The sequence below is a fragment of the Achromobacter deleyi genome (genome assembly GCF_902859705.1).
GTDB classification, from domain to species: Bacteria; Pseudomonadota; Gammaproteobacteria; order Burkholderiales; family Burkholderiaceae_B; genus Achromobacter; species Achromobacter deleyi.
The window spans coordinates 339,997-395,796 of record NZ_CADIJO010000002.1; the positions used below are offsets into that span (position 1 = coordinate 339,997).

General features: G+C 67.9%; 50 protein-coding genes and 1 pseudogene (2 of these 51 cut by a window edge). 30 read left to right on the forward strand and 21 right to left on the reverse strand.

Annotated elements, in window-relative coordinates; translation table 11 throughout:
* Positions 1 to 645 carry the 5' portion of a sulfite exporter TauE/SafE family protein gene (locus HV798_RS04000; RefSeq protein WP_217481143.1) on the reverse strand. Its footprint begins 96 nt before the window's first position, so only the first 645 of its 741 coding nucleotides appear in the window; it begins with the start codon at positions 643 to 645; its stop codon lies beyond the left edge, outside the window.
* A 201-nt stretch (positions 646 to 846) separates the two neighbouring features.
* Here HV798_RS04000 and pdxR point away from each other — a divergent pair, with 201 nt between their 5' ends.
* Entirely contained in the window at positions 847 to 2,292 is a 1,446-nt protein-coding gene (gene pdxR / locus HV798_RS04005; protein WP_175191266.1) for a MocR-like pyridoxine biosynthesis transcription factor PdxR, read from the forward strand.
* A gap of 60 nt (positions 2,293 to 2,352) precedes the next feature.
* Positions 2,353 to 3,114, forward strand: a complete 762-nt coding sequence (locus HV798_RS04010) for a class II aldolase/adducin family protein (RefSeq protein WP_025139155.1) — start codon at positions 2,353 to 2,355, stop codon at positions 3,112 to 3,114.
* Positions 3,115 to 3,147: 33 nt separating this feature from the next.
* Here the strand turns inward: HV798_RS04010 and HV798_RS04015 are convergent, their stop codons facing one another.
* Both HV798_RS04015 and HV798_RS04020 read right to left on the reverse strand, forming a co-directional pair.
* Positions 3,148 to 3,930: a hypothetical protein gene (locus HV798_RS04015; RefSeq protein ID WP_175216335.1), complete on the reverse strand. Its 783-nt coding sequence runs from the start codon at positions 3,928 to 3,930 to the stop codon at positions 3,148 to 3,150.
* A 101-nt stretch (positions 3,931 to 4,031) separates the two neighbouring features.
* Positions 4,032 to 4,931, reverse strand: coding sequence for a LysR family transcriptional regulator (locus tag HV798_RS04020; protein WP_175191264.1), 900 nt, complete (start codon positions 4,929 to 4,931; stop codon positions 4,032 to 4,034).
* Between the two features lie 90 nt (positions 4,932 to 5,021).
* Between HV798_RS04020 and HV798_RS04025 the strand changes: the two genes are divergently transcribed.
* Complete coding sequence (locus tag HV798_RS04025; protein WP_175191263.1) at positions 5,022 to 5,993, forward strand: D-2-hydroxyacid dehydrogenase family protein; 972 nt, start codon at positions 5,022 to 5,024, stop codon at positions 5,991 to 5,993.
* Between the two features lie 10 nt (positions 5,994 to 6,003).
* Here the strand turns inward: HV798_RS04025 and HV798_RS04030 are convergent, their stop codons facing one another.
* The gene (locus tag HV798_RS04030) at positions 6,004 to 7,428 is read right to left on the reverse strand and encodes an MFS transporter (protein WP_175191262.1); all 1,425 of its coding nucleotides are present in this window, start codon (positions 7,426 to 7,428) and stop codon (positions 6,004 to 6,006) included.
* A gap of 97 nt (positions 7,429 to 7,525) precedes the next feature.
* Between HV798_RS04030 and HV798_RS04035 the strand changes: the two genes are divergently transcribed.
* The 4 genes from HV798_RS04035 (at position 7,526) to HV798_RS04050 (ending at position 10,523) form a co-directional block, all read left to right on the forward strand.
* Positions 7,526 to 8,194: an ArsR/SmtB family transcription factor gene (locus tag HV798_RS04035; RefSeq protein WP_246288568.1), complete on the forward strand. Its 669-nt coding sequence runs from the start codon at positions 7,526 to 7,528 to the stop codon at positions 8,192 to 8,194.
* Between the two features lie 63 nt (positions 8,195 to 8,257).
* A complete protein-coding gene (locus tag HV798_RS04040) occupies positions 8,258 to 9,133 on the forward strand; it encodes an NAD(P)-dependent oxidoreductase (protein WP_175191261.1) in 876 nt (291 codons plus the stop codon).
* A gap of 68 nt (positions 9,134 to 9,201) precedes the next feature.
* Positions 9,202 to 9,651 carry an acetyltransferase gene (locus HV798_RS04045; RefSeq protein WP_175191260.1) on the forward strand — a complete coding sequence of 150 codons (450 nt, stop codon included), beginning with the start codon at positions 9,202 to 9,204 and terminating at the stop codon, positions 9,649 to 9,651.
* Positions 9,648 to 10,523: an alpha/beta fold hydrolase gene (locus tag HV798_RS04050; protein ID WP_175191259.1), complete on the forward strand. Its 876-nt coding sequence runs from the start codon at positions 9,648 to 9,650 to the stop codon at positions 10,521 to 10,523. The genes HV798_RS04045 and HV798_RS04050 overlap by 4 nt, the downstream gene beginning before the upstream one ends.
* A 38-nt stretch (positions 10,524 to 10,561) precedes the next feature.
* On the opposite strand, the gene HV798_RS04055 is transcribed toward HV798_RS04050, so the two are convergent.
* Positions 10,562 to 12,886 carry a molybdopterin guanine dinucleotide-containing S/N-oxide reductase gene (locus HV798_RS04055; RefSeq protein WP_175191258.1) on the reverse strand — a complete coding sequence of 775 codons (2,325 nt, stop codon included), beginning with the start codon at positions 12,884 to 12,886 and terminating at the stop codon, positions 10,562 to 10,564.
* Between the two features lie 230 nt (positions 12,887 to 13,116).
* Between HV798_RS04055 and HV798_RS04060 the strand changes: the two genes are divergently transcribed.
* Together HV798_RS04060 and HV798_RS04065 are read left to right on the forward strand one after the other, a co-directional pair.
* Positions 13,117 to 14,052 (forward strand): 4-hydroxy-tetrahydrodipicolinate synthase family protein, encoded by a 936-nt coding sequence (locus tag HV798_RS04060; RefSeq protein WP_175191257.1) that lies wholly within the window; start codon positions 13,117 to 13,119, stop codon positions 14,050 to 14,052.
* 136 nt (positions 14,053 to 14,188) lie between these two features.
* Complete coding sequence (locus HV798_RS04065) at positions 14,189 to 15,196, forward strand: Bug family tripartite tricarboxylate transporter substrate binding protein (protein ID WP_175191256.1); 1,008 nt, start codon at positions 14,189 to 14,191, stop codon at positions 15,194 to 15,196.
* Here HV798_RS04065 and HV798_RS04070 read toward each other — a convergent pair whose 3' ends face one another.
* On the reverse strand, positions 15,197 to 16,165 hold the full coding sequence (locus HV798_RS04070) for a GlxA family transcriptional regulator (protein WP_175191255.1): 969 nt from the start codon (positions 16,163 to 16,165) through the stop codon (positions 15,197 to 15,199).
* Between the two features lie 143 nt (positions 16,166 to 16,308).
* On the opposite strand from HV798_RS04070, the gene HV798_RS04075 reads away from it, so the two are divergent.
* Positions 16,309 to 17,457, forward strand: coding sequence for a DJ-1/PfpI family protein (locus HV798_RS04075; RefSeq protein WP_246288569.1), 1,149 nt, complete (start codon positions 16,309 to 16,311; stop codon positions 17,455 to 17,457).
* On the opposite strand, the gene HV798_RS04080 is transcribed toward HV798_RS04075, so the two are convergent.
* A complete protein-coding gene (locus HV798_RS04080) occupies positions 17,458 to 17,967 on the reverse strand; it encodes a DUF1993 domain-containing protein (protein ID WP_175191254.1) in 510 nt (169 codons plus the stop codon).
* A gap of 243 nt (positions 17,968 to 18,210) precedes the next feature.
* Between HV798_RS04080 and HV798_RS04085 the strand changes: the two genes are divergently transcribed.
* Entirely contained in the window at positions 18,211 to 19,461 is a 1,251-nt protein-coding gene (locus tag HV798_RS04085; RefSeq protein ID WP_175191253.1) for an MFS transporter, read from the forward strand.
* Positions 19,462 to 19,506: 45 nt separating this feature from the next.
* Here the strand turns inward: HV798_RS04085 and HV798_RS04090 are convergent, their stop codons facing one another.
* From HV798_RS04090 to HV798_RS04105, 4 genes are all read right to left on the reverse strand, one after another.
* Positions 19,507 to 20,112, reverse strand: a complete 606-nt coding sequence (locus HV798_RS04090; RefSeq protein WP_175191252.1) for an ATP-dependent Clp protease proteolytic subunit — start codon at positions 20,110 to 20,112, stop codon at positions 19,507 to 19,509.
* Positions 20,113 to 20,174: 62 nt separating this feature from the next.
* Positions 20,175 to 20,531, reverse strand: coding sequence for an SRPBCC family protein (locus HV798_RS04095; protein ID WP_025139172.1), 357 nt, complete (start codon positions 20,529 to 20,531; stop codon positions 20,175 to 20,177).
* Positions 20,528 to 20,842: an ArsR/SmtB family transcription factor gene (locus HV798_RS04100; protein ID WP_025139173.1), complete on the reverse strand. Its 315-nt coding sequence runs from the start codon at positions 20,840 to 20,842 to the stop codon at positions 20,528 to 20,530. Before HV798_RS04100 ends, HV798_RS04095 begins: the two co-directional genes overlap by 4 nt.
* Positions 20,843 to 20,934: 92 nt before the next feature.
* On the reverse strand, positions 20,935 to 21,990 hold the full coding sequence (locus HV798_RS04105; protein ID WP_025139174.1) for a GGDEF domain-containing protein: 1,056 nt from the start codon (positions 21,988 to 21,990) through the stop codon (positions 20,935 to 20,937).
* A gap of 181 nt (positions 21,991 to 22,171) precedes the next feature.
* Here HV798_RS04105 and HV798_RS04110 point away from each other — a divergent pair, with 181 nt between their 5' ends.
* From HV798_RS04110 to HV798_RS04125, 4 genes are all read left to right on the forward strand, one after another.
* The gene (locus HV798_RS04110; RefSeq protein ID WP_175216336.1) at positions 22,172 to 24,019 is read left to right on the forward strand and encodes a methyl-accepting chemotaxis protein; all 1,848 of its coding nucleotides are present in this window, start codon (positions 22,172 to 22,174) and stop codon (positions 24,017 to 24,019) included.
* A gap of 111 nt (positions 24,020 to 24,130) precedes the next feature.
* The gene (locus tag HV798_RS04115) at positions 24,131 to 24,691 is read left to right on the forward strand and encodes a CHRD domain-containing protein (protein ID WP_175191250.1); all 561 of its coding nucleotides are present in this window, start codon (positions 24,131 to 24,133) and stop codon (positions 24,689 to 24,691) included.
* A gap of 385 nt (positions 24,692 to 25,076) precedes the next feature.
* A complete protein-coding gene (locus tag HV798_RS04120) occupies positions 25,077 to 25,505 on the forward strand; it encodes a tripartite tricarboxylate transporter TctB family protein (RefSeq protein WP_175191249.1) in 429 nt (142 codons plus the stop codon).
* A gap of 13 nt (positions 25,506 to 25,518) precedes the next feature.
* A complete protein-coding gene (locus HV798_RS04125; protein WP_025139178.1) occupies positions 25,519 to 27,030 on the forward strand; it encodes a tripartite tricarboxylate transporter permease in 1,512 nt (503 codons plus the stop codon).
* Between the two features lie 77 nt (positions 27,031 to 27,107).
* On the opposite strand, the gene HV798_RS04130 is transcribed toward HV798_RS04125, so the two are convergent.
* Complete coding sequence (locus HV798_RS04130) at positions 27,108 to 27,512, reverse strand: lysozyme inhibitor LprI family protein (protein ID WP_175191248.1); 405 nt, start codon at positions 27,510 to 27,512, stop codon at positions 27,108 to 27,110.
* A gap of 78 nt (positions 27,513 to 27,590) precedes the next feature.
* A complete protein-coding gene (locus tag HV798_RS04135; protein ID WP_175191247.1) occupies positions 27,591 to 28,790 on the reverse strand; it encodes an FAD-dependent oxidoreductase in 1,200 nt (399 codons plus the stop codon).
* A gap of 90 nt (positions 28,791 to 28,880) precedes the next feature.
* On the opposite strand from HV798_RS04135, the gene HV798_RS04140 reads away from it, so the two are divergent.
* Entirely contained in the window at positions 28,881 to 29,705 is an 825-nt protein-coding gene (locus tag HV798_RS04140) for an AraC family transcriptional regulator (protein ID WP_175191246.1), read from the forward strand.
* A gap of 22 nt (positions 29,706 to 29,727) precedes the next feature.
* Here the strand turns inward: HV798_RS04140 and HV798_RS04145 are convergent, their stop codons facing one another.
* Both HV798_RS04145 and HV798_RS04150 read right to left on the reverse strand, forming a co-directional pair.
* A complete protein-coding gene (locus tag HV798_RS04145; protein WP_175191245.1) occupies positions 29,728 to 30,180 on the reverse strand; it encodes a GNAT family N-acetyltransferase in 453 nt (150 codons plus the stop codon).
* 96 nt (positions 30,181 to 30,276) lie between these two features.
* Entirely contained in the window at positions 30,277 to 31,443 is a 1,167-nt protein-coding gene (locus tag HV798_RS04150) for a mandelate racemase/muconate lactonizing enzyme family protein (RefSeq protein WP_175191244.1), read from the reverse strand.
* Positions 31,444 to 31,597: 154 nt separating this feature from the next.
* Here HV798_RS04150 and HV798_RS04155 point away from each other — a divergent pair, with 154 nt between their 5' ends.
* The 3 genes from HV798_RS04155 to HV798_RS04165 all read left to right on the forward strand — a co-directional run bounded on the left by HV798_RS04155 (position 31,598) and on the right by HV798_RS04165 (position 37,272).
* Positions 31,598 to 32,488, forward strand: coding sequence for a LysR family transcriptional regulator (locus tag HV798_RS04155; protein ID WP_175191484.1), 891 nt, complete (start codon positions 31,598 to 31,600; stop codon positions 32,486 to 32,488).
* Positions 32,489 to 32,556: 68 nt separating this feature from the next.
* On the forward strand, positions 32,557 to 33,441 hold the full coding sequence (locus tag HV798_RS04160; RefSeq protein ID WP_175191243.1) for a type III secretion system chaperone: 885 nt from the start codon (positions 32,557 to 32,559) through the stop codon (positions 33,439 to 33,441).
* Between the two features lie 51 nt (positions 33,442 to 33,492).
* On the forward strand, positions 33,493 to 37,272 hold the full coding sequence (locus tag HV798_RS04165; protein ID WP_175191242.1) for a hypothetical protein: 3,780 nt from the start codon (positions 33,493 to 33,495) through the stop codon (positions 37,270 to 37,272).
* Between the two features lie 17 nt (positions 37,273 to 37,289).
* Here the strand turns inward: HV798_RS04165 and HV798_RS04170 are convergent, their stop codons facing one another.
* From HV798_RS04170 to HV798_RS31915, 3 genes are all read right to left on the reverse strand, one after another.
* Positions 37,290 to 37,640, reverse strand: coding sequence for a DOPA 4,5-dioxygenase family protein (locus HV798_RS04170; protein WP_175191241.1), 351 nt, complete (start codon positions 37,638 to 37,640; stop codon positions 37,290 to 37,292).
* Positions 37,641 to 37,644: 4 nt separating this feature from the next.
* A complete protein-coding gene (locus HV798_RS04175) occupies positions 37,645 to 38,004 on the reverse strand; it encodes a translation initiation factor Sui1 (RefSeq protein WP_175191240.1) in 360 nt (119 codons plus the stop codon).
* 118 nt (positions 38,005 to 38,122) lie between these two features.
* Entirely contained in the window at positions 38,123 to 38,659 is a 537-nt protein-coding gene (locus tag HV798_RS31915; RefSeq protein ID WP_175191239.1) for a winged helix-turn-helix transcriptional regulator, read from the reverse strand.
* 48 nt (positions 38,660 to 38,707) lie between these two features.
* Between HV798_RS31915 and HV798_RS04185 the strand changes: the two genes are divergently transcribed.
* Together HV798_RS04185 and HV798_RS04190 are read left to right on the forward strand one after the other, a co-directional pair.
* Entirely contained in the window at positions 38,708 to 39,085 is a 378-nt protein-coding gene (locus HV798_RS04185; RefSeq protein ID WP_175191238.1) for a VOC family protein, read from the forward strand.
* A gap of 32 nt (positions 39,086 to 39,117) precedes the next feature.
* Positions 39,118 to 39,351 (forward strand): annotated as a pseudogene (locus HV798_RS04190) (hypothetical protein); the annotation flags it as partial.
* Positions 39,352 to 39,486: 135 nt separating this feature from the next.
* Here the strand turns inward: HV798_RS04190 and HV798_RS04195 are convergent.
* On the reverse strand, positions 39,487 to 40,389 hold the full coding sequence (locus tag HV798_RS04195; protein ID WP_175191237.1) for a LysR family transcriptional regulator: 903 nt from the start codon (positions 40,387 to 40,389) through the stop codon (positions 39,487 to 39,489).
* Positions 40,390 to 40,490: 101 nt separating this feature from the next.
* Here HV798_RS04195 and dkgB point away from each other — a divergent pair, with 101 nt between their 5' ends.
* The 4 genes from dkgB (at position 40,491) to HV798_RS04215 (ending at position 44,239) form a co-directional block, all read left to right on the forward strand.
* Positions 40,491 to 41,294 (forward strand): 2,5-didehydrogluconate reductase DkgB, encoded by an 804-nt coding sequence (gene dkgB / locus HV798_RS04200; protein ID WP_175191236.1) that lies wholly within the window; start codon positions 40,491 to 40,493, stop codon positions 41,292 to 41,294.
* A 70-nt stretch (positions 41,295 to 41,364) separates the two neighbouring features.
* Positions 41,365 to 42,255 carry an NAD-dependent epimerase/dehydratase family protein gene (locus tag HV798_RS04205; RefSeq protein WP_175191235.1) on the forward strand — a complete coding sequence of 297 codons (891 nt, stop codon included), beginning with the start codon at positions 41,365 to 41,367 and terminating at the stop codon, positions 42,253 to 42,255.
* Between the two features lie 133 nt (positions 42,256 to 42,388).
* Positions 42,389 to 43,438, forward strand: coding sequence for an NADP(H)-dependent aldo-keto reductase (locus HV798_RS04210; RefSeq protein ID WP_175191234.1), 1,050 nt, complete (start codon positions 42,389 to 42,391; stop codon positions 43,436 to 43,438).
* A gap of 27 nt (positions 43,439 to 43,465) precedes the next feature.
* Entirely contained in the window at positions 43,466 to 44,239 is a 774-nt protein-coding gene (locus HV798_RS04215) for a hypothetical protein (protein ID WP_217481144.1), read from the forward strand.
* Here the strand turns inward: HV798_RS04215 and HV798_RS04220 are convergent.
* Entirely contained in the window at positions 44,233 to 48,165 is a 3,933-nt protein-coding gene (locus HV798_RS04220; protein WP_175191233.1) for a bifunctional nitrate reductase/sulfite reductase flavoprotein subunit alpha, read from the reverse strand. The two genes, HV798_RS04215 and HV798_RS04220, sit on opposite strands and share 7 nt — an antisense overlap.
* A 415-nt stretch (positions 48,166 to 48,580) precedes the next feature.
* On the opposite strand from HV798_RS04220, the gene nirB reads away from it, so the two are divergent.
* The 3 genes from nirB to HV798_RS04235 are packed head-to-tail and all read left to right on the forward strand — an operon-like array spanning position 48,581 to position 52,837.
* A complete protein-coding gene (gene nirB / locus HV798_RS04225; protein WP_175191232.1) occupies positions 48,581 to 51,154 on the forward strand; it encodes a nitrite reductase large subunit NirB in 2,574 nt (857 codons plus the stop codon).
* Entirely contained in the window at positions 51,154 to 51,567 is a 414-nt protein-coding gene (gene nirD / locus HV798_RS04230; protein WP_175191231.1) for a nitrite reductase small subunit NirD, read from the forward strand. Before nirB ends, nirD begins: the two co-directional genes overlap by 1 nt.
* A 4-nt stretch (positions 51,568 to 51,571) precedes the next feature.
* Positions 51,572 to 52,837 carry a nitrate- and nitrite sensing domain-containing protein gene (locus HV798_RS04235; RefSeq protein ID WP_175191230.1) on the forward strand — a complete coding sequence of 422 codons (1,266 nt, stop codon included), beginning with the start codon at positions 51,572 to 51,574 and terminating at the stop codon, positions 52,835 to 52,837.
* 12 nt (positions 52,838 to 52,849) lie between these two features.
* Here HV798_RS04235 and HV798_RS04240 read toward each other — a convergent pair whose 3' ends face one another.
* The gene (locus HV798_RS04240; protein WP_175191229.1) at positions 52,850 to 53,662 is read right to left on the reverse strand and encodes a metallophosphoesterase; all 813 of its coding nucleotides are present in this window, start codon (positions 53,660 to 53,662) and stop codon (positions 52,850 to 52,852) included.
* A 72-nt stretch (positions 53,663 to 53,734) separates the two neighbouring features.
* On the opposite strand from HV798_RS04240, the gene HV798_RS04245 reads away from it, so the two are divergent.
* Entirely contained in the window at positions 53,735 to 54,712 is a 978-nt protein-coding gene (locus tag HV798_RS04245; RefSeq protein WP_175191228.1) for a helix-turn-helix domain-containing GNAT family N-acetyltransferase, read from the forward strand.
* A 360-nt stretch (positions 54,713 to 55,072) separates the two neighbouring features.
* On the forward strand, positions 55,073 to 55,800 hold the beginning of the coding sequence (locus HV798_RS04250; protein WP_175191227.1) for a phosphocholine-specific phospholipase C. It continues 1,513 nt past the right edge of the window; the window shows 728 of its 2,241 coding nt (coding positions 1-728); the start codon lies at positions 55,073 to 55,075; its stop codon lies beyond the right edge, outside the window.

Sequence of the window (55,800 nt, forward strand, 5' to 3'; positions counted from 1 at the left end):
CCGCCCCAGCCACGACCCGACGATCGTGCCGGGCAGGGCCTGCCAGGCCAGCGAGACGACTTCGGCGGTGACGAGGCCTGATATGGCCTGCGAGACCAGCGCCACGGCCAGGATCGACAGGTTGAACGACTGGAACACCGCGCGGCGCTCGTCCTTGGTCCAGCCTTGCAGGCCGGCCCACAGTGTGGGCAGGGGGCCGGACAGGCCCGCAATGCCGCCCAGCAGGCCGCCGCCCAACCCCACCAGGCCGTCCGCGAAAAGTGCGATCCGCGGGTGGGTGCGCGGCAGGCGCGCCTGGCCGTTCAGCAGCAGCATGGCGCACAGCGTCACCAGGATCACGCCCAGCCCGCCCTCGAACAGCCGCGGCGAGACATAAGGCAGCGCCGCGACGCCGACCGGCACGCCGAGCAAGCCTCCCACGATGAAGGGGGCCGACCGGCGCAGGTCGATGGCGTGCCAGATCGACGGCAGCGTCTGCAACTGCGACGTGACCGAACAGATGATGACCAGCGGCGAGGCCAGGGCCGGGGGCAGGGCCAGGAGCCAGATCGGCAGCGCTGTGAGGCCGGTGCCAAAGCCGGTCAAACCGGACACTAGGCCGCCGGCCAGGGCGCCGCCGGTGATAAGAAGCGTAGAGGTCAGCACGTGGAATCTGTGTGTGAAGCTTTGGGTGAAGCTTTGTGTGAAGCGGATCGAGGCCCTCGTTGTAGCGCCGATCCTTGGTGCGCGAACCGTCCGCTTTGCCGATGTCCGTCCTACCAGTGGCCGTCCATCGACGCGGCGTTGCCCCTAAAATTCCCGCGAGACCCGCTGCGCGATGCGCGCGCTTTTTTTGCATCCTTGCCCATGACTTCTCAAGCCGTGACCTGGCTGGTGCTTGACCGGCCCCAGGGCGATCTCGAAGGCCAGCTGTGCCGCGCCATCCGCGAACGGGTGCGCGCCGGCCGGCTGGGCGCGGGCGAACCGTTGCCGTCGACCCGCGCGCTGGCGCTGTCGCTGGGCATTGCCCGGTCGACCGTGGTGCAGGCCTACGAACGCCTGCGCGCCGAAGGCTATATCGAGACCGTGCGCGGGTCGGGCACGCGGGTGTCGACGGCGCGGCCCCGGCCGCTGGCGGGCGTCGCGCGTGGCCGTGCGCCGGCATCGGCGGGCAAGGCGCCCGCCGAATCGCTGCCCGCAGCCGCGACGCCGGCCCCGCGCGCCTTGCCGTTCCAGCCCGGCGTGCCGGACCTGAAGAGTTTTCCGGCGGCGGCCTGGGCGCGCTGCGTGGGCGGCCGGATCAAGTCGTTGCGTATCCACGACCTGGGCTATGGGCCGGTGGCCGGCCTGCCAGCGCTGCGGGCCGCCATCCTGGCGCACGCCAGCACCGCGCGCGGCGTGGTGGCGCAAGCGGATCAGGTGGCCGTGTTTCCGTCGGCGGCTGCCGCCATCGATACCCTGGCCCGCGTGACCTTGGCGCCGCGGGCCGACACGGCCTGGATCGAAGATCCCGGCTGGCCCCGCGCGCGCGCCTTGCTGCTGCGGGCGGGCGCGCAGCTGGTGCCGGTGCCGTGCGACGACGACGGTATCGACCTGTCGCGCGCAGCGGGCGCCGGCCCGCGCCTGATCTACGTGACGCCTTCGCACCAGTGCCCCACGGGCGTCACGATGAGCCTGCCGCGCCGCCTGGCGCTGCTGGACGCGGCGCAGCGGCACGGCGCCTTCATCATCGAAGACGACTACGACAGCGAATTCCGTTACGACGCCCGGCCCATCGCCGCGCTTCAAGGCATCGACACCGGTCAGCGCGTGGCCTACGTCGGCACGTTTTCCAAGACGCTGGCGCCGGGGCTGCGCGTGGCCTATGCCATCCTGCCGCCGGAATTGGTGGCCGCCTGCCATGCCGACATGGCCCTGCGCCAGGGCGACGTGCCGATCCATATCCAGGCGGGCTTGGCCGATTTTCTGAACGACGGCCATTTCCGCAGCCACATCCGCCGCATGCGCGGCCTGTACGCCGAACGCATGCACAACCTGGTGCGCGCGCTGACGCAGCACTGCGGCGATTGGCTGGAGGTGGCCGATGGCGGCGGCGGATTGAAGCTGGCGGTGCGGCTGCGTGACCACGGCGTGGACGATCGCCGCGTGGTGCAGGCGCTGGCCGAACGCGGCTACGGCGCCCGGACATTTTCCGAGTTTTGCCTCGCGGCGCCGGTGCCGGGGCTGGTGTTCGGCATCGCGCAAGGCACGCCCGCGCGCTGCGAGGCCCTGGCGCAGGCGCTGGCGGCCATTTTGCGCGGCGCGGCGCAGTAGTACAGTGCCAGGCACCTGCGGCGCGGATGCCGCGGGCAGAACACCATAACGGGAGACAGCATGGATACGGTAGGCAAGGGCGCCAGCGTGCGCGAACAGGTCGGCGAAACGGAATGGCAGGTCCGCAAGGATCTCGCGGCGCTGTATCGGCTGGTGGCGCTGTTTGGCTGGGACGACCTGATCTTCACGCACATCACGGCCAAGGTGCCGGGCACCGAGCACTTCCTGATCAACCCCTACGGCATGATGTTCGACGAAATCACCGCGTCCAGCCTGGTCAAGATCGACCTGGACGGCCGCAAGGTGATGGACTCGGAATACGACATCAACCCGGCCGGCTTCACCATCCACAGCTGTATCCACGCGGCCCGCAAGGATGCCATGTGCGTGTTGCACACGCATTCGATCAACGGCGTGGCGGTGTCGGCACAGAAGGGCGGCTTGCTGCCGCTGTCGCAGTTTGCGTTCATCGCGCTGCGCTCGCTCAGCTACCACGACTACGAAGGGCTGGCGCTCAACCCCGAAGAGCAGCCGCGGCTGGTGCGCGACCTGGGCAGCAACAACTACCTGATCCTGCGCAACCATGGCTTGCTGACGGTGGGCCAGACCATGGCCGAGGCCTTCCAGGCCATGCACCGGCTGGAAGCGGCCTGCATGGTGCAGGTGCGGGCCCAGGCGGGCGGTGAACTCACCTACATCCCGCCCGAGATCCTGGCGCGCGCCGCGGTCGAATCCCCGGCCGACCGCGCGCACAAGGCCGCGCTGGCCTGGCCCGGCCTGCTGCGCCGGCTGGATCGGCGCAACCCGGGCTACGCCGACTGACGCGGGCTGCCCGGCCGGTCTACGGCCGGTCTACTACTTCTTCGGCTGCGCCTGCAGGAACTCGGCGCAATCGGGCACCGGCGTCGCGGGTCGGTAGACCGACGTGTCTTCGTGCCACTTGTAGGTCACCGTGTAGCTGCATTGCTTGTCGGTCTGCGGCGCCTTCTGGGCTTCGGTGGGCGCCGGCAGCTTGCTTGAGTCCGCATAGCGGCTGGCGCCGGCCGGCGCACGCGTGGCGTGGGTGGTGACCTGCAGGTCCGGATACTTGCCGCCCGGCAGCGCCTTCAGGGCCGACTGGAAGCGGTAGGTATCGATGCAGTCGCCACCGCGCCGGGACTCGTCCGCGTCATTGAAGCAGGCACGGATGCGGGCGTTGGCGGTGTAGGGCATCACGTGCACCAGGCCGGACACGTTGTCGCCCAGGTTGACCATGAACAGGTACAGGTCCTTGCGTGCGAAGCTGCCGCCGGAGAACTGGATTTCTTCCTTGTAGTCCGGTTCGGTCGGGCCGATCACCCCGACCAGGGCGCGTTCTTCGTCCAGGCGGATCAGGTGCGGCCAGACGGTGAAGTGCGAGAAATTCGGAATGTCGGGCAGGTCCCAGAAAGGCCATTCGGCGCGCAGCGCGCGGCTGGTGGCGAAGGGGCCGTTGTCCTGCATCGAGCCGTCCGTCTTGATGCCGACGCACCAATCGGTCTGGGCGTTGCAGTACAGCTTGTTCTGCGGGTTCAGCGTCAGGGGTTCGACGTCCGGCTGTGCCGCGACGGCGGCCAGGGGCATCAAGCCGGCGATCAGCAACGCAAACGCTTTATTCATGGTGATTCCTTTGTGGCGGATGGGTGCGGGCGCATTGTTACCCGATTTGCCGGATAAGGCGTCACCAATTGTTTAAAACGCTTCGAATCCTGCGCGGCCGCTCAGGCCGGCAGGTCTTCGCGGTGCCGCAGGATCAGGTCGTACAGGGCCTGCGCGGCAGGCGACAGGTGCGCACCCTTGCGGCTGAGCAGCGAAAACGTGCGGCCCACGACCGGCGTGTGCAGCGACACCACTCGCAGCGACGGATACGACCCCGCCTGCCACGCCAGCCGGGGCACCACGGCAATGCCGGCGCCGGCCGCCACCAGGCCGACCGCGGTGGAACTGCGCTGCACTTCATAGAACGCGGACAGCTGCAAGGCCTGGTCGGCCAGCGCGTGGTCCAGCAGCGGCCGGTTGTTGCTGCTGGCGCCGGGAAAGATCAGCCGGTGGCCTTCCAGTTGTTTCCAGGGCAGTCGTCGGCGGCGGGCGAAGGGATGGTCGTCGCGGCAGATCAGCACGAAATCGTCTTGCAGAAGCGGAATGCTTTGCAGCGTGGGCGGATGCGATTCGGCGATGTTGATGCCGAATTCTGCTTCGCGCGTCAGCACCGCCTGCGCCACCGCGCCCGAGGAGTGGTCCAGCACCTTCACGCGGTTCTGCGGGTGTTCGGCGCTATAGCGTTGCAGGATCTGCGGCAGGTAGTGCACGCCGATGGTCGGCACACAGGCCAGCGTCACGTCGCCGCGCTGGGCCTTGCCGGTTTCTCGGATTTCGGTAAGCGCCGCGGCCAGGTCGGCCAACAGGCGCCGCGCCTGCGGCAGGAAGCTGTCGCCGGGGGGCGTCAGCGCGACGGACCGGGTGGTGCGTTCCACCAGCCGCACGCCCAGGAAAGATTCCAGGTTCTGCAACCGCCGGCTGAGCGCGGTCTGGGTGATGCTGAGTTCGCTCGCGGCGCGGCGAAAGCTCTTGTGGTCCGCGATGGCGACGAAGGCCTGCACGCCGAGCACGTCTATTTTCATGAGAAAAACGCATCAATGAGCGAATTAATCTCATTTTACGGCCCGCGGGCCGGCGCTCACAATGCTCGTTCCCGAGGAGGCAGGTAGATCATGAACATCACCATTCTGGACGACTATTTCGACACGCTGCGGGGCTTGCCCTGTTTCCGCAAGCTGGACGGGCACACCGTGACCGTCTGGAACGATCACGTGCAGGACGTGGACGCCCTGGCCGAGCGCCTGCGCGACACCGAGATACTGGTGCTGATCCGCGAGCGCACCCAGATCCGTGCGCCGCTGATCGCCCGGCTGCCCAAGCTGCGGCTGATCAGCCAGCGCAGCGTCTATCCGCACATCGACATCGACGCCTGCACCGAGCACGGCGTCATCGTGTCGTCGAACCAGCACGCCGGCACGCCGTCCTACGCCGCCGCGGAAATGACCTGGGCGCTGGCGCTGGCCGGCATGCGCCGCATTCCGGAACAGGTGCAGGCGTTGAAGGAAGGCGTCTGGCAGACGGGCATGGGCCGCACGCTGCGCGGACGCACGCTGGGCATCTACGGCTATGGCCGCATCGGCGCCGAGGTGGCGCGCTACGGCGCGGCCTTCGGCATGAAGGTGCAGGTGTGGGCGCGCGAGGCCTCGCGCCAGCGCGCCCGCGACGACGGCTGGGCCGTGGCGCCCGACAAGCAGACATTCTTTGCGACCAGCGACGTGCTGTCGCTGCACATGCGCCTGGTGCCGGCCACCCGCGGCATCGTCACCGCAGACGACCTGGCGCACATGCAGCCGTCGGCCCTGCTGGTGAACACCAGCCGCGCGGGCCTGATCGCACCCGGCGCGCTGGTGCAGGCGCTGCGCGCGGGCCGCCCGGGGGCGGCGGCGGTGGACGTGTTCGAAGAAGAACCGGTGCGCGATCCGCAGCATCCGCTGCTGCAATTGCCCAACGCGATCTGCACGCCGCATATCGGCTACGTCACCGAAGACGAATACGAAACGCAGTTCTCGGACGTGTTCGACCAGATCGTGTCGTATGCGGCGGGCAAGCCGATACACGTGGTCAACCCGGCTGTGCTTGGCTGACGCACTGGCTCTATCGCGCCAGGCGCCCCGCCAGCACGGCCGCCAGCGCCGGCGCCAGCGCGAACACGCCGAAGAGCGCCAGGGCCGCCGTTCGCGCGCCTTCCACGCCGCCGGGCTCGGTCAGGCCGCCCGCGTTGGCCACCACGCCCGCCAGCGCGGCGGTCAATGCGGTGGCGTACAGCTGCACGGTCGTGATCGAGGACGACGCCAGGTTTTCCTCGCCGGGCGCGGCGGCCGAGAATACGCGCGTCAGCAGGTGCGGCCAGGCCAGCCCGATGCCAAAGCCCACCGCGGTCAGCGCCACGCAGTAGATGACCGTGCCGAACCACGCCGGATTCCAGGCTATCACCGGCATGGTCGCGGCCAGCGCCACGATCGCGGCAAAGACTACCCACGGACTGATCCGGATCAGCCGGTGCGCTTGCAAGGCGCTGCGGCCGGCGCTGTACACCGACGCCACCGTCCAGCCGCCGGCCATCATCGCGGTCATGTAGCCCGCGGCCAGCGGCGTCTGCTGGTGCACCACCTGCAGGAAATACGGCACGAAGATCTCGGTGGTCAGCGCCGCCACCAGCAGGCTCATCACGGCGTACAGCACGCCCAGCGGTGCGCGCAGCGAGTAGGCGCCGGCAGGCAGCAGCCGGGCGCGGGCGTGCCTGTCGATGCGCACGATCAGGGCGGCGATGCCTACGCCGGCCGCGATGCCGGCGGCATTCCAGAGCAGCCGCTGCGACAGGCTGGCAGCGGAAATCGCCAGCACGGACAGCACCAGCAACGCGATGGTCGCCCACGGCACCCGGCCGGGCGGCGCGTCGGCCGCGGCCTTGCCGCGGAACTGGCTGGCCACGATCAGCGCCAGCAGCAGCGCCACCGGCACCAGCACCCAGAATGCTGGCCGCCACTGGCCGCTTTGCGCGAACATGCCGCCGATGGCGGGGCCGCCCAGCGTGGCCACGCCCCACATGCCCGACACCAGCGCCATGGCGCGCGGCCACAGCCGGGCGTCGAACACCACGCGGATCAGCGCGTAGCTCAGCGCAAACAGCACGCCGCCGCCCAGGCCCTGCACGGTGCGCCCCAGCAGCAGCACCGGCATCGACGGCGCCATCGCGCAGGCCACCGCACCGATCGAGAACACCGCCAGCGCCACCAGGTACGCCAGGCGCGGCCCCAACTGTTCGATCAGCTTGGCCGACAGCGCCGACCCGACGATGGACGCGGCCACGAACAGGGTGGTGTTCCACGCGTAATACGTCAGGCCGCCGATCTCCTGGATGATCGTGGGCAGGATGGTGGTGACCACGTAGATATTGACCGCGTGCAGCGCCACGCCGCCGGCCAGGGCGATCGAACGCAGGCCATTGCGGCCGCGCAGCAGGTCGCCCCAGGACGCGGACGCCGGTTCCGCCGCCGTCAGGGTCGGGCTCGATGTCATGGACAGGTCTCCTTTAAAATTATCAATCCAACAAATGATGGAATGATAGGAAGATGCTATGTTTGCGTCAATGAAGACCCTGCCGCCATCCCCGTCTATGCCCTTGCCCCTGGCCGACCCCGCCGACTCGCTCGACGACCTGGCCGACGCCGCCAAGACGTTGGGGCATCCCCACCGGCTGGCCCTGCTGCAAGCCGTGCTGCAACGCGAAAGCACGGTCGAGCAGCTGGCGCTGCTGTCCGGCCTGTCGATCACCAACGCCTCGCAACACTTGCAGCAGCTCAAGCGCGCCGGCTTCATCCAGTCGCGCCGCGATGGCAAGCACGTGCTGTATCGCGGCGGTACGGGGCCCGTGTCCGAAGTGCTATCGGCCTTGCAGGATTACCTGGCGCACCAGCGCCAGGAGATGCAGCGTGTGGCGTCCGACAGCGTGAACCGCCCCGAGCAGCTCGAAGCCGTGTCCATCGAAGCGCTGGTCGCCAAGCTGGACGACGGCGCGCTGCTGCTGGACGTGCGTTCGCCCGACGATTACGCCGCCGGCCACATTCCGGGGGCGGTCAACCTGCCTACCGAAGCGCTGGAGGCCCACCTGGCGCAGTTGCCGCGCGACCAGGCCATCGTGGCCTACTGCGGCGGCCGTTACTGCGTGCTGTCGATGCGGGCCGTGGCGCTGCTGCGCGCCCGCGGCTTCCAGGCGCAGCGGCTGGGCGATGGCTTTCCCGCTTGGAAAGCAGCCGGCCTGCGGGTCGAGTCCGCACCGCATTGAGGCGGGTGCAAGGCTGCTTTCCGCGCAACCCTTTTCCTCACCAGAAACACGCAGGAGACACACATGACTATCGGATTCATCGGCCTGGGCGTCATGGGGACGCCCATGGCGCTGAACCTGGCCCGCGCCGGCACGCCGCTGGTAGCCTGGAGCCGTTCGGGCGGCAGCTTCGACGCCTTGCGCGCGGCGGGCGCCCACATTGCCGACACGATCGATGAGGTCTACGCGCAATGCCGCACGGTCATCCTGATGCTGGCCAACGACGCCGCCATCGACGCCACGCTGGGCCGTGGCACGCCAGACTTTGCCACGCGGGTGCAAGGGCACCTGATCGTCAACATGGGCACCACGTCGACGGACGTCTCGCGTCAGCTGGGCGCGGACATCCGGGCGGCCGGCGGCCGTTATGTCGAAGCGCCGGTGTCCGGCTCGCGCAAGCCCGCCGAAGCGGGCCAACTGGTGGTGATGCTGGCCGGCGAACCCGACGACGTGGCCGCGATCCGCACGCTGGTGCAGCCGCTATGCCGCGACAGTTTCGTCTGCGGCGCCGTGCCGTCGGCGCTGGCCATGAAGCTGGCCGTGAACCTGTTTTTGATCACCATGGTCACCGGCCTGACCGAATCCGTGCATTTCGCCGAACGCCAGGGCATCGACCTGGCGCTGTTTGCCGACGTGCTGAACGCCGGGCCGATGGCCAGCGATGTGTCCCGCGTGAAACTGGGCAAGCTGGTCGCGCAGGACTACTCGGTGCAGGCCGCCATCACCGACGTACTCAAGAACAGCCGCCTGGTGGCCGAGGCGGCGCGCAGCATCGGCATCGCCTCGCCGCTGCTGGACGCCAGCCATGCGCTGTATGGCGAAACCGAGGCGCTGGGCCTGGGTACTTCCGACATGGTGGCGGTGATCCGCGCCATCGAACAACGCACCGCCGCGGGTTGAACCGCGGCGCGGGCCGGCAAGCGTGTATCTTGCCGCCTTCTTCCCATTGACACCGCCTTTCTTGAATCATGTTCACGCTTAGACCCTCCACGCCTGCCGACGGCGCCGCCGTCGTCGACATCTGGCGCCGCGCCGTCGATGCCACGCATCACTTCCTGACCCCCGAAGACCGCCAAGCCATCGACGCCGAAGTCGTGGGCTTTCTGCCCGCCGCCACGCTCGATCTGGCCGTGGACGCGGCCGATCGCCCCGTTGCCTTCATGCTGCTGGACGGCGACCGCATGGAAGCCCTGTTCGTGGACCCGGACCACCGCGGCACGGGCGTCGGCCGCCTGCTGGTGCAGGATGCGCTGCGGCGCCAGCCGGAATTGGCGACGGACGTGAACGAGCAGAACGGCCAGGCCGTGGGCTTTTACGAACGGCTGGGTTTCGAACGCATCGGCCGGTCCGGCCAGGACAGCCAGGGGCGGCCGTATCCGCTGATCCATCTGCGCTATCGCGGCAACGTGCCGGCATGAATCCGGTCTACAAGTCCGAGCGCCACGCGCAAGCCGTGCGCGCGGCTTACGACGCCGCGCTCGCCCACTGGCCGCAAGGGTGGGGGCGCCAGACGGTGTCCACGCCCGTCGGCGATACGCACGTGCTGGTGTGCGGCCGCGAAGATGCGCCGCCGCTGGTGTTGCTGCACGGCGCCCAAAGCACCGCAGCCAGCTGGCAACGGCAGGCCGAGGCCTGGGCGCCGTATTTCCGTCTCTACGCCATCGACCTGATCGGCGAGGCGGGGCTGAGCGCGCCCGCACGCCTGCCGCTTGACGGCGACGCGCATGCCGCGTGGCTGGATGCGGTGCTGGACGGGCTGGGCATCGCGCGCGCCGCGTTCTGCGGCATTTCGTTGGGCGCCTGGATGGCGCTGGACTTCGCGGTGCGCCGCCCGGCCCGGGTGGAGCGCCTGGCGTTGCTGTGCCCGTCGGGCATTGGCCGGCAGAAGAACATCCTGCCCTGGGTCCTGCCGCTGTTGTTGCTGGGGCCGGCGGGGCGTGCGCTGATACGCCGCCGCATCATCGGCGTGCTGCCGGCCGATCCGGCGCCCGCCGATCGCGCCCAGTTCGACTTGATGCGCGCCATCGATCAGGGTTTTCGGTCCCGCTTCGGCAAGATTCCGGTGTTCAGCGACGAGGCTTTGCGCCAGTTGGCGCCGCCGCTGCTCGTGGTGGTCGGGGGGCGCGACGTCATGCTGGACTCGCAGGGCACCCGCGACCGCCTGCAGCGCCTGATGCCGCAGGCCAACGTGACGCTGCTGCCGCAAGAACGCCACTTCGTGCGCGGCCAGAACGAACGCGTGCTCGCTTTTCTGCGAGACACCTCGACGGACACTGCGGCTGCGGCATGAGGCGGGCCGCGCGGCGCGAGGCGGCTGCGTCCTGGCCGCTAGCGCGCGGCCGCGCCGCCGTCCGTCAGCGTTTCCAGCGCCGGGGGTTCAAACGCCTGCACCGCAGGCGCGGCGCCTTGCCAGCGTTCCACCTGCACCAGCGCCGACAGCGCGCTGGGTCCTTGCGCCAGCCGTGACGTGCCCACGTCCACCGTCAGCACGTTGGGATTGCCGTGGCGTTCCAGCGCTGCGCCTTGCGGATCGAACCACGCCCCGGTGGGCATTACCACCACGCCGCGCAATAGATCGCCGCTGAGCTGCGCGCCGCCCAGGCAGGCGCCGCGGTCGTTGAAAATGCGCACCACGTCACCCTGCGCGATGCCGCGTTCGGCGGCATCATCGGGATGCAGCAGCACCGCTTCGCGTTCGGCCACCTTGTTCTGGCGGGTGGCGGGCGCGGGGTCCAGCTGCGAGTGCAGCCGATCGGCGGGCTGGCAGGTCACCAGGTGCAGCGGCCAGCGCGCGGCGCGCTCGGCGCCCAGCCATTCCACCGGCGGCAGCCAGGCGGGGTGGGGCGGGCAGTCGTCGTAGCCGAATTCGGCAATGGCCTCGCTGTGCAGTTCCAGCTTGCCCGAGCGGGTCTTGAGCGGATGCGCAGCGGGGTCCTGGCGGAACTGCTCGAACAGCACGAAGTCGCGCGTGGGCGGCGGCAACGCAATGTGGCCGCGGTCCCAGAATTCGTCGAACGCGGGCAGCGTCAGTTGCGCGGCTTCCCAGGCGGGCCGCATCTGTTCGTAGATGTGGCGAATCCAGGCCATTTCGTCGCGGCCTTCGGTGTAGGCCTGTTCGAAGCCGCCGCGCGCGGCCAGTTCGCGGTAGATGTCGAAGTCGTTGCGGCTGTGGCCCACCGGCGCCACCGCCTGGCGCATGGCCAGGATGTAGCGGTCGCGCGACGAGCCGCCGATGTCGTTGCGTTCAAGCGTGGTGGTGGCGGGCAGCACGATGTCGGCGCGGCGCGCGGTGGGCGTCCACCAGGGTTCGTGCACGACGATGGTCTCGGGCCGTGTCCAGGCCTGCGCCAGGCGGTTCAGGTCCTGGTGATGGTGGAACGGATTGCCGCCCGCCCAGTAGACCAGCCGGATGTCGGGATAGACGCCGGTCTTGCCGTTGAATTCATAGGACTCGCCCGGCGTAAGCAGCATGTCGGTCAGGCGCGCCACGGGAATGGACGTGGCGGCCGGGTTGCGGCCGGCGCGCATCTCGGGGGCGGGCAGGTCGGGGCGCGGATTGCCGGCGCCGTTCATGGACCCGTGGCCGAAGGCGAAGCCGCCTCCGGGTAGGCCGATCTGGCCCAGCAGCGCAGCCAGCGCCACGCTGCCCCAATAGGGTTGTTCGCCGCGATGGCCGCGCTGCAACGACCACGACAACGACAGCAGCGTGCGGCAGCCGGCCGCGGCCAGCGCCAGTTCGCGGATGGTGGCGGCGGGCACGCCGCAGATGGCCTCGGCCCAGGCCGCCGATTTGGGCTGGCCGTCGCGGCGGCCCAGCACGTAGTCGGCATAGGCCTCGAAGCCGTTGCAGTACTGGGCCACGAACGCTTGGTCGTGGCGGCCTTCGGCCAGCAGTGTATGGGCCATGCCCAGCATCATCGCGGCGTCGGTATTGGGCCGGATGGGTATCCACTCGGCGGCCAGCGCATCCGGCGAGTCGCCGCGGGTGGGGCTGATGACGACGCTGCGGATGCCGGCCTGGCGGGCCTGGGCCAGCCATCCCGGGGCGCTGTGGTCGCCGGCGCCGCCGGAGGCGATCTGGGTGTTGCGCAAGGGGATGCCGCCAAACGCGATCAGCAGCCGCGTGTGCTTGACGACGCTGTTCCAGTCGGTGATGCGGCCGGTGACCGGCGCGTAGGTGCCGATGATGTGCGGCAGCAGGAATTGCGCCGCGCCCCAGCTGTAGTTGCCCGATTGGTCGACGCAGCCGCCGCCGGCATACAGGAAGCGGTGCGTCAGCGTGCGCGCATGGTGCAGGCGCCCGGCCGACGACCAGCCGTACGAGCCGCCGAAGATCGCGGTGGGGCCATGTTGCGCGCGCACCCGTTGCAGCTCGCCGTGCACCAGATCCAGCGCGGTATCCCAATCGACTTCGACATAGCCGTCCACGCCGCGCAATTCCGGCGCGCCGCGATGTTTCAGCCAGCTGGCGCGCACGCTGGGGCGCGCGATGCGCAGCGGCGAATGCACCATGTCGGGCATCGTGTGGATAAGTGGGGACGGTGCCTGGTCGTGGGCGAAGGGTTCGCAGCCCACCACGCGGCCATCGCGTACCAGTGCGGTGTAGGCGCCCCAATGAGATAGGGACGGATGGCGAGAGGTCGCTTCGGACATGAGGGGCGCGCAGTCAAAAACGTATTGTTATGGAAATCCTCATAACTTAAACGCATTGGCTTAGAAATTCTTTGTCTTTCGGGCCTGCTTAAAGTGTGGAAAATAGAAAAATTTTCGGGGCCGCTCTTCCTATACTGCGTAAGCAACAAGGGGAATGGTCAGGTGGTAGCGCCGATCACGCGCGCCCCTGGCTTTTTTGTCGAGCAGTCCTTCCGCATGTGGAGTGGTTCATGAGCAAAATGAAAATCCAGGGGTCCTTCGTCGCTATCGTGACGCCGTTCAACCGCGACGGCAGCGTCGATTTCAGCGCCTTTCGCAGCCTGCTGAAGTTCCAGGAGGACAACGGCACCGCCGCGGTGCTCATCATGGGCTCCACCGGCGAGGTGTCGCTGCTGTCCCCGGAAGAGCGCCGCCAGGTCATCGTCGAGACGGCCAAGATGAAGAGCGGCAAGATGAAGCTGTTCTACGGCTGCACCGGCAACAACACCGACAGCACCATCGAATACCTGAAGTTCGCGCAGGCCAACGGCGCCGATGGCGCGATCCTGGCCGCGCCGGCCTACATCTGCGCGTCCGAAGCCGATACCGAAGCCTATTTCCTGGAAGTGGCTGACGCCACCGACCTCCCGCTGGGCATCTACAACAACCCGCCGCGGGTCAAGAGCGACCTGCACTGGGACCAGCTGCTGCGTATCTTCAAGCACCCGAACTACGTGGTGCACAAGGAATCGACCACGCGTGTGGGCCAGGTGGCGCAGGTGCTGCGCGGCCGTCCCGACGTGTCGGTGATGTGCTGCGATTCGCCCAACCTGGGGCTGGTGGTGCCCACCATGAGCCTGGGCGGCCACGGCACCGCCAACATGACCGGCAACATCGCGCCGGCTGAAATGGCCGACATCTCGCGTCCGTGGGACACGCCCGACGTGTCGGTCAGCTTCCGCGAAGGCTACCTGGGCCTGCTGCCGATGCTGCACTACTCGTACTCGGCCATCAACCCGGTGGCCATCAAGTCGCTGATGAAGGCGGTGGGCTTGCCGGTGGGCGACCTGCGCCGTCCGCTGCGCGGCCTGGAGGGCGAGGCCCTGGCCAAGGGGCTGCGCATCGTGCGCGAACTGGGGCTGGACACCAAGTACGGCTTCAGCTCCGCGCAGCTCAAGGCGGCCTGATTTCCCCGTCCGGCGGCGTGAGGCCGCCGGACCCATCCTGACGATCCACGGCATGGCGGACGCGCGCATCGCGTCCGATGGCGTGGACCGCTGCTGCGCGCTCGAAATGACTGCGCCATCGCCTAGAGAGACCATCATGTCCCGATTCCTGTCCCGCCCCACGCCGCTCAAGCGGCTGCTCAGCGTCGCCCTGCTGGCGGTGGGGGTGCTGTCCGGCGCCGCCGCGCTGGCCGAAGATGCCTATCCGCAGCGCCCCATCACGCTGGTGGTGCCGCACCCGCCCGGCGGTTCCGTCGACGGCGTGGCGCGGCTGTATGCCGAGCAGCTGGGCAAAGAGCTGGGCCAGTCCGTGGTGGTGGAAAACCGCGCCGGCGCCTCGGGCATGATCGGCGCGGCCTACGTGGCGCGCGCGGCGCCCGACGGCTACACGCTGTACCTGAACGCGTCGATCCACGCAATCAATCCGCTGCTGTACAAGAAGACCATCAAGTTCGATTCGGTCAAGGACTTCACGCCGATCAGCGAGCTGGCGCAGGGCGCACTGATCTTCAGCGTCAACCCCAAGGTGCCGGCCAACAATGTGCAAGAGCTGGTCAAGGTGCTGAAGGCGGACCCGCAGAAATACTCGTTCGCCACCACCGGCTTCGGTTCGGCCGGCCACCTGGCCGCGGCCTCGTTCCTGCACGACAACGGCCTGGAGCAGATTCCCATCGTGCTGTATCGCGGCGGCGGCCCGGCCCTGTCGGACATGGTGGGCGGCCAGGTGCAGGGGCTGATCGACCCGATGCTGTCGTCCTTGCCGATGGTGCGTGCGGGCAAGCTGCGCGCCGTGGCGCTGACCGGCGCCGAACGCAGTCCGCTGCTGGCCAACGTGCCCACCATGAAGGAACAGGGCCAGAAGAACTTCGAGTTCTATTCCTGGTACGGCGTCTGGGGCCCGGCCAACCTGCCGCAGCCGATCCTGCGGAAACTGGAATCGGTGTCGGCCAAGGTCATGGCCAGCCCCAAGGTGGCCGAGCAGTTGAACGGCCTGGGCTTCGAGCCGTCGGTGAAGGACTCGGCGGCGTTCGCCAAGTTCATCGATGCCGAGATGAAGCGCTATCAGGTCATCATCGACCAGGCCAAGATTCAGATCACGGAATAGTCATGCCGGCCCGGTCCGGTACTGCGACGGGCTAAGACCGAAGCGGCGCTGGAACGCCTTGGCCAACTGCGTCTCGGAATGAAAACCGGCCAACCGGGCCAGCTGCTTGACGGGCTGGCCCGCGTCCAGCCCCGAACGCACGGTTTCCAGGCGCAGCGCTTCGAGAAAGGCGCGGGGCGTGAAACCGGTTTCACGCACCAGGCCGCGATGGAAGGTGCGCGGCGATTGCCCCGCCGCTTGCGCCATGCGTTCGACGCTGATGGTTTCGGCCAGATGCTCGCGCAGCCAGTCGACCAGCGCGCCATAAGCACCCGCCTGGCCTTCAAGAATCAGCGAGTACTGGGCCTGATTGCCCTGGCGGCGCACGGCCAGGTTCAACTGGCGGGCCACGCGCGACGCAAGCCAGCGGCCGGCATCCTGCTCGACCATGGCCAGGCACATGTCGATGCCGGCGGTGATGCCGCCGGAGGTCCATGAAGAACCGTCCTGCACGTACAGCGCATCGGGTTCGACCTGCAAGCCCTGAAAGTACTGCGCCAGCAGGTGCGCCGACGCCCAGTGCGTCGCCACCCGGCGGCCGTCCAGCAGGCCCCAGTGCGCCAGCAGGAACGCGCCGGTGCAGACCGACGCCACGCGGCGCGCCTGGGCGGCGCTGCGGGTTACCCATGCCTGCAGCGGCGCGTCGGCGGCGGTTTGCATCAGCCCGTCGCGTTCGCCTCCGGGAATGATCAGCGTGTCGACTTGCGCCGGATCGATATCGCCCGCGGCCTCGGTGTGCAGCGCCAGTCCGTTGGACAACGCGACCGGACCGCCGGAGCTGGACAGCGTCACCACCCGGTACGGCGTATCCACGCCCAGCGCGCCGGCCATCGAGAAGACGTCGGCGGGGCCCGCGACGTCCAGATGCTGCACGGTGGGGTATATGACGATGGCGATCAGGCGCGGCGTGGCGGTGGACGGGCGGGGCATGGGAAACGGTGCGGGGAGTGACCGGTTATGTTAGCGCCGATCGTTGGCAGGAAACGGCAGGATTTTGTCATTGCTGCCAATGCGGTTGAACGGCTAGCCTGATGGGGTTGAGGCGTGGCCTCGTTTCGGAAAGAGGCCGGTCGATGCCATCCTCGGGTTCTCGTGCGGCGATGGCCGTGTCCTGCGCGGCGCTGCTGTCGCTGGTGCTGGCTGCGGTCCTGGTGCAGCGCGATCCGGGCGGGGTGCCGGCGCCGCTGCCGCCCACGGCACAGCCCACGCCGCCGCTGCCCGGCCCCAGGGCGTCCGCGACGCCGCGCCTGCCTCGCGTTGCCGTGGTCGCACACAACGCCAATACCGAGCTGACGGATTTCGTGGTGCCGTACGCGGTGCTGAAGCGATCCGGCGCGGCCGAGGTCTGGGCGCTGGCGGTCGAGCCGGGGGCGGTGCAGTTTTTTCCGGCCTTGCGGGCGTTGCCGGACGCCGATATGGCGGCCTTCGATGCGCGCTATCCCGGCGGCGCCGACTACGTCATCGTGCCGGCGGTGCATGAGGATGCCGATCCGCGCCTGCTGGCCTGGATCGGGGCGCAGGCGGCCAAGGGCGCCGTCGTCATCGGCATCTGCGATGGCGTATGGCTGCTGGCCCGCGCCGGTCTGCTGGACGGGCGCGAGGCCGTGTCCCACTGGTATTCGCGGCAGGCGCTGGCCAGCGGTTTTCCCGCGGTGCGCTGGCGCCAGGACCGGCGCTATGTCGCCGATGGCCAGGTGGTCACCACGACCGGCGTCAGCGCGTCGATCCCGGTGTCGCTGGCCTTGGTCGAGACCCTGGCGGGCCGCGAACGGGCAGAGGCGCTTGCCCGCCAATTGGGCGAATCGCGCTGGGATGCGGCGCATCCGTCGCGGGGGTTCCGCCTGGGGCCGCGGCATCTGTACACGGCGGCTCGGAATGCGGCGCGGTTCTGGAACCACGAAACGCTGCAGGCAGGGCTGGCACCGGACGTGGATGATCTGGTCCTGGCGTTGACCGCCGACGCCTATGCACGCAGCTACCGGACCTCGGTAACCGGCGTGGCGCAGGGGCGGGAGGCGGTTCGCCTGGCCAGTGGCCTGGCCTATTTGCCGGATACGGCGGCGACCCCGCAGGCGTTATCGCGGCCGCTACCGGTCTTGGAGGCGGAGCGGACGGCGCCGTTGCTGGATGGCATCCTGGCCGGCATCGAGGCGCGCTACGGCCATGCAAGCGCCGCGTTCGTGGCGCTGCAGCTGGAATACCCCTGGGCGCCCCTGCCGTGATCAGTACGCGCCCATGTAGTCGCGCTTGCCGATTTCCACGCCGTTGTGGCGCAGCAGGTCGTAGGCGGTGGTGACGTGGAAGAAGAATTGCGGCAGGCCATAGTGCAGCAGGTAGGCGCTGGCGCTCAGCTTCTTTTCCTTGGGCGTGCCCGGGCGCAGCACGATTTCACGGCCTTCGCTCTGGGCGAACTGTTCCGGCTGGAACGAGCCGACGTGGGCCAGGGCTTTGGCGATCAGCGCTTGCAGCTCGGCAAACGTGGTTTCGCTGTCGGGCCAGGACGGCACTTCGGCGCCGGCCAGGCGCGACGAAATACCCTTGGCGAAGTCGCAGGCGATCTGCACCTGGCGCACCAGCGGGAACATGTCGGGGAACAGGCGCGCCTGCAGCAGCGCGTTGGGGTCGATGTTCTTGGCGACGACGTGGGCCTCGGCCTTCTGCAGCACGCCGGACAGGGCGGTCAGCATCTGCGTGAGAACGGGCACGGAAGCTTGGTACAGGGGGCTGGTCATGGGGGACTCGCGGAAAAAGAAGGGACGCGGAAGATGCCGCGCGGCGCTGCAAGACTAACAGCATTCCTGTGACAGCCGGCCGGCGGGGCGGGCACCCGCCCGCCGCGCGCAGGCGGATGCGCCGGTGGGGGGTAGCCGCAATACCGGTATCGGGGCTGGTCTTGTTGCAGGCCGGCCGGCTGGTAACAATCCGGGATGCGCGCATGGCGCGCTTTTACCGACCCCTCCACAAGGACTCCTTCCATGACTTCCCCCACGGCCAGCGCCGCGCCCGCCTCGCCGGACGAAAACGTCCACTGGCGGCGCAATCTGGCGGTCTGTTTCGCCGGTTCGTTCAGCACCATCGTGGCGATGACGCTGCTGCTGCCGTTCCTGCCGCTGTATGTGGAAGAGCTGGGCGCGGTGGGCCATGCCGCCATCGTGCAGTGGTCGGGCGTGGCCTATGGCGCAACGTTTTTCGCGGCCGCACTGGTGGCGCCGCTGTGGGGCCGGCTGGGTGACCGCTACGGCCGCAAGCTGATGCTGGTGCGCGCCTCGCTGGGCATGGCGATCTGCATGTCGCTGACGGGCATGGTGCAGTCGGTGTGGCAGCTGGTGCTGCTGCGGCTGCTGGTGGGTTTTGCGGGCGGGTATGCGTCGGGCTCGACCATCCTGGTGGCGATGCAGGCGCCCAAGGCGCGGTCGGGCTGGGCCCTGGGCGTGCTGTCGGCCGGCATCATGGCGGGCAACCTGGTGGGGCCGCTCATCGGGGGCGCGCTGCCGCCGCTGATCGGCATCCGCGCCACGTTCCTCTTGGCCGGCGGCGTGATCTTCCTGGCCTTCCTGGCCACCGTGTTCCTCATCAAGGAAATGCCGCGTCCGGCCAAGCCCGCCAAGGCGGCCGGGCCCAGGAAGGGCGGCTGGGCGCAGATCCCAGACAAACGGCCGGTGGCCGCCATGCTGGCGACCGGCATGCTGCTGATGTTCGCCACCATGTCGATCGAACCCATCATCACGGTCTACGTGGGCGAACTGGTGCAAGACCCGGCCCGCGTCACGCTGGTGTCAGGCGTGGTGATGTCGGCGGCGGCGCTGGGCGCCATCCTGTCGGCATCGCGGCTGGGCCGGCTGGCCGACCGCGTGGGCCATTGGACGGTGATCGTCGGTGCGCTGGCCGTGGCCGCGCTGCTCTTGATCCCGCAGGCCTTCGTGACCGCGGGCTGGCAACTGGTGGCGCTGCGCTTCCTGATGGGCCTGGCGCTGGGCGGGCTGCTGCCCTGCGTGACCAGCGTGATCCGCCACAACGTGCCCGACGGCGTGGGCGGCAATGTGCTGGGGCTGTCGATTTCGGCGCAGTACGTGGGCCAGGTGGCAGGCCCCGTGCTGGGCGGTTTCATCGGCGGCCATTTCGGCATGCCGGCCGTGTTCCTGGGGACCGCGGCGCTGCTGGCCGTGGGGGCTGCCGTCAACGCCGTGCTGCGTGCGCGCCACCAGCGGCCGCTGGCCCAGGCCTAGCGCGACGTCCGCCCGGCGAGCCTTGCGGCCTGCCGGGCGCCCCGATCAATTTCCCATCGTGCGCGGGTCCATCACGCGATCGATCAGGCCCCATTGCACGGCTTCCTCGGCGCTCAGGTAGCGGTCGCGGTCCAGGCTGCGCTCGACGTCTTCGTAGCTGCGTCCGCAGTGTTCGGCGTACAGCCGGATGATGCGCTGCTTGGTGCGTTGCATTTCCTCGGCATGGATCAGCATGTCCGACGCCTGCCCCTGAAAGCCGCCCAGCGGCTGGTGCACGTGCAGGCTGGCGTTGGCCAGCGCGGCGCGGTGGCCGGGTTCGCCTGCCATCAGCAGAAACGAGCCCATCGATCGCGCAGTGCCCATGCACAGCGTGTGCACCGGCGACTTGATGAACTGCATGGTGTCGTACATGGCCAGCCCGCTGGTGATGACGCCGCCGGGCGAGTTGATGTACAGGTGGATCGGCTTGCCGGGGTTTTCGGCTTCCAGGAACAGCAGCTGCGCGCACACCAGGGCCGACACGGCGTCGTTGACCTCGCCGGACAGGAAAATGATGCGTTCGCGCAGCAGGCGCGAGTAGATGTCGAAGGATCTTTCGCCGCGGCCGGACTGTTCCACGACCATCGGGACGAGCTGCATCGTGTCGCGCATGGGCGAGCTCCTGTCAGGCGGCCGCAGAACGGCCGCGCATTGAAAAACAAAAAAGGGTGGCGTCAGGCGGCCAGCTTGAACGCCTGCCAGGGGCCGTTGGCGGCCTGCGGCACGGGCCGCGCCAGCCGGGCGTCGTCGGGCGTGTGGATGATGGTGAGGCGGGTGCCGCCGTCGGCGGTGGGGTGCAGCTGGAAGGTCACCACGCTTTCCAGGCAGGGCGGCAACGTGTCGCGCAGGCGGTAGCGAACCTCGACGCCGGGGGTGGCGGCCAGCGGCTCGGCGTCGGCCAGGTCGCCGCCGGGCAGCCATTGGTCGCGCAGCGCCGGGATGCTGAGGGCGCGCCAGACTTTTTCGGGCGGGGCGTCCAGCTCGTAGTCCAGCACCAGCGTCGTGTCCAGGTCGGGTTCCGTGGCGTTCATTGGTCCATGTCCTTGAGCAGCGTTTTCAACGCGTCGACCCGCGCCGGCCAGTAGGCGCGGTACTTGCCCAGCCAGCCGGCGAGCAGCGCCAGACCGTCCGGGTCGACTTCATAGTTGACGAAGCGCCCCTGGCGTTCCTCGCGCACCAGCCGCGCCTGGCGCAATACCGCCAGGTGCTGCGAGATGGCGGGCTGGCTGATGGCCATGCCCTCGCGCAGCGCGCTGGCGTTCATGCTGCCTGCGGCGAGCTTGTCGAAGATCGCGCGGCGGGTCGGGTCGGCCAGGGCCTTGAAGACGTCGTTTTCTTGCATGGCGAAACATTAGCAAATACTTATGTGTCGCGCAAGCCCCGAGTATCGGGGCGGTGGCGGCAGGAAGGTCCGGGTCCGGGCGAGATCCGGCTTCAGTGAATCGTGCGCGCCGCCTTGCGCGCGCGCTTGATCTCATACATGCGCGCATCCGCCAGCCGCACCGCTTCTTCGGCAGCCAGGCCGCGCGGGTCCAGCGCCACGACGCCGACGCTGGCGCCTTCGTAGGGCAGGGCGGTGTCGCCCAGCTGATAGCGCCCGACGGTGGCGGCCGCCGCGCGGTCTTCCAGCGAGCGGGCGGCTTCCTGGGCGTCGCCGCGTTCGGCGTCCTGGCCCGGGGCGGCATCGCCGCGCGCCAGCGCGGGCCCGGGGCCGATCAGCACGAACTCGTCGCCGCCCAGCCGCCCGACCATGTCCGAGGTGCGCACGGCCATGGCCAGGCGCCGCGCGATTTCCTGCAGGAAGACGTCGCCCTGCTGATGGCCGTAGGTGTCGTTGATGCCCTTGAAACCGTCCAGGTCGACCACGCCCACCAGCACGCTGTCGCCATCGCGCAGCGCGCGGCTGCGCAGGCGGTCCAGTTCTTCGTAGAGCGCGCGGCGGTTGGGCAGGCCGGTCAGCGGGTCGGTCAGCGCGTAGGCCATCAGCTGCATATTGGCCTGGCGCAGTTCCGCGACCAGTTGTTCGCGTTCGATGAAATTGGCGATCACGCTGGAAAACAGCCGCAGGATGGATTCGGCTTGCGGCGCCACGGCCTGCTGGCGGGCGCTGGCGCCGCACAGCGTGCCCAGCAGCAGGCCGTCGTCGGTGCGGATGGGGGCGCTGACGTAGGTCTGGATGCCCAGTTGCCGCGCCGCGTCGGAATCGGGCCAGCAGGCGGCGACGTCGCTGGTGGCCATGCGGCCTTCGTCCAGCGCGCGCTTGCACAGCGTGTCGGACCACGGCACCGACAGGCCTTCGGGGATCTGCAAGGTGCCGACGTTGCGCGCGTAGCGCACGTGCTGCTGGTCGGCGTCCGGATCGATCGACGTGAGGTAGGTGGATTCCAGGCCCGTGACGGCGCCCAGCATGTCGAGTAGGGGGCGGGTCAACTGCTCGACCGATTTGGCCGCCTGCAGCGACGCCGATAGTTCGGCAAGAATGGGGTCCAACGAAAGCTCCCTGGAAAACGCTGGCGTATCGCCGCCGGCCTGCGGCCGACGGTCGCACCATTATGCCTTGCCCCTAAAGTCCCATGTTGCACTGCCGTAAGCCAGGGTGACGCGGCCGCGAGCGCCGCGTACCTGGATACCCGTGCCCTCCGGCATGGGCAGTTGCAGTCAGAAGGCAAGCATGAAAATCACCTCGTTGCGCAACAGGATCCTGTTGATCACCTGCGTCACCGTCATCGGCGCGCTGGTGCTCTCGGGCATCGTCACGTACCAGATCGTGCGCGACAACATGATGGCGACCATCTCGGCCGACCTGGACGCCATCGCCGCCGGCAACGCCAGCGCCATCGAACGCTGGTCGGCCGACAAGGCCCAGGCCGTGACCGCTACCGCCGCCGTCGTCGAAAAGGGCGACCCGCTCGGCCTGGCCAAGCTGATGGGCGAGACCAACGGCTTTCCCATCACCACCATCGGCTGGTCGGACAAGAGCTATCTGTCGACCACGCAGACGGCCGCCGACTACGATCCCACGGCGCGCCCCTGGTACAAGAGCGCGGTGGCCGCGGGCAAGCTGACCGTGACCAAGCCTTATGGCGATTCGGGCACGGGCAAACTGTACGTGGCCTTCACCACGCCCATGGTGCGTAGCGGCCAGACCGTCGGCGCCCTGAGCGGCGCCGTGCCGCTGGACGGCATCCAGGCCATCATCAAGGCCATCCGGCCCACGCCGTCCAGCATTGCATTCGTGCTGGCCGCCGATGGCCAGGTGATCTCGCACGTGGACGACAAGCTGGCATTGAAGCCGTCCACCGACGTGGCGGCCGAACTCACGCCTGCGGTCCTGGCGGCCATGGCGCGCGACGGCGCGGCGCCGGTGGCGGTGACGCTGGCCGGCGTGCCCAAGCTGCTCAAGGCGCGCGCCATTCCGGGCACCGACTGGTTCCTGGTGATTGCGCTGGACCGGGCCGAGGCCACGGCCGGCCTCACGCAGGTGCTCAATGCCACGCTGGTGTCGGTGGTGGTGCTGACGCTGGTGGCCGTGCTGCTGGCCAGCGTGGTGACCTCGCGCGCATTCAAGCGCCTGTCGGCGGTGCGCGACGCCATGGATACCATCGGCTCGGGCGACGGCGACATGACGCATCGCCTGGCGGTGGTGGGGCACGATGAAGTGGCGCAGATCTCGGCATCGTTCAACGCGTTTGTCGACAAGATCAGCCACGTCATGCTGGACGTGCGCACCGGCGTGCATTCCATGACCGCTGCCACCAGCGAAATCGAAATGGGCAACCGCGACCTGTCGCAGCGCACGGAAACGTCGGCTGGTTCCTTGCAGGAAACCTCGTCGGCGCTGACGCAGCTGACCTCCAGCGTGCGCCAGACGGAAGAGACCGCGGAACAGGCGACGCGCCTGGCCACCGAAGCCAGCTCGGCCGCCGAACGCGGCGGCCAGGTGGTGACGGACGCCGTCACCACGATGAGCGCGATCTCGCAGTCGTCCGAGCGCATCACCGAGATCATCAGCGTGATCGACGGCATTGCGTTCCAGACCAACATCCTGGCGCTGAACGCCGCGGTGGAAGCGGCCCGCGCGGGCGAGCAGGGTCGCGGCTTTGCGGTGGTGGCGGGCGAAGTGCGCACGCTGGCGCAACGCAGCGCGGCATCGGCGCAAGAGATCCGCGGCTTGATCCAGACCTCGGTGCAGAACGTCAAGAGCGGCACCGAACGCGTGCAGGCGGCCGGTGTGACCATGGGCGAGATCGTCGACGGCATTTCGCGCGTGCAGCGCCTGGTCAGCGAGATTCACGGCGCCATGGCCGAACAAAGCGTGGGCATCAGCCAGATCGACCGCGCCGTGTCGGACATGGACCAGGCCACGCAGCAGAACGCCGCGCTGGTGGAAGAGTCGGCCGCCGCCTCGGCCATGCTGAGCGACCAGGCGCGCGCCCTGGCCGGCACGGTGGCGCTGTTCAAGCTGCGCGACAATGTGCAGGCCGCAGGGCAGCCGCGCCTGGCCCTGGCGCACGCCTGACCGGCCGCCGTCTGCGCACGGCTGGCCCGCGCTACGATAGTCCCGCCGCAGTCCGGCGGGATTTTTTTCGCCGTCCTCTTCTTACCTTTTGGTCCTTAAAAAAGGATGCCCATGTTCAGCCGACGTCAGACCCTTCACGCATTGCTCCGGCTGGCCGCGGGCACGGCAGGGCTTGTCCTGGCGCGCGCCGCCTGGTCGGGCGGCTTCGGCGTGGCGCCGTCCGCATCCGAACGCGGCGCGTCGACCCAGGCGGGGGGCGCAGCGCCACGGCCCGAGTTCATGTTCTTCGATGCCTCGATCGATGCCGCGAACGTGGTGCCGCCGGTCAAGGCCCCGGCGGGCGGCTCGATGCGCGCCACGCTGTACACCGCCACCGGCGTGTTGGAATGGCGCGTGACGCTGGCCCGCATGACCGGGCCTGAAACGCAGGCGGCCTTTCACGGGCCGGCGACCGAACGCGAGAACGCGCCCGCCGTCATCGTGTTGCCGCCCTTCGTGCTGGAAGAAGACCGTGGCGCGCGTGAATTGCAGGGCCGCAGCACATTGACTGCGGCGCAGATCGAAGACCTGATCGCCGAGCGCTGGTATGTCAGCGCATCCACCGCGGCGCATCCCGATGGCGAACTGCGCGGGCAGATCAAGACCTATCGGGGCGGGGTGCACGGCGGCTGATCGCGCCGCTTTTCAGCACCGCCTGCCACCCAGGCTTTCCTCCCTTTTTCCCTTTTCCCGGCCGTTGTCCGCAACGCCGGACCGGCCTGCGCGCGCAGTTTTCATCTTGCTGAAAATGGGGTCGTGCCTGACGGCTTCCTGAATTTTTGCACGCATTCAGAAACTAGTCAGCTTCATGTCACGCGACCTACGGGAAAGCGATAAGTGTTTGGCGCGTTCCGGCGCAAAAAGCGAAAGCAGATTGGAAGTGTCGATCTCTACTATCTGCCGAACTCGTCCGCAGCACCGAAATTTTCAGCGGGAAGACAGGCGAGCAAAGCTGGCCGGTGTGAGAACCGGGCAGAAAAAATAAGCAAAAAATGCATCGCCTGGGAGGGCGTGTCTTATGTATCTAAGCAATAGAAACTTCGTCGCGGGGCTCTTCATGATCGCCTTCGCTTTGTTGTTCGGATTGGCGGCCACGAAATATCAATTGGGGACGTTCAGCCGATCCGGACCGGGCCTGTTCCCGTTGATGGTCAGTTCGCTGTTGGGGGTGATCGGCCTGATCACCGTGCTGCGCTCGCGCTTCGTGCCGCCGGTGCCGCTCAGCTACAGCTTCAAGAACATCGCGATCATCATGCTCAGCCTGTGCGGCTTTGCGGTGGTGTCCGGTTTCATCAACATGATCGTCGGCATCGTCTTCCTGGTGTTCTGCTCGACGCTGGCCGGCACCTCGTATTCGGTGGTGCGCAACATCAAGATTTCCCTGGGCCTGATCGCGGTGGCATTCGCTTTCCGGAATCTGCTCGGCCTTAACCTGCCCTTGTTCTGATAGAGCGACATCCATGGAAATCCTGAACAACCTCGCGTTCGGTTTCGAACACGCGCTGACGCTGCAGAACCTGATGTACTGCGCCATCGGCTGCGTGGTCGGCACCCTGGTCGGCCTGCTGCCGGGCCTGGGCCCGCTGTCCACCATCAGCCTGCTGTTGCCGCTGACCTATTCCATTCCCACCGGCGGCGCGCTCATCATGCTGGCCGGCATCTACTACGGCGCCCAATACGGCGATAGTGTCAGCGCCATCACCATGAAGATCCCGCATGCCAGCAGTATCGTGGCGTGTATCGACGGCTACCAGATGAACCTGAAGGGCAAGACCGGCCTGGCCTTGTTCACCGCAGGCGTCTCCAGCTTCATCGGCGGCACGGTCGCCATCGTGGTGCTGTCGACGATGGCGCCGGCGCTGGGCGAAGTGGGCCTGCTGTTCGGTCCGGCCGACTACTGCGCGCTGATGTTGCTGGGCTTTTTCTGCGTCAGCTTCGTCAGCAGCGGCAGCCTGCTCAACGGCCTGGCCATGGCCATGATCGGCATCCTGCTGGGCGTGATCGGCACCGACGTGAACAGCGGCGTGGCGCGCTACACGATGGACCTGGCTTTCCTGCAGGACGGCGTGGGGCTGATCAGCATCGCGCTGGGCTGCTTCGGTATCGCCGAAATCGTCAAGAACCTGGACAACCGCAATACGCTGACGCCGTTCAACGGCAAGATCAAGCTGATTCCGACGTGGCCCGAGTTCAAGCGCATCATCCCCAGCGCGTTGCGCGGCAGCGTGGTCGGTTCGGTGCTGGGCATCCTGCCCGGCGGCGGCCCCACCATCGCGCAGTTCGCCGCCTATGCCGCCGACAAGCGCTTCAGCAAGTATCGCGACGAAATCGGTAGCGGCGCCATCGAAGGCGTGGCCGGTCAAGCCGCCGCCGACGAAGCGGCCGCACGTACCAGCTTCATTCCGCTGATGGCCATCGGCATTCCCGAAAACGCCGTCATGGCGCTGATGCTGGCCGCGTTCATCGTCAAGGGCATCCAGCCCGGCCCCAACATGATCGCCACCCACCCGGACCTGTTCTGGGGCCTGGTGGCCAGCATGTGGGTGGGCAACTGCTTCCTGCTGATCCTGAACGTGCCGCTGGTGCGCTACTGGCTGTCGGTGTTCAAGATCCCGTACACGGTGCTGTTCCCGGCGATCCTGTTCTTCTGCTGCATCGGCACGTTCAGCATCAACAACAACCTGGACGACATCTACATCACGGCAATCTTCGGCCTGATCGGCTACCTGTTCCTGCGCCTGGGCATGGAAGCGGCGCCGTTGATGCTGGGCTTCATCCTGGGCCCGATGCTGGAAGAGAACTTCCGCCGCGCCATGCTGCTCAGCCGCGGCGAGTTCGGTACGTTCTTCTCGCGTCCGATCAGCGGCACGCTGCTGGGCCTGATCGGCGCCGCGGTGGTGTGGCAGCTGGTGGTGTTCCTGCGCAAGGCGCGCAAAGCCCCGGCGCTGGCCCCGCAGACCGCGGACCATTGAGGCCGCATGGCCCTGTCGACACGGCTTGCCGGGTGGACAGGGCCTGACGGATTGCCCTGGCGCGTGCCTCGCACGTGCTAGGGCAGATAGGCCTGCCACTCCTGCAACTGCCCGGTTCGCTGTTGCGTTCTCTTGAGCAGGCAGGCCATCTGGTCTGCGTTGCGTCCGGTACCGGCCTGGTTGACTCCGTACCAGGCATCGCACTCGCTATCCCGAAAACGCACCCACTGCCGTTGGGCCTGGGTGAATTTCGTTTTCAGCGCGGGGTAGTCGATATCCTCGGTGCGAGGCTGCGACAGCCGTTTCAACACCTGCTGGTAGACCTTGTTGAGGTCGCCATCGGCCGCCTCGTAGGCGGCCTGTGCCCGCATGTCGGTACAGATGGGCGAGTAGTCGTCCGCCTTGCAGTCCTGCGCTTGCGCGCTGGACGATGCGGCCAGGACGAGCACGGCAAAGACGCGACGGCTGAGTATTGAACGCATGCGCATAGGGGCGGTGGGTGGGGGGAATGCCGAATGGCAACCTCAAGCCGCTGATTATCGTCCATCCGGCCCGGCGGGTCAGCGACCCATGATGCGGGCGGCGGCCAGCGCCGATTGGCGTACGGCGGCATCCCCACGCTGGCGCAGATCCGCTTCATAGCGTTGCAAGGCCTGCCCCAGCGGCAGGCCTTGTCGCGTCTGCGCCAACAAGCTGGCCAGTAATTGCGCGTCGGCCAGGGCCGTGTTCGCGCCCAGTCCGCCTGCCGGGCTCATCGCGTGCACGGCGTCGCCCAGGAAGGTCAGGCCGGGTTGCGTCCAGTGGGGCAGGGCGGGGGCGCTGTAGACGGTTTTCAAGGCGATGCCAGCCGGTTTGCTGGCGGCCACCATGGCGGCCAGCGCGGGGTGAACCGGGGCCAGCAGGCGTTCGGCGGCGCGTTGCCAGCGTTGGCCCGTCTCGGCATCGTGCGGGGCCGCGTCGATGTCATGCCAGACCGCGTCCGTGCCCAGCACGGCGGCCCGTTCGCCGATGACGGCCCAGTACTGGTAGGACGGTATGTCGCTGAGCGGGCCGGCGGCGGCGCATTGCCGCGCAAGCGGCGGCAGCGCCGGCAGCTGCATGGCGTCCAGCACCAGCGCGTAGCCTGGGCCGAACACCACGCCCGCACCGGCTTGCAAGTCCGCAGGCAGATCGTTGCGTGCCAGGCAGCCCGCAGGCGCCACGCCGAAGATCGTGACGGTGCCGGTGTCCTCAGGCTGGGCCTGCGGCAGATGCTGGCGCCGCAACACGGAATGCACGCCGTCGGCGGCCACGACGAGCGTGTCGGTCCGCACGGGCAGGCCATCCAGGTGCAATCCCGCCGCGTCCAGGCCGATCACCTTGCGGTCGAAATGTACCCGCGGCCCCAGCCCCGACAACAGGATTTCCCGCAGCGTCTGCCGGTGCGCCGAGCGGTCGGGCACGGCATCGGCGCTGTCGTCCAGCTGCCAGGTGCCGGCCGCCCGTTGCGGCAGCGGCTGCAAGCGGGCGTCCAGCATCGCGCCGGGATGGTCATGGGCCGAGCAGCTTTGCTGGAACAGGGCGTTCAATTCGGGCGGCAGGCAGTGCGCCAGCGCCGCCTGGCCGGTGGCGTCGATGCGCAGGCGGTAGCCCTGCACGCGGCTGTCGGTGCGCGCATCGCGTTCGTAGACGTCGACGTCGATGCCGGCGCGCGCCAGGCCCTGCGCCAGGCACAGGCCACCCAGGCCGGCGCCGATGATGGAAACATGGAGATTCTGCATAATGCTCTCGAAGAAAACCGGATCGACCGGTACCCTTGCAGCTTGCGCGCAAGCGGTCTTGCGCCGGTAATGCCGGTGCGCCAACAAACCATGCAAACCCGACAGCCCGATTCCCCGCCCGGCCCCGACTACAGCGAACTGCTGGACGGCCCGGCGCTGTGCGTGTTTCACGGCGCGGATGCGCCGGGCAACGAATTCCGCCTGGGCTCGCGCGACTACGACTGGCATGCGCACGCGCGCGGGCAGTTGTTCGGGGTGGACAGCGGTTCGATGCGGGTGCGCACCGAGGCGGGGGCATGGCTGCTGCCGCCGCAACGGGCGGGCTGGATTCCGCCTGGCCAGCGGCACCAGGTCAGCGTGGCGGACGCGGCCGGCGGCTGGGTGGCGCTGGTGCATCCCGAGGCCGCCGTGCATCTGCCCCCCGCGCCGTGCGTGCTGGGGGTGGGCAGCCTGCTGCGCGCCATGGTGCGGCGCGCGGGCGACTGGCCGGACAAGCTGTCGCTGGATGCGGCGCAGTCGCGGTTCGCGGCGGTGTTGCTGGACGAGATCGAAGCCGCGCCGCAAGAACCCCTGCACCTGCCGTGGCCGCGCGATCGGCGCCTGGCCCGCCTGGCGCAGGCCTTGGCCGACGACCCCGCCGACAATCGCTCGTTGGACGCGCTTGCCGTGCAAGCGGGCCTCGCGCCCCGCACGGCGCAGCGCCTGTTTGCCGACGAAACCGGCTTGGGCTTTGCGCAATGGCGCCAGCAGTTGCGCTTGATCCATGCGCTGGAACGGCTCAGCGCCGGCCAACCGGTGGCGCAGGTGGCCGACGCGCTGGGTTACGCCACGCCCAGCAATTTCATCGCCATGTTCAAGCGCGCCTACGGCATGACGCCGGGCCGCTATCTGCAAGGGACGGCGGGCCAGGATTAGCCCGGCCGGGTTGAGGCAGGCCTTATTCGTATTGATAGGCCAGCACGTCGTCGCCGGCCTCGTCCCGTTCGCCGGTGGCGACCCAGCCTAGATGCCGGTAAAAGCCGTAGGAACGCACGTGGGGATCTGCCGCGCAGCTCAGGAACAGCCGCGTGTGGCCCGCCTGCCGCAACATCGCCATGACCTGCGCGAGCAGGGCGCGGCCGATGCCCAGGCCTTCGTACGCCGGCAGCAGGGCCAGCACCATGATTTCACCGCTGTCGCGGTCGCCGAAGCAGTAGCCGGCCAGCACGCCGTCGGCCAGCGCCACCACGCCGGGCAGCGCGCCGTCGCGAATACCGGTGGACCAGCTTTCCTGCGTGACGCCGACGGCGCGCAGGTCATCGGCCGAGAAGGCGTTTTCACGGGTGCGGCCGCGCAGGTCGATGCAGGCGGCGGCGTCTTCGGGCCGGGCGGGGCGGTAGACGAGGTTCATGGCTAGGCAAAAAAAGGAACAAGCCGAAGGATACCCGGGCTTGCCTGTGGCGGCCGCCGCTCCGCCACGTCTTGCGGCCCTCCCAACAGCAGGCCCTTATTCCGCCAGCTTGTGCATTTCGGCGATCAGGTCCGACTTGCCCTCGAAGCCGATGCCGGGCAATTCCGGAAGCGTGACGTAGCCGTTGTCGACCCGCACGCCATCGGGAAAGCCGCCATACGGTTGAAACAGGTCGGGGTAGGATTCGTTGCCGCCCAGCCCCAGGCCGGCCGCGATGTTCAGCGACATCTGGTGGCCGCCATGCGGAATGCAGCGGCTGGCCGACCAGCCATGCTGGCGCAGCATGTCCAGCGTGCGCAGGTATTCCACCAGGCCGTAGCTGAGCGCGCAGTCGAATTGCAGCCAGTCGCGGTCGGGGCGCATGCCGCCGTAGCGGATCAGGTTGCGCGCGTCCTGCATCGAGAAGAGGTTTTCGCCCGTGGCCATCGGCTTGTCGTAGTAGTTGCGCAAGGTGGCCTGCAGTTCGAAGTCCAGCGGGTCGCCGGCTTCCTCGTACCAGAAGAGGTCGTACTGCGACAGCGCCTTGGCGTACTGGATGGCGGTGTCCAGGTCGAAGCGGCCATTGGCATCGACCGCCAGCTTGCGGCCGTCGCCCAGCACGCTCAGGATCGAATCGATGCGGCGCAGGTCTTCGTCCAGCGAGGCGCCGCCGATCTTCTTTTTCACCACCGTGTAGCCGCGGTCGACGTAGCTGCGCATTTCGTCCTTGAGCTTGGCGTGGTCCTGTCCCGGGTAGTAGTACCCCCCGGCCGCATAGACGAACACGCGGCGGTCGGGTTGGCCGTTGCCATAGCGTTCGGCCAGCAGCTGGAACAGGGGCTTGCCTTCGATCTTGGCCACCGCATCCCACACCGCCATGTCCAGCGTGCCGATGGCCACCGAGCGTTCGCCGTGGCCGCCGGGCTTTTCGTTGGTGTACATCGTGTTCCAGATGCGGTGCGGGTCCAGGTTGTCGCCCGCGTCGTTCAACAGGCTGGCGGGGTCCGCTTCCAGCAGGCGGGGAATGAAGCGTTCGCGCATCAGCATGCCCTGGCCATAGCGGCCATTGGAATTGAAGCCGTAGCCGATCACGCGCTTGCCGTTGCGCACCACGTCGGTCACCACCGCCACCAGGCTAAGCGTCATCTTGCTGAAGTCGATGTAGGCGTTGCGGATGGGCGAACTGATGGGAACGGTCTTTTCGCGGATCTCGATGATTTTCATGCTGTCTCCTGGGCCGGGCGGCGGATGGGAAAACCGTAGATTATTCGCGTCGACTCGCCTTATGATTCGCTGGAAATCACATCTTTATTAACTTTAAGTGAATAAAGCCGCGCCCGGCATCGGCTGCGGCCGCGCCTTCGGGCAAGGGCTTTCCATGAACCACGACCTGGCGTCTTCGCTGGAATTCTTCGTGCTGCTGGCCCGCCACGGCAATCTGTCGGCGGTGGCGCGCATGCTCGATCTGACCCCGCCCGCCGCCACCAAGCGCCTGGCCCAGCTCGAAGCGCGGCTGGGCGTGCGGCTGGTGAACCGCACCACGCGCAGCATCAGCCTCACGCCTGAAGGCGAAACGTATCTGCACTACGCCACGCGCATCCTGGCCGATGTGCGCGAGATGGAAGACGTGGTGTCGTCCAGCCGCTCGGTGCCCAAGGGCCTGCTGCGCATCAATGCCACGCTGGGCTTTGGCCGCACCGCCATCGCACCCATCGTGTCCGAGTTTGCCGCGCGCCATCCGCAGGTCGAGGTGCAGCTGGACGTCACCGACCGCCCCATTGATCTGGTCGAAAGCGGGGTGGACCTGGGCATCCGTTTCGGGGCCTTGCCCGACCAGCGCCTGGTGGCCCGGCGCGTCCTGTCGAACCGGCGCTTCCTGTGCGCGGCGCCGCGCTACCTGGCGCAGCATGGCGAACCCGCCAGCCTGAAAGACCTGGAACGGCACCAGTGCATCATCCACCGCCAGAACGAGGATGCCTATGGCGTGTGGCGCTTCACGCATGACGGGCGCGCCGACACCGTGAAGGTGCACGGCGCGCTGTCCAGCAACGACGGCGACATCGTGCTGAACTGGGCGCTGGACGGCCACGGCATTTTGATCCGCTCGGAATGGGACCTGGCCAAGTACCTGGAAAGCGGCCGGCTGCGCGTGGTGTTGCCTGATTTCATCCTGCCGTCGGCGGACCTGTTCGTGTACTACCCCAGCAAGCGCAACCTGTCGGCGCGCACGCGCGCGTTCATCGATTTCCTGATGGCGCGGTTCGCCTGATTGCGGTCGCGCGCCGTTTGCATTATTTTGGCCGGCTATCGCTCCGTTGGCGCCTGCCAGGAACCGCCATGCCCAGATCCAACCATGATGATTGCCTGAAGGAATACGCCCAGGCGTCGCCCGAGCCGGTGCAATGGGATGCCGATGGCAGCGCCTTGTGCCGCCCCGCGGGCTGGCCGGTACATGCGGCTTATGTGGAACGCAGCGACAGCATGTTGTTCTTCAGCGCTCTGGGGCGCGCGCCCTCGAGGCCGCCGACACATTTCTGGCGCACGCTGCTGACCCTGGGCTATCCCTGCCCGGAATGGATTCCGGCGGTGTCCCACGAACCGGCGACCGACCAATGGGTGTTGAGCCTGCGCTTGCCGGCTCACCGTTACGAGGCGGCGCGCTATGCGCAATGGCTGGCGCACTTCGGCGCCATCGCTGCGGACGGCGCCGCGGCGTTGCAGGCGCCTGAAGCGCCGCCTTGGCGACCGGGCGTCGCGGCCACGGCGACGCCGCGGCCCGATGTAGACCTGACGCCGTACCAGCAGGCCATCGACGCCCTGGCCGACCGCCATGGCGCCGAGCGGCTGCATGAATGGGCGCCGCAACGCCTGCTGTTGCGGCTGGACGACCTGGATATCCAGCTGCGGCATGGCGCCTGGACGGACACGCTCATGGCCATCTGCCGGATCGGCGGCGACGTGGCCGCGTTTGACCGTATCGGCGGGGATCTGGCCACCGTCAATGCGCGCATGCCGACGAGCGGCCCGCATTTCTCCATCGAAGCGCTCAGCGGCGAACTGATCCTGGCTGGAACTTTCGACCTGAACCGGTTACTCAGCAGGGATTGGCTCGACTACCTGGACGGGTTCCATCGCCACGCATTGCGGGCCAGGGACGCGCTTTCACAATCCGCCGAACCTGCCGATCGCGCTTTGCCCCCGGGGTCTTTCCTTTTCGTCTGACCTCGGGCCAACCGCCCGGAACCGGCATCCGGGACTGCTTCGAGGTGCGGCATGACGATCAATCTGGGCAACTTCCAAACGGCGGGCAGCGGCGGTAGCGGCGTTTTCGTGCTGGACGGCAATGGCGGCGTGGCGCTGCGGCCGGGCGACCAGGCGAGCACCCTGACCGAGCAGGACAACCGCAATCTCAAGAACGCTTTTCTGGCGGCCGTCATGGCCGAGTATGACGGCCTGGCCGCGATGGACGCATGGCGAGCCCTGGACTCGCTGGCCACGCCACTGACCACCGAAACCTATGCGCAGGTCCGGCTGGCCTTGACCGATGCCCATCGGCTGCTGCTCGACGGGGACGCCGTACGCGGTCAGATCCGCACCGAATTGGAACGGCGCGCAGACCTGCCCGCGCCGCTTGAACAATTGGCGGAGCAGGTGCGCGGCGCCGTGGACGCGCTGGCGTTGCCGCCCTCGGCATTCACGCTGGCGCGTGCGGTCGATCGGGTGGTGGCTTTGCGCTCGCAGCCCACCGTGGGTGAGGTCGAGCGGTTGCCGCGGCAGGTGGAACTGGCTCTCCGAGCGGATGCCGACAACGGCGTTACGATCGAGGGCTGGACTGCGTTGACCGAGGCGCTCAGGTCGGACCACGAGGGCGTGGGCAGTCCGGCGGCGTTTTTTCGCGGTCTGCTGCGACAGGTCGACGACGAGCACCACGACTGGTACACCAACTTCGTGATGCTCAACCAGTTTGCCGACGGTCTGGATTCCCGACATGGCGACCAGGCGGAACTGCAGTCCGCGTTGCGGCAGCGTTCGGTCGGATACCTGTACAAGTACGCGACGCCGGACACTTCGCTGACCGAGCTGCAGACCACGCCACTGACGCAACGCCATGTGTATCACCGCACGGGCGGGCAGATCGCAGATAGATTCCGCGCCGAACTCGACCTGCTGCTGGGCTTTCATCGCACGTATACGCGCCCGGAACAACACGAAGCGCGGGTTCAGGCAACGGGCGGCAACGTGGCGACAGCCTATCCGGTCTCGTCGCGCGATGCCTTCGAAGTCGCCAAGCTGAAGTTCGACGCGTTGGGCCCGGGGCATACGGTGTTGTCGCCGGATTCGGTGGACGTGGCGACCGTGTGTACCGCAGCGATCAAATGGTTGATGGATCCGGAAGGCGGCACGGCCCTGATCGATATCAGCAATCTGGTCCGCCATGACGGCAGCGAACCCTACGCGACAGCCTTGAAGCGGGTGCAGGACGAGTTGAGCGCCGCCCTGCGCGGACAGCTGGAGATATTTGCCGGCAGTGCGCCCAACGCGTCGAAGCGGGTGCAGGCATTGCTCGCCCGCCTGGAGACGACGGTCGGGCTGATCGACATGACGATGGTCGGGGCGCAGCCGGTCCTGACGTTGGCGACGCTGAGCGCGTCTGCATCCTTGAACCGGGTAGTGGCCTTCGAAGGCATGACCGGCTTGATGAGCGGCCGTGGCATGAATGCCGGTCCGCAGCAGATCCTGGAAAACTGGTCGCGCTCGGCGTCGCCCGCACGCATACACGAATGGATGTCCGGCAAGACGTTGACCCAGGCCCGCGCGAACGAGGTGACGGTGCCGGCTACCGTGTCCCGCCTGCATCCGTTCGGCTCATTCGGGGCGTTGTGCAACGATGCGGTGGTCAGACGGTTCGGGGACGTGGTGGCCGGGGCGGCACCCCGCCATCCGCTGGCAGGCAGCCTCGTGCCGTCGGAGGGCGACGGCGTGCGCCATTACGAGCCGCACCATGTCGGTCGCCCCTATATCCACCAACTGGGCGGCATCATGCTCAAGCAGCTGCAGGCGTTGCCGCAAGCGGCGTTCGACGCGCCCGGCCGGCCTGTGCTGGAATACCTCTGCAACCGCATCGTGGGGCATCTGGAAAATGCACTGGCCGCGCAGGATTCGCAGGTCCGGTTCCTGGATCACATGCATCTGGTCAATGAGGAAATCACGACGGCGCTGACCCTCTTGCGGCCGTACGATCGGGCGGCGCTTGATCTTGGGCTGCCGACGCTGGCCGGGCCTCGGCCGGACGTTCCCGGCATCGCGCCCAGGTACGCCATCGCCAACGGCGGCATGAATGCGCTGAGCATGGTGCTGAGCGGTGTGCAGGCGCAAAAGGGCAGCGCGGCCTTGAATGTCCTGATGCAGCGTCGCAGCTACTACGAAGAGTCCGCCTATGCCGTCGGGGAAATCGCGCGCTACCGGCAGTTTGCGTTCGACGGGCGCGACGCCGGGCACGGCGTGTTGGCGTTGCAGGACCAGCTCGCCGGCGGCGCGCCGCTGGATCTGTTCGTGGCCGAGTTTCACCACAACGTCACCACGGACGACAATCGCTACGCACCGGAGAATGTCGCCAAGCAGGTCCAGGCGCTGTTGGCGAGCGCTCCGCCGGTGCTGGCCTCGCCGTGCACCATCGCCATCGATACGACGATGAATCTGTCGAACCAATCGGACATCACCGGGTTCCTGATGGCGGTGAAGGAACATATCGACAGCGGGCGGTTGAATGTCGTGCTGTTCCGCAGCGGCCAGAAGTTCGACATGGGCGGCATGGACCATCTGAATGCAGGCCTGATGGCGACGTATAACAACCCTGCCCATTTCGAGCGATACAACGGCGGCACGCGCGAGGCGTTCTTCGAACCATCGCGAACCACGTTGCAAGGCATGCTGCATCTGGAGACCCATGCCCGGGTTGAACTGGACAGCTATCGGCAAGCAATCGCCAACGCCAACCGAAGCCTGACCGGACCGCTCAATCCGGCCCGCCTGCCGCGCGCGCTGATCGCGCTGGGCAACGAAACCACGCTGACGGGCAGCGCCATGCTGCAGCTGGCGCCCAGTTCTGACCCGAATGCGATGTTCCTGGACATCCGTTCGCCGATCAGCGCTGGCTATCCTGCATTGGCGCGTGACAAATGCCTGAAGGCGGTGATGTTACGGTTTCAGAAGCTGGCCGTGGCCAACGATCTGCCTTGCGGTGACCGGCCCAGTTTTGGCTTTCCCCATTTGAATATTTCCGACATTGTCGGCGTGGAAAATGCCAAGCTGCGCCTGACCTTGGGGCTGGAACCGGAAGCGGGCCTGGTCGCCGTGCGCGACATTCTGGTGACGTTGGACATGGCGGGCCGGCTGGCGCAGGCGATGGACGCGTCGCCCGAACAGATGGCCACGCTGTTCGAGAAGAATGATGCATTTTTCACTGCTCTGCTGGAGAAAGTGCGCCTGGATAGCCAAGGCGCCGATCGGCTGTTGAGCGTTGACGACGCGCAGATCTTGACGGTGGGGGAAGGCACGGCGCATGACGCGGCGGCGTTGACGCTGGCCAAGGCCTTGCGCGGCAGCGGTCTGTTCCTGGAGGACGCGCTGCCTGAGCCAGCCGCGACCCGTCTCCTGGGCGTGCAGCGGAACCTGGTTCAGCACTCGCTGGATGCCGACGATCTTGCCCAGGCGCGTATCGCGCTGGAAGCCCTGTTGGCGCGGCCCGAGAATCGGGTGGATACCGCGTCGGACGCGTTGCGGGGCCGCTTCTTCGAAAAACTGGATCTGGATATCCAGACACTGATTGCCGGCAAGGATTTCACGGGCGCCCAAAAGCGTATCGACCAGTACAAGCGCGATGATGAGCAGGAAAGGGTGGTTGTTCTGACGGCCGAGCGGGTCCGCGAGCTGCATGGTCAGGTGACCACGGCCAGGACCGCAGAGACCGAGCGGCAGCGGCTGTCTGTGCAGGCCCAAGCCAGCGCAGACAGTTCGGACGACGACGCGGGCGAGATGGGATCGCTGTGGTGATGAGCGATCGACGCAGCCTAGCCGCCCAGCGCGGCCAGGTTCAACACATGGCTATGCCCGATCCACACGGCGCAGTCGCGGTGGTCGCGCAGTGACTGGCCGGTGTTGGGGTGCAGGAACACGTCCAGCGCGCCGTGGTTCAGCGTCAGCCACGTCATCACCTGATGCAGCGCGGGCGGCGCGAACGCGATCTGGTAGCTCCATAGCGGATGCGGGCCGACCGGGCGTTCATGGAAGCGGCCCATGTCGACCGTGTCGCCGAAGTGCGCGATGACCTGTTCGCGCAGGGCCCAGGCCGCGTCGCGGCTGTCGGCGTTGAAATAGACGTGGGCGTGCCAGCTGTCGACGAGTTCGGGGTTCAGGGTCATGGTGTCAGCCTCCGGCGCGTTTGGCGCGGTGGCCCAGTTTGTTGAGTGCGTCCAGGATGCGGTCGCAGTGGTCGCCCTGGACTTCGATGATGCCGTCCTTGACGGTGCCGCCCGAGCCGCAGGCGGTGCGCAATTGCTTGCCCAGCGCGGCGAGCGCATCGGCGTCCAGCGGCAGGCCTTTCACCACGGTCACGGCCTTGCCGCCGCGGCCCTTGGTTTCCCGCATGACGCGCACGCCGCCGGGGGCCGGGGCAGGGCGCGCTGGCGCCTGGCATTGACAATCGGCAAGCGGGCGCCGGCAATCCGGGCACATCCGGCCGCCGTCGGTGGAATAGACGAGTCCGCCTTTGGAGCTGTTCTTCATAGGGGCGTATCAGAAATTTGCAGAAGACGATTACACCGAATATCAGGAGTCGGCTGCACTGCTGGATTGCAAGGCAGCGTAGCATTCTCATGCGAGACATCCTTCTGGCGGGGACAGTCTAGAAGGCCTCGGCCAGAAGGATGCCGCTTCTCGTAAGGTGGTACAGGCTGGACTGAGGTTGAAGGCTGAGAGCTTCGCGTTCAACCAAGCCGTTGACCGCAAGTGCTTGCAGTCCTTGCGAGATCGCCCGCGGCGTGGCGATCACTAGTGCTTTGGCGAGTGCGTTGAATCGAACATGGCCTAGTCCAATGGCGCAAACCAGAGGTAGCCCCCAGCGTGTGAGAGCGCCTGGCGACAGCCCGAGTTGATTCTGCACGACCAAGAGACTTGCAGCCCGTCCTGCGAGACGCGTGCCTTCGGCTGTCAGCACGTACTCGGGACGCAGCGGATGGCCATGCCCGGGGTTGCGCATCAACCACCCGGCGGCGGTTGCGCCGTCAAGCGCCCGGACCAGACTATCGCGTGGCAATCCCAGCCTATGTCGAAGCTCGACGAAACGAGCGCCGCGCCGTGGGGCAAGATCGGCAAGCAACGGTACTGCCCAACGGCTTCGGCCCAGGGCGATGAGATCGTCAAGCGATAGTGTTGACTGCATTGGCTATTAACTATACATTATGGACCACTTGAGCCACTGGAGAAATTGATGACCCTTGCTTACCTTCCCGAACTTACAGCATCAATGGGCGTAACCGACATGAATGCGTCACTCTCCTGGTACTGCGATGTTCTCGGCTTCAGCTTGTTGAATCGGGTCGACGAGATTGGCTGGGCCGAACTGTCAACTGGCGTTCCTGGCGTCACCCTCGGCTTGTCCCAGAATGAGAAAGTAGCCGTCGGTGGTGGTGCCACTAATGTCTGGGGAGTCAAGGACATCGATGAAGCCAAGGCGCATCTTGATGCACATGGGGTCAAGCAGGACGGTGATATACAGCACGTTCCAGGGATGGTCAAGCTCATCACGTTCTACGACCCGGATGGCAACGCGATGATGTTCGCTCAAACTCTCACAGCCGAAGACTGACGCGCGCGAATAGCGTTGCTTTCGTGGTGCCTAATAAGCCCAATTCTCGCGAGGTGTCCGCCGACGCGCCGACCGACTTCATCAAGTCGCGCAGGCAGAAGCTGGTGATGACCGACACCGGCATGGAGCGGCGCTATTACGAGCTGCGCGCATTGTCAGAACTGAGGAACGCGCTGCGCTCTGGCGACATTTGGGTGCGAGGCTCCCGGCAGTTCAAGGACCTCGAGGAATACTCGGTGTCGCCCGAGAAATCCGTCAGCCTCAAGTAGGCCAGCGAATTGCCGCTGGCCGTGGTCACCGACTGCAACCAGCTTAGGGTACGATTTTTTTCGTTTTCTGAGACGCCCCCGTCATGGTGTTGCGCGGTGTTGCGGGTTCAAGCGGCCATTGTGCCGCACCGCCTACTCATCAAAGCCGCGCGGGCCCAGGGTTTCGGTCAGGTAATCGATGAACGACTTGATGCGCGACGAGATCGCGGTGTTGCGGTAGTAGACCGCGTTGATCGGCTGGCGCACGTCCAGCGTCTGGCGCGCAAACAGCTGCTGCAAGGCGCCTGACTGGCGGTCGGCGCGAGTCATGAAGTCGGACAGGCAGACGATGCCGGCGCCGTGCAGCGCCAGTTGCCGCAGGGTTTCGCCGCTGTGCGAGCGGATGGCGGGCTGGATGTGCAAGGGTTCGCCGGTGCTGTCGGCCAGGGGCCATTGGTTCAGTGCTTCCAGCTGCGAGAAGCCCAGCAGCGTGTGGGCCTGCAGGTCGTCGATGCGCTTGGGCGTACCGTGCGCGGCCAGGTAGGCGGGGCCGGCCAGCACCCGCACGCGGCTGCGGCCGATGGGCACCGCGTGCAGCGACGAATCCTTCAGGCTGCCGATGCGCAGCGCCAGGTCGGTACGGCGTTCGAGCAGGTCGATGTTGCCTTCGTTGCTGTTCAGTTCCAGTTCGACCTTGGGATAGCGCGCACGGTAGCCCGGCACCAGCGGCACGATGACGTGCAGCATGAAGGGCGAGGCCGCATCGACGCGCAGGCGGCCGGCCGGCTGGTTGCGGCGCGCGGTCATCAGTTCTTCGGTTTCCTCGACGGCGGCGATGATCTTCCTGGCCTGCTCCAGGTAGGCGCGGCCCTCTTCGGTCAGTTCCAGCCGGCGGGTGGTGCGGCGCATCAGCGTGGTCTGCAGCTTTTCCTCCAGGCGGCTCATGGTGCGGCTGGTGGCGGAAATGGTCTGCTGCAGCGCATCGGCGGCGGCGGTGATCGAGCCGCTGTCCACGATGGCGATAAAGACCTGCATTTCGTCGAGTGTCGTCTTCATATTTGACGTTATATCAAAAGTATTTCGCCGATACAGGGCTTATTCCGCAAGTATCGCGCAGGCACACTGAACCCATTCCAACACTTATCCGGAGTTTTTACATGAGCATTCCGTCTTTTGGCGTGGGTACCTTCCGCCTGCAGGGCCAGGTCGTCATCGATTCGGTGCGCAACGCGCTGGACGTGGGCTACCGCGCCGTCGATACCGCCCAGATCTATGAAAACGAAGCCGAGGTCGGCCAGGCCATCGAGGCCAGCGGCGTGGCCCGCGGCGACCTGTTCCTGACCACCAAGATCTGGGTGCCCAACTATAGCCGCGCGAAACTGGTGCCCAGCCTGAAGGAAAGCCTGGCCAAGCTGCGCACCGACTACGTCGACCTGACCCTGATCCATTGGCCCGCGCCCGGCAACGGCGTGCCCGTGGCCGAATTCATGGCCGCGCTGGCCGACGCCCGCGAACAGGGCCTGACGCGCCAGATCGGCATTTCAAACTTCCCCATCGCCGAAACCCGCGAGGCCATCGCCGCGGTGGGCAAGGACGCCATCGCCACCAACCAGATCGAACTGAGCCCGTACCTGCAAAGCCCCACGCTGGTGAGCTTCCTGCAGGAGCAGGGCATCCACATTACCTCGTACATGACCCTGGCCTACGGCAAGGTGCTCAAGGACCCGGTGATCGGCCAGATCGCGCAGCGCCACAACGCCACGCCGGCCCAGGTGGCCCTGGCCTGGGCGTTGCAGCGCGGCTTTGCCGTGATTCCGTCGTCGACCAAGCGCGACAACCTGGCCAGCAACCTGCTGGCCCGCGACCTGCGCCTGACCGAGGACGACATGGCGCAGATCGCCGCGCTGGATCGCAACGGCCGCGAAGTCAGCCCCGACGGCCTGGCCGCCGCCTGGGATTGATATCCGCCACGATCGAACCCCCGCGTCCGCGGGCCTGGCCCCGGACGCGGCACGCAAGGAGCAACGCATCATGAAGCTATTCATCACAGGCGCCAGCGGTTTCATCGGCGGCGCCGTCGCGGCCTCGATGGCCCGCGCCGGCCATCAGGTCCGCGGCCTGATCCGCAACCCGGACCGTGCGGACGAACTGCGCCGATTCGGCATCGAACCCGTGCTGGGCACGCTGGACGACGCCGCACTGCTCAAGGCCGAAGCGCAGGCCGCCGACGCCGTCATCAACGCGGCCAGCAGCGACCACCGCGGCGCGGTCGAAGCGCTGCTGGCCGGACTGGCCGGCAGCGGCAAGGCGTTCATCCACACCAGCGGCAGCAGCCTGGTCAGCGACGATGCGCTGGGCGAGCCGGGGGACGCGGTGTTCGACGAAACCACGCCGGTCGAACCGGTGCCCGGCAAGGTGGCGCGCATTGCCATCAACGACCTGATCCTGGGCGCCGCGCCCGGCGTGCGCAGCGTGGTGCTGTGCCACAGCCTGATCTACGGGTCCACCGATGCGCCGCGCGCGCAGAGCGTGCAGATTCCGCCGCTGGTGGCGCAGGCCCGCGAAAGCGGTATCGCGCGCCACGTGGGCCGGGGCCTGAACCGCTGGTCCAACGTGCACATTGCGGACGTGGCCGAGCTGTATCACCTGGCGCTGGCCCAGGCGCCAGCGGGCAGCTTCTATTTTGTCGAGAACGGCGAAACGGCCTTTGTCGACCTGGTGGGCGCCATTGCCCAGGCCCTGAAGCTGGGGCCGGCCCAGGCGTGGGACCCCGTTCAGGCGGTGGCGTACTGGGGGCAGGACCTGGGCGCCTACGCACTGGGGTCCAACAGCCGGGTCCGGTCGGGCAAGGCGCGCCGCGAACTGGGCTGGGCGCCGCGCCACGGCGACGTGATCGCCTGGGTGCGCGACGCCATCGCGTAAGGCAGGGCGCGCCCCATGCCTGGCGCTGCGGCCGTCCACGGGATGGCCCAACGGCCGGCCGCCGTCAGCAAAACGCCAACCGAGTTGCGGTAAGGTAACCGTTCCCCTTCAGTGACACCGCACGGAGCAGAACTTGAAATACCGCAAACTCGGCCGTACCGACCTGGACGTCAGCCTGATCGGCCTGGGCACCATGACCTGGGGCGAGCAGAATACCGAGGCCGAAGCCCACCAGCAGCTGGACTACGCGCTGGAGCGCGGCATCAACCTGGTCGACGTGGCCGAGATGTATCCCGTGCCGCCCAAGCCCGAAACCCAGGGCCTGACCGAAACCTATATCGGCACCTGGCTGGCGCGCAGCAAGCGCCGCCAGGACATCGTGCTGGCCAGCAAGGTGGCCGGCCCGGTGCGCGACCCCAAGCGCCCCGGCCACATCCGCGACGGCAAGACCTTCCTGGACCGCAAGAACCTGACCGAAGCGCTGGACGCCAGCCTGAAGCGCCTGCAGACGGACTACCTGGACCTGTACCAGCTGCATTGGCCCGACCGCACCACCGCTACCTTCGGCCAGCTGTCGTACCCGTGGGTCAAGGACGACCACACCGTGCCGATCGAAGAAACCCTGTCTGTCCTGCAGGATTTCGTGCGCGCCGGCAAGGTGCGCCACGTGGGCGTGTCCAACGAAACGCCGTGGGGCGTGTCGCAATTCCTGAAGGCATCCGACAACCTGGGCCTGCCGCGCATCGCGTCCATTCAAAACGCCTACAGCCTGCTCAACCGCGTGTATGAAATCGGCCTGTCCGAATTCACCCACCACGAAGGCGTGGGCCTGTTGGCCTATTCGCCGCTGGCGATGGGCATGCTGTGCGGCAAGTACCTGGACGGCGCCCGTCCGGCCAATGCGCGCCTGACGCTGTACACGCGCTTTACGCGCTACAGCAACCCGCAGGCCGAGGCCGCCACCCGCGAATACGTCGAACTGGCGCGCCAGCACGGCGTGTCGCCCACGCACCTGGCCCTGGCCTGGGTCAACCAGCGCCCGTTCGTCACCAGCAACCTGATCGGCGCCACCAACCTGGATCAATTGAAGGAAAATATCGACAGCGTCGACGTGGAACTGTCCGCCGACGTGCTCAAGGCCATTGACCAGATCCACGTGCGCCACCCGAATCCGGCGCCCTGATCCCGCCGTGCGGGAACAAGGACACGCATGCGCAATCTCGACTTCAGTTCCTGGCAAGCCGTGCTGTCCACCCTGTTGGGGCTGGCGGTCATCACCCTGATCGGGGTGGGGATCCGCCTGCTGGTCATGCAGACCATCCAGCAGCGCCGCGAACGCGAGAACCGCCAGATCAACGAGCGCCTGCGCACGTTGATCGCGGCCTACAAGACGCTGGGCGGCTCGTTCACCGGCAACCTGGCGGTGGACCCGACCCATCTGCGCGACCTGCGCCGCGGCGCGCCCGTGGCGCAGGCGGACCTGGATGCCGATCCTGACGGGATCGACGCGCCCGGGGCCGACCTCTCGGGCGGCGATCTGCCTGGCGGCGAGCGCCGCAGACGCGTGCGCGACGCGGTCGAGGCCGCGCTGTCCGACATCATCCTGCTGGGCACCGAAGAACAGGTGCGGCTGGCGGCGCGCGCCGCGTCGGACCTGACGGCCGGACGCAGCATCCAGACGGCCGAACTGGTGATTTCGCTGCGCGACTTCATCCGGGGCGTGCTGGATCTGGAACCCGTGCCGGTGGGGCTTGAGATTCCCCGGCAAGGTCCGACCCGGCCCGCAGGCACGCGCGGCAAAAGCGAAGGCAATGCCCGCGGCGAGGCGCGCGGGGGCGGCAAGGGCGGCGGCGCAGGGGCCGGTGGCGGGGCCGCGGCCGGCATGGGCGTGGGGATGGGGCTGGGTGCAGGGCGCACGGCCGAGGCGTCACACGAAGCCGTTGATCCCGTCGATCCGCTGGATCCCCACGGCGCGCGTCAGTAGACGTCCCGCACGTACCGTTTGTCCGTCGCCATCTGCGCCACATAGGCCGCGGCGGCATCGGCGTCCAGGCCGCCTTGTTCCGCCACCACCTGCCGCAGCGCGGCGTCCACGTCCTTGGCCATGCGGCTGGCATCGCCGCACACGTAGAAGTGTGCGCCCGCGTCCAACCAGGCCCACAACTGCGCGCCATGTTCGCGCATGCGGTCCTGCACGTAGACCTTGGCGGCCTGGTCGCGTGAGAATGCCAGGTCCAGCCGGGTGAGCAGGCCCTGGCCCTGCAACGTCTGCAATTCCTCGCGGTAGTAGAAATCGCTGGCCGCATGCTGCTCGCCGAAGAACAGCCAGTTGCGGCCCCGGTCGCCACGCGCCTGGCGCTCTTGCAGAAATGCGCGAAACGGCGCGACGCCCGTGCCCGGGCCCACCATGATCATCGGCGTATCGCTGCCCTGCGGCGGGCGGAAGTGACGCGTGGGCTGCACGAAGACGGGCACATCCACGTTGCCTGCGCGGTCGGCCAGGAAGGTGGACGACACCCCCTTGCGGGTGCGCCGGCCGTTGTCGTAGCGCACCGCCGAGACGGTCAGGTGGACTTGCCCGGGATGCGCCTTGGGGCTGGACGAAATGGAATACAGCCGCGGCTGCAGGCGCTTGAGCACACCCAGCCATTCGTGGGCGGACAGCATTGCCGGGTAGGCATGCAGCACGTCGGCCAGCTGCTTGCCCCAGAGCCATTGCTGCAGGTCCGCGCGATGCGCCGCGTCCAGCAACTGCCGCAGGCCCGGGTCGCGGGTGCGCTCGGCGATCAACGCCAGCGCAGCGGGCGCGGGCCGCGCAATCTCGTAATGCTGGGCCCAGGCCTGGGCCAGCGGCATGTCGCCAACGCCCGGCACCGTCACCAGGGTGTCGGGCGGCAGGCGGGTCTGCGCCAGCAGCTCCAGCACCAGTTCCGGGCAGTTTTCGGGCCACACGCCCAGCGCGTCGCCGGCCTCGTAGGCCAGGCCGGTCGCGCCGATATCCAGCGCGAAGGCGCGCGTGTCCTTGGCGCCGCCGGGGGTGTTCAGGCGCAGGTTCTGGACCAGGCGGGCCAGGGCGGGGCGGGTTTTGGAGGGGGCCGACGATGACGGCTCGGCGTTGCCCGGCGCGGCGGCAGAGGGCCAGTCATCCTCGGCCGCCAACGCGTCGGCCATGGCGTCGGGTAGCACGGGATGCGCAGGCTGGCTGCCCTCTGCTGCGCGTATGGCGGTCACCACGTCGGCCAGCCAGGCCTCGGCCGGCGCCTGGAAATCCGTATCGCAATCGACCCGCGCCAGCAGTGGCTGTGCGCCCAGCGCTTGCAGCCGTGCATCCAGCTTGCGGCCGTGGCCGCAGAACGCGGCGTAGTTGCTGTCGCCCAGCGCCAGCACCGCGTAACGCACCGATGCCAGCGACGGCGCATCGGCGCTTGAAAGCGCGCGCCACAGGTCCTGCCCGTTGTCCGGCGCGTCGCCATCGCCGAAGGTGCTGCTGATCAGCAGCAGGTAGGGGTTGCGCGTCAGTGCGTCCGTCGTCACATCGGCCATGCAGGCCGTGCGCAACTGAAAGCCGGCCTCGACCAGGGCATTGGCATGCTGTTCCACCAAGGCTTCGGCGTTGCCGGTCTGCGAGGCCCATAGCAGCGTCACACGGGGACGCGGGCCGACGATGTGGACGGCACCGACGGCCAACGCCTCGGTGTCGGCCAAGGCGGCGTCGGCCGCATCGCTCCGCGCCACGGCCTTGGGCTTGGCGGCCCCCACCCGGCACAGCGCCACCGCACAGCATTTCAGCTCGGGCTGTTGCGACACCGGGTCGATGGCGTCGTGAGTCACCGCGTTGATGCACAGGTCGTCGCCGTACACGTCGTTCCAGTGCATGGGGGCAAAGCACTGCCCTGGCTGCACCCGGTCGGTGATCGTGGCCGGCAGCACCGCGCGGCCACGGCGGGAACGCACCTCGACGCTGTCGCCCGCGCCGATGCCCAGGGCCTGGGCGTCGTCGGGGTGAATTTCGATGAAGGGCCCGGGATTGAGCTTGTTCAGCATCGGCACCTTGCCCGTCTTGGTCAGCGTGTGCCACTGATGCTGCACGCGCCCGGTGTTCAGCATCAAGGGGTACTCGGCATCGGGCAGTTCGGCCGGGTCGACGTGCGGCCGCGCGAAGAACTGCGCCCGGCCGTTGGCGGTGGCGAACGCCAGGCGCGGGCGGGTGCCGTCCGCGTCGTCACGCAGCGTCTGGCTGACGCCATCGTTCAGGTAGCGGATCGGGTTGCGCGCGGGGCCTTCGGGGCGCGCACAGGGCCATTGCAGCGGGGTGTCGCGCAGCCGCGCATGGCTGGCGCCGCGCAGGTCGTAGCCGGTGGCGGGGTTGAAGAAGCCGGTGATTTCCTCGAACACTTCGGCCGCGCTGGCATAGGTGAAGGCGTGGCCGTAGCCCATCTCGCAGGCGATGTCGGCAATGAGGCGCCAGTCGGGCAGGGCATCGCCCGGGGGCGGCACCGCCTGCGGCATCAGCGTCAGGGTGCGTTCGGAATTGATCATCACGCCGTCGGCCTCGGCCCACAGCGCGCCGGGCAGCAGGACGTCGGCGTAGCGGTTGGTCTCGGTGTCGAGGTAGGCGTCCTGCGTGATCACCAGTTCGGCTGCGCGCAGGCCCGCCACCACGGTCTGGCGGTTGGCGACGCTGGCGACCGGGTTGGTGCAGATGATCCAGCAGGCCTTGATCTCGCCCTGCGCCATGCGCTGGAACAGATCGATGGTGCCTTTGCCCAGGCGCGTGTGCAGCGTGCCGGCCGGCACGCCCCAGCGCTGTTCGACAAAGGCGCGGTCGTCGGCGGACAGCAAGGTGCGCTGGCCCGGCAGGCCCGGCCCCATGTAGCCCATTTCGCGTCCGCCCATGGCATTGGGCTGGCCGGTCAGCGAAAACGGGCCGCTGCCCGGACGGCAGATCGCGCCGGTGGCCAGGTGCAGGTTGCACAGCGCGTTGGTGTTCCAGGTGCCGTGGGTGCTCTGGTTCAGGCCCATGGTCCAGCAGCTCATCCATTCCCGCGCCGCGCCGATCCATTCGGCCGCCTGGCGCAGTTGCGCCGCGGGCAGGCCGGTGATGGCCTCGACCCGCTCGGGGGCATAGTCCGCCAGGAAGGCGGGCATGGCGTCCCAGCCGTCGGTATGCGCGGCGATGAAGGCGGCGTCGGTCTGGCCTGCCTGGTGCAGCAGGTGCAGCAGGCCATTGAGCAGGGCCAGGTCGGTGCCGGGGCGGATGGCCAGGTGCAGCCCGGCCTTCTCGGCCGTGGCGGTGCGGCGCGGGTCCACCACGATCAGGCGCGCGCCGGCCTTCACGCGGTCCATCATGCGCAGGTACAGGATGGGATGGCAGTCGGCCATGTTGGCGCCGATGACCAGGAACAGGTCGGCGCGGTCGATGTCCTGATACGCGCCCGGCGGCCCGTCCGCACCCAATGACAGCTTGTAGCCGCTGCCGGCGCTGGCCATGCACAGACGCGAATTCGATTCGATATTGTTGGTGCCGATGAACCCCTTGGCCAGCTTGTTGGCCAGGTACTGCGCTTCGATCGACATCTGCCCCGACACATACAGCGACACCGCGTCCGGGCCATGGGTATCGATGACGGTGCGCAGCCGCCGGGCGGTGTCCTGCACGGTCTCGCGCAAGGGGCGCGGCACCGGGTCCTGGCCGCGTTGCCATCGCGCATAGGCGTGTTCCAGCCGTCCCGACTGGCGCAGTGCCACGTGAGCCGACGCGCCTTTGGTGCACAGGCGGCCGGCATTGCTGGGATGCTCGCGGTGGCCGGTGATCTTCACCACCTGTTCGCCCTCGACGTGCAAGGTCATGCCGCAGCCCACGCCGCAATAGGGGCAGACGGTATCCACGGTGCGCGGGTTGCCGCTCATGCTCGCTTCCAAAAAAAAAGCGCCCTGCCGGTGCGGCCGCGGGGCCGGACGGGCAGGGCGCCATTGCCCTGGTGCCCGGCGTTGCCGGGTCGATACGGCATTCGATGCAAGTTCCATGCCAGTGGGGTTTCGCCTGGAGGCCCGGGCGCGCTGCGCGCAGGGCGGTGCGCGGCTGCACCGCGATGGTGCGTGAGCGCACCTTTTTGGGGGCGTGCGCAGCGGTGCGGGCAGCGGCGCGCGCAGCGACGCAGAGGGACCCAAGCGGGCGCCGTGCCGATGGCACGCTTATTGCTTTGAAACCCATACCGGGCCCGAGTCCGGCCAGACAACGCATGCAGTGCAGGCAACGGCGCCCGGACCCTCCAGTCCTGGGCGCCGTTTGTCTTTTCAAAACCCAAACGGCAGCCGACACACCATGAGCACAGCGACTTCCTCGAATTCCATGCAGACCCTGATCGTCATCGGCAACGGCATGGTCGGCCACCACTGCGTCGAGCAGCTGGTGGAACGCGGCGCGCTCGCACGCTGGCGCATCGTGGTGTTCGGCGAAGAGACCCGCCGCGCCTACGACCGCGTGCATCTGTCGGAATACATCGGCGGACGCGATGCCGAATCCATGGCGATGGGCGAGGCTGCCTTCTACGAACAGCCGGGCCTGACGCTGCGCCTGGGCACGTCGGTGCTGCGCATCGACCGCCAGCAGCGCCAGGTGGTCACGGCAGATGGCAGCCTTCACTACGACAAGCTGGTGCTGGCCACGGGCTCGTACCCCTTCGTGCCGCCGATCGCGGGCGCCGAGGGCGCCTCAAAGCTGGTCTACCGCACGCTGGACGACCTGGACCGCATCCGCGAGGCGGCCGATGGCGCGCGCCGTGGCGTGGTGGTGGGCGGCGGCCTGCTGGGGCTGGAAGCGGCCAACGCGCTGAAGTCGCTGGGGCTGGAGGCGCACGTGGTGGAATTCGCGCCGCGCCTGATGCCGGTGCAGCTGGATGAAGCCGGCGGCGCGGCGCTCAAGGCGCGCATCGAAGCGCTGGGCGTGGGCGTGCACCTGTCGCGCGCCACCCAGGAAATCAAGGACGGCACGCAGTACCGCTATCGCATGCGTTTTGCCGAAGGCGCGCCGCTGGAAACGGATCTGATCGTGTTTTCGGCCGGCATCCGGCCGCAGGATGCGCTGGCGCGCCACGCGGGCCTGGCGGTGGCCGAACGCGGCGGCATCGCGGTGGACGGCCAATGCCGCAGCAGCGACCCGCACATCTACGCCATCGGCGAATGCGCGGCCGTGAACGGCGCCATCTTCGGCCTGGTGGCGCCGGGCTACCAGATGGCGCGCACCGCGGCGGCGGACCTGTGCGGCGACGATGCCGCGGCCTTCCAGGGCGCCGACATGTCCACCAAGCTCAAGCTGCTGGGCGTGGACGTGGGCTCGATCGGCGACGCGCACGGCGTGACGCCGGGTGCGCGCAGCTACCGTTATATCGACGAGGCCGGCGCGTCGTACCGCCGCCTGGTGGTGTCCGAAGACGGCAAGCGCGTGCTGGGCGCCGTGCTGGTGGGCGACAACAGCTACTACGACACGCTGCTGCAGTACGCACAGAACGGCATCGCCCCGCCCAAGGACCCGGCCAGCCTGATCCTGCCCCTGGGCCAGGGCGCGCCCGCGCTGGGCGTGGATGCGTTGCCCCTGGCCGCCACCGTCTGTTCGTGCCACAACGTCAGCAAGGGCGCAATCTGCGACGCGCTGGATGCCGGCTGTTCGGACCTGGGCGGCGTCAAGGCCTGCACCAAGGCGGCTACCGGTTGTGGCGGCTGCTCGGCCTTGCTCAAGCAAGTGGTGGAGCACGAGCTTGCGCGTCGCGGCGTGGCGGTGGACAAGAGCCTGTGCGAACACTTCGCCCATACCCGCCAGGAGCTGTACGCCATCGTGCGGGTGCAGGGCATCGAGTCGTTCGAGGAACTGCTGGCGCGCCACGGCCGTGGCCACGTCGGCTGCGACCTGTGCAAGCCGACGGTAGCGTCGATCCTGGCCTCGTGCTGGAACCGGCCGATCCAGGACCCGCATCTGGTGCCGCTGCAGGACACCAACGATACCTTCATGGCCAACATGCAGAAGAACGGCACCTATTCCGTGGTGCCGCGCATCCCGGGCGGCGAGGTCACGCCTGACGGCCTGATCGCCATCGGCGCCGTGGCCAAGAAGTACCAGCTGTACACCAAGATCACCGGCGGCCAGCGCATCGACCTGTTCGGCGCGCAGCTGCACGAGCTGCCCGACATCTGGGCCGAGCTGATCGCCGCCGGCTTCGAAACCGGCCACGCCTACGGCAAGTCGACTCGCACCGTGAAGTCGTGCGTGGGCAGTACCTGGTGCCGCTACGGCGTGCAGGACAGCGTGGCCATGGCGCTGCGCATCGAAGACCGCTACAAGGGCCTGCGCGCACCGCACAAGCTCAAGTTCGCGGTGTCCGGCTGCACCCGCGAATGCGCCGAGGCGCAAAGCAAGGACATCGGCGTCATCGCCACCGAGAACGGCTGGAACCTGTACGTGTGCGGCAACGGCGGCATGCGTCCGCGCCACGCCGAACTGTTCGCGCAGGACCTGGACGACGCCACCCTGATCCGCTACATCGACCGCCTGCTGATGTTCTACATCCGCACCGCCGACAAGCTGCAACGCACCTCGGTGTGGCGCGAGTCGCTCGAAGGCGGGCTGGACTACCTGAAAGCGGTCGTCATCGACGACAGCCTGGGCCTGGGCGCCGAACTCGAAGCGCAGATGCAGGCCGTGGTGGACCGCTACGAATGCGAATGGGCCAACGCGCTGTCCGACCCGGAAAAGCTCAAGCGCTTTCGCACCTTCGTCAACCGCGCGGGGGGCGATCCCGATATCCGCTTCGTGCAGGAGCGCGGCCAGCCGCGCCCCGCGCCCATGGCGCTGGACGCCGCCGAGCGTCCACGCGTCATTCCCATCAACGAGGAGATCGCCTGATGCCCCCGCAAACCGCTGTCCGCGCGGCTGTGCCGACCCTTGACACGTCCGCGGTGCCGACCCTTGACGACGCCGCATGGAAACCCGCCTGCACGCGCCGCGACCTGGTTGCCCAGTCCGGCGTCGTGGCGCTGGTCGATGGCTGCCAGGTGGCCGTGTTCTACCTGCCCGATGCCGATGGCCCGACCCTGTACGCCATCGACAACCGCGACCCGAAGTCCGGCGCCAACGTGATCGGCCGCGGCATCGTGGGCCACCTGGGCGGCGAACTGGTGGTGGCCTCGCCGCTGTACAAGCAGCACTTTCGCCTGCGCGACGGGGCCTGCGTGGAATACCCCGACCAGTCGCTGCGCGCCTGGCCGGCGCGCTTCAACGGCGACGCGGTGGAAGTCGCGCCGCCTGCGGCGGCATGAAACGATGGGTTCCTACGCCATGCCCCCCACGCTGCGCTTTCTGCTTGCCGCCCGCCGCAGCGAACTGCACGGGCTGGAAACGCTGGCCAGCACCTGTGAGCTGGCCACGCGCGTCAGCAAGCTGGCGCACGTGCTGCAAAAGGAACGCGGCTGCTCCAACCTGTATCTGTGCGGGGGCCAGGATACGCTGCGCCAGACGCTGGCAGGGTTGAGTTCGGACGCCTCTGCCGTCGAAGAAGAGGTGCGCCGCTTTCTCGACCGGCTCGAACCCGACGTGACGCGCAGCGCCGGCAAGGCACGGCTGCTGAATTGCGTGGCCTATGCGCTGTATCGCCTGGACGAACTGCCGCGCCTGCGCGGCCGCATCCGCGACCGGCGGGTGGTGGCCGAGGAAGCCGGCGCGGCCTTCACGAAGTTGATCGCCAGCCTGTTCGCGCTGGTTTTCGAGGCCGCCGATTCGTCGCTGGACGCGGGCGTGACGCAGTTGCTGGTGGCGCTGCTGAACTTCATGCAGGGCAAGGAACTGTGCGGCCAGGAAAGGGCGCACGGCGTCATGGGCTACACCGCGGGCTTTTTCACCGAGCCGCAAAAGGCCCGCCTGCTGGAACTCGCCGACCTGCAAAAGCGCTGTTTCGACGGCTTTGCGCAATGCGCCGCACCCGATGCCCTGGCGGCCTGGGAACAACTGGCGCCCGGCGCCGGCCAGGTACAGCGCCTGCGCGACATGGTGCTGCGCACGTCGGACGCCGCCCGCGTGGACGCGGGCCTGGCCGAGGTGTGGTTCGGCGTCTGCACCGAACGCATCGACGCCATGCGCGCGGTGGAAAGCCTGCTGGCTGAAGCGCTGACGCTGCAATGCCACCGGCGTATCGTCGAGACGCGCGCCGAACTCGACAACCATCGCCTGCTGCTGAACCGCTTCGCCGATCAGGCGCGCGATGATGCGCCCGCCATGCTGTTCAAGCTGCAAGGCCGCATCCTGGACGTGCCGCCCGAAGACGGCGTGGGCGAGGAAATGGAACGGTCCATCCTGGACCTGATGCGCGAACAGGCACTGCGCCTGCGGCAATCGGACGATGCGCTGGCGCTGGCGCGCGGCGCGCTGGAAGAGCGCAAGCGGGTGGAACGCGCCAAGTGGCTGCTGGTCAGCCGCTATGGCGTCAGCGAGCAGGCCGCGCACGACCGCTTGCAGCGCGCCGCGATGGACCAGCGGCGGTCGCTGGACGAGATCGCGCGGCAGGTGCTGATCGAACTGGAGGCGGCGTCTTGATGGGTTGATCCGTCAGCGCGCCGGCACCTCCCACAACGCGTCCGGCAGGAAGCCTTCCTGTTCGCCCTTCTTGGCATAGCCCAGCGGATTGGCGATGACGCGGCAGCCGTCCTTCACGTAGTCCAGCGCGCAGTGCAGGTGGCCGTGCATCCACACGTCGGTCAGCGGCAAGAGCGCATCCAACGCATTGCAGAATCCCGCCGTGCCGGGCGTGACGCCATAGCGCGGGTCGGCGCTGGCCAGGGACGGCGCGAAGTGGGTGATGGCCAGCGTCGGGCCATCGAAGGGCGTGCGCAGCGCGTCTTCCAGCCAGGCCTGACAGGCCAGGCCCTGCTCGCGCATCTGCTCGGCCATGAAGGGCGCGCCGTGGCGCCGCATCTGCGCCTTTTCCAGGTAGAAGTCCGCCGCGCGAAACGCCTTGCCGCGCTTGTTCAGCGCCTGCGTCAGCGTGTCGCCGGGGGCGGCCAGCGCGTCGAAGTCGGTCCAGAGCGTGGTGCCCACCAGCCGCACGCCGTCGATCACCCGGGTCTCGCGTTCCAGCCACTGGATGTCCAGCGCATGGCACAGCGCCTGCAGGCGGTCATGGGTCTCGTCGAAATCCAGGTTGTCGTATTCGTGGTTGCCCGGCACATAGACCACCGGCGTCGGCCAGCCGTTGCGCGGCGAATAGGTGCCCAGGCCGAAGTCGTCAGTGGTCAGCCTGGACCGCTGCTGATAGGAACCGATGTCGCCCGCCAGCACCAGCAGGTCGGCCCCCGGGGTGGGGGACGCAACAAACGTGGGGTTGTTCTCCAGGTGCAGATCGGACAGCAATTGAATTTTCATGGGCCGGGGGCTTGTTTTGGTTGCGACACGCAAGTATATTGGTTGCGACCCGCAACTTCAGGACGCGCCATCATGGATGTTATCGACTTTCCCGCCCGATCCCGTGACCAGACCATCCGCGACCTGCGGGAATTCTCCCGCAAGCTGGTGCGCGAGCTGGGTTTCATGCGCGCGTCGCTGGCCGACAGCGACCTGGCGCCGTCCGCCGTGCACGCCATCATCGAGATCGGCCTGCAACCCGGCATCCAGGCGCGCGACCTGGCGCTGATCCTGCGGCTGGACAAATCCAACACCAGCCGCCAGGTGGCCAAGCTGGAAGCGGCCGGCCTGGTCAGCCGCGAAACCGACAGCGGCGACGCCCGCGCCTCGCGCCTGTCGCTGACCCCGGCCGGGGTCGAGCTGCGCAAGCGCATCGACCAGTTCGCCACCGACCAGGTGTCCAAGGCGCTGCGCCAGCTGGCGCCGCACGACCAGGAAGCGCTGATCCGCTACCTGTCGCTGTATGCCGACGCGCTGGCCCGCGAGAACCCCAACACCCGCGCCGCCCAGGCCGCCGAGGCCATCGACGCGCAGATCCAGGAAGGCTACGCGCCCGGCTGCATCGGCGACGTGGCCAGCCTGCATGCCCGCTACTACGCGCAGGCCGCCGGCTTCGGCGTGGTGTTCGAACGCCTGGTGGCCACGGGGCTGGCCGCCTTCGCCGAAGCGCTGCCCGCGCCCGGCAAGAACCTGTGGCGCTACACCGACGGCACCCGCACGCTGGCCTCGATCGCCATCGACAGCGACCCGGCCGCGCGCACCGCGCACCTGCGCTGGTTCATCGTCGACGAATCGCTGCGCGGCATGGGCGTGGGGCGTGCGTTGCTGGCGCGCGCGCTGCGTTTTGCCGACACGCTCGATGTTGACGAAACGTATCTGTGGACCTTCAAGGGACTGGACGCCGCGCGGCACCTGTACGAGTCCGCCGGCTTCGTGCTGACCGACGAAGCCGAGGGCACGCAATGGGGCGGCGTGGTGGTCGAGCAGCGCTTCAGCCGACCCGCGCGCTGACGCATCTGGACACACTAAAGGGCCGCGCAAACCTGCCGCGGCCCGCTTGAACACGCCACCTTTCACGGCGCTGTCACTTCACGTTCCTAGACTCGCTGGGGTCTTGCCGGTACTGCCCGGCAAGGTCGGTCTCTCCCTTTCTGAAGAACCTCCCCATGCCCTCCAAGCGTCTTGCAAGAAGCCTTGCCGCGGTCCTGCTCGCGGCCGCCACGCTCACCGCCTGTGGCGGTGACGATTCCTCCGATGATGATCCCGCGCAGCCTACGCCGCCGGTGACCGAACAGCCCAAGCCCGCGCCCCAGCTGCGCTGCGCACCGTAAGCGGCGGTTGCGCCGTCCTCAACGATCCCGAGTACACCTGATGACTACCCGCCGCAATTTTCTGCAGACCGCCACGGGCGCGGGCTTTGCCGCCGCTGCCCTGGCCGCCTTTCCGCCCAGCATCCGCCGCGCGCTCGCCATCCCCGCCAACAACGCCACCGGCACCATCAAGGACGTCGAGCATGTGATCATCCTGATGCAGGAGAATCGCTCGTTCGACCACTACTTCGGCACGCTCAAGGGCGTGCGCGGCTTTGGCGACCGCATCACCATTCCGCTGGCCAATGGCCGCAAGGTCTGGCAGCAGCAGCGCAGCAACGGCGCCGTGCTGACGCCTTTCCATCTGGATGGCAGCGCCAACAACGCGCAGCGCGCCAACGGCACGCCGCATAGCTGGAACGACAGCCAGAACGCCTGGGACCACGGCCGCATGGCCAAGTGGCCCACGTACAAGACCGACATCTCGATGGGCTACTTCAAAGAGCGCGAGATTCCGTTCCAGTTCGCGCTGGCCAACGCCTTCACGCTGTGCGACGCCTATCACTGCGCGATGCACACCGGCACCGACGCCAACCGCTCGTTCCACCTGACCGGCACCAACGGCGCCACGGCTACCAACACCGCCTTCGTCAACAACGAATGGGACTGGATCGACGGCCTGCCGGCCGGCGTCAACAAGGGCTACACCTGGAAGACCTACGCCGAGCGCCTGGAAGCGGCCGGCGTCAGCTGGATCTCGTACCAGAACATGCCCGACGAATGGGGCGA

What these genes read in the sequence shown, in the direction of transcription:
- pdxR (WP_175191266.1), top strand. Translation starts at nt 847, where the DNA reads ATGACTTCTCAAGCCGTGACCTGGCTGGTGCTTGACCGGCCCCAGGGC.
- HV798_RS04010 (WP_025139155.1), top strand. Translation starts at nt 2,353, where the DNA reads ATGGATACGGTAGGCAAGGGCGCCAGCGTGCGCGAACAGGTCGGCGAA.
- HV798_RS04015 (WP_175216335.1), bottom strand. Translation starts at nt 3,930, where the DNA reads ATGAATAAAGCGTTTGCGTTGCTGATCGCCGGCTTGATGCCCCTGGCC.
- HV798_RS04020 (WP_175191264.1), bottom strand. Translation starts at nt 4,931, where the DNA reads ATGAAAATAGACGTGCTCGGCGTGCAGGCCTTCGTCGCCATCGCGGAC.
- HV798_RS04025 (WP_175191263.1), top strand. Translation starts at nt 5,022, where the DNA reads ATGAACATCACCATTCTGGACGACTATTTCGACACGCTGCGGGGCTTG.
- HV798_RS04030 (WP_175191262.1), bottom strand. Translation starts at nt 7,428, where the DNA reads ATGACATCGAGCCCGACCCTGACGGCGGCGGAACCGGCGTCCGCGTCC.
- HV798_RS04035 (WP_246288568.1), top strand. Translation starts at nt 7,526, where the DNA reads ATGCCCTTGCCCCTGGCCGACCCCGCCGACTCGCTCGACGACCTGGCC.
- HV798_RS04040 (WP_175191261.1), top strand. Translation starts at nt 8,258, where the DNA reads ATGACTATCGGATTCATCGGCCTGGGCGTCATGGGGACGCCCATGGCG.
- HV798_RS04045 (WP_175191260.1), top strand. Translation starts at nt 9,202, where the DNA reads ATGTTCACGCTTAGACCCTCCACGCCTGCCGACGGCGCCGCCGTCGTC.
- HV798_RS04050 (WP_175191259.1), top strand. Translation starts at nt 9,648, where the DNA reads ATGAATCCGGTCTACAAGTCCGAGCGCCACGCGCAAGCCGTGCGCGCG.
- HV798_RS04055 (WP_175191258.1), bottom strand. Translation starts at nt 12,886, where the DNA reads ATGTCCGAAGCGACCTCTCGCCATCCGTCCCTATCTCATTGGGGCGCC.
- HV798_RS04060 (WP_175191257.1), top strand. Translation starts at nt 13,117, where the DNA reads ATGAGCAAAATGAAAATCCAGGGGTCCTTCGTCGCTATCGTGACGCCG.
- HV798_RS04065 (WP_175191256.1), top strand. Translation starts at nt 14,189, where the DNA reads ATGTCCCGATTCCTGTCCCGCCCCACGCCGCTCAAGCGGCTGCTCAGC.
- HV798_RS04070 (WP_175191255.1), bottom strand. Translation starts at nt 16,165, where the DNA reads ATGCCCCGCCCGTCCACCGCCACGCCGCGCCTGATCGCCATCGTCATA.
- HV798_RS04075 (WP_246288569.1), top strand. Translation starts at nt 16,309, where the DNA reads ATGCCATCCTCGGGTTCTCGTGCGGCGATGGCCGTGTCCTGCGCGGCG.
- HV798_RS04080 (WP_175191254.1), bottom strand. Translation starts at nt 17,967, where the DNA reads ATGACCAGCCCCCTGTACCAAGCTTCCGTGCCCGTTCTCACGCAGATG.
- HV798_RS04085 (WP_175191253.1), top strand. Translation starts at nt 18,211, where the DNA reads ATGACTTCCCCCACGGCCAGCGCCGCGCCCGCCTCGCCGGACGAAAAC.
- HV798_RS04090 (WP_175191252.1), bottom strand. Translation starts at nt 20,112, where the DNA reads ATGCGCGACACGATGCAGCTCGTCCCGATGGTCGTGGAACAGTCCGGC.
- HV798_RS04095 (WP_025139172.1), bottom strand. Translation starts at nt 20,531, where the DNA reads ATGAACGCCACGGAACCCGACCTGGACACGACGCTGGTGCTGGACTAC.
- HV798_RS04100 (WP_025139173.1), bottom strand. Translation starts at nt 20,842, where the DNA reads ATGCAAGAAAACGACGTCTTCAAGGCCCTGGCCGACCCGACCCGCCGC.
- HV798_RS04110 (WP_175216336.1), top strand. Translation starts at nt 22,172, where the DNA reads ATGAAAATCACCTCGTTGCGCAACAGGATCCTGTTGATCACCTGCGTC.
- HV798_RS04115 (WP_175191250.1), top strand. Translation starts at nt 24,131, where the DNA reads ATGTTCAGCCGACGTCAGACCCTTCACGCATTGCTCCGGCTGGCCGCG.
- HV798_RS04120 (WP_175191249.1), top strand. Translation starts at nt 25,077, where the DNA reads ATGTATCTAAGCAATAGAAACTTCGTCGCGGGGCTCTTCATGATCGCC.
- HV798_RS04125 (WP_025139178.1), top strand. Translation starts at nt 25,519, where the DNA reads ATGGAAATCCTGAACAACCTCGCGTTCGGTTTCGAACACGCGCTGACG.
- HV798_RS04130 (WP_175191248.1), bottom strand. Translation starts at nt 27,512, where the DNA reads ATGCGTTCAATACTCAGCCGTCGCGTCTTTGCCGTGCTCGTCCTGGCC.
- HV798_RS04135 (WP_175191247.1), bottom strand. Translation starts at nt 28,790, where the DNA reads ATGCAGAATCTCCATGTTTCCATCATCGGCGCCGGCCTGGGTGGCCTG.
- HV798_RS04140 (WP_175191246.1), top strand. Translation starts at nt 28,881, where the DNA reads ATGCAAACCCGACAGCCCGATTCCCCGCCCGGCCCCGACTACAGCGAA.
- HV798_RS04145 (WP_175191245.1), bottom strand. Translation starts at nt 30,180, where the DNA reads ATGAACCTCGTCTACCGCCCCGCCCGGCCCGAAGACGCCGCCGCCTGC.
- HV798_RS04150 (WP_175191244.1), bottom strand. Translation starts at nt 31,443, where the DNA reads ATGAAAATCATCGAGATCCGCGAAAAGACCGTTCCCATCAGTTCGCCC.
- HV798_RS04155 (WP_175191484.1), top strand. Translation starts at nt 31,598, where the DNA reads ATGAACCACGACCTGGCGTCTTCGCTGGAATTCTTCGTGCTGCTGGCC.
- HV798_RS04160 (WP_175191243.1), top strand. Translation starts at nt 32,557, where the DNA reads ATGCCCAGATCCAACCATGATGATTGCCTGAAGGAATACGCCCAGGCG.
- HV798_RS04165 (WP_175191242.1), top strand. Translation starts at nt 33,493, where the DNA reads ATGACGATCAATCTGGGCAACTTCCAAACGGCGGGCAGCGGCGGTAGC.
- HV798_RS04170 (WP_175191241.1), bottom strand. Translation starts at nt 37,640, where the DNA reads ATGACCCTGAACCCCGAACTCGTCGACAGCTGGCACGCCCACGTCTAT.
- HV798_RS04175 (WP_175191240.1), bottom strand. Translation starts at nt 38,004, where the DNA reads ATGAAGAACAGCTCCAAAGGCGGACTCGTCTATTCCACCGACGGCGGC.
- HV798_RS31915 (WP_175191239.1), bottom strand. Translation starts at nt 38,659, where the DNA reads ATGCAGTCAACACTATCGCTTGACGATCTCATCGCCCTGGGCCGAAGC.
- HV798_RS04185 (WP_175191238.1), top strand. Translation starts at nt 38,708, where the DNA reads ATGACCCTTGCTTACCTTCCCGAACTTACAGCATCAATGGGCGTAACC.
- HV798_RS04195 (WP_175191237.1), bottom strand. Translation starts at nt 40,389, where the DNA reads ATGAAGACGACACTCGACGAAATGCAGGTCTTTATCGCCATCGTGGAC.
- dkgB (WP_175191236.1), top strand. Translation starts at nt 40,491, where the DNA reads ATGAGCATTCCGTCTTTTGGCGTGGGTACCTTCCGCCTGCAGGGCCAG.
- HV798_RS04205 (WP_175191235.1), top strand. Translation starts at nt 41,365, where the DNA reads ATGAAGCTATTCATCACAGGCGCCAGCGGTTTCATCGGCGGCGCCGTC.
- HV798_RS04215 (WP_217481144.1), top strand. Translation starts at nt 43,466, where the DNA reads ATGCGCAATCTCGACTTCAGTTCCTGGCAAGCCGTGCTGTCCACCCTG.
- HV798_RS04220 (WP_175191233.1), bottom strand. Translation starts at nt 48,165, where the DNA reads ATGAGCGGCAACCCGCGCACCGTGGATACCGTCTGCCCCTATTGCGGC.
- nirB (WP_175191232.1), top strand. Translation starts at nt 48,581, where the DNA reads ATGAGCACAGCGACTTCCTCGAATTCCATGCAGACCCTGATCGTCATC.
- nirD (WP_175191231.1), top strand. Translation starts at nt 51,154, where the DNA reads ATGCCCCCGCAAACCGCTGTCCGCGCGGCTGTGCCGACCCTTGACACG.
- HV798_RS04235 (WP_175191230.1), top strand. Translation starts at nt 51,572, where the DNA reads ATGGGTTCCTACGCCATGCCCCCCACGCTGCGCTTTCTGCTTGCCGCC.
- HV798_RS04240 (WP_175191229.1), bottom strand. Translation starts at nt 53,662, where the DNA reads ATGAAAATTCAATTGCTGTCCGATCTGCACCTGGAGAACAACCCCACG.
- HV798_RS04245 (WP_175191228.1), top strand. Translation starts at nt 53,735, where the DNA reads ATGGATGTTATCGACTTTCCCGCCCGATCCCGTGACCAGACCATCCGC.